General features: G+C 58.2%; 48 protein-coding genes and 2 pseudogenes. 29 read left to right on the top strand and 21 right to left on the bottom strand.

The window, feature by feature from the left end; all coding sequences use genetic code 11:
• Positions 1–113 precede the first annotated feature (113 nt).
• From FHX15_RS22900 to FHX15_RS22880, 5 genes are all read left to right on the top strand, one after another.
• Complete coding sequence (locus FHX15_RS22900) at positions 114–2,186, top strand: ATP-binding protein (protein ID WP_184400653.1); 2,073 nt, start codon at positions 114–116, stop codon at positions 2,184–2,186.
• An 86-nt stretch (positions 2,187–2,272) separates the two neighbouring features.
• The gene (locus FHX15_RS22895) at positions 2,273–2,911 is read left to right on the top strand and encodes a response regulator transcription factor (RefSeq protein WP_184400652.1); all 639 of its coding nucleotides are present in this window, start codon (positions 2,273–2,275) and stop codon (positions 2,909–2,911) included.
• 66 nt (positions 2,912–2,977) lie between these two features.
• Positions 2,978–3,349 carry a response regulator transcription factor gene (locus FHX15_RS22890; protein ID WP_184400651.1) on the top strand — a complete coding sequence of 124 codons (372 nt, stop codon included), beginning with the start codon at positions 2,978–2,980 and terminating at the stop codon, positions 3,347–3,349.
• Positions 3,350–3,722: 373 nt separating this feature from the next.
• The gene (locus FHX15_RS31805; protein ID WP_184400650.1) at positions 3,723–4,346 is read left to right on the top strand and encodes an NAD(P)H-dependent oxidoreductase; all 624 of its coding nucleotides are present in this window, start codon (positions 3,723–3,725) and stop codon (positions 4,344–4,346) included.
• 21 nt (positions 4,347–4,367) lie between these two features.
• Entirely contained in the window at positions 4,368–5,540 is a 1,173-nt protein-coding gene (locus FHX15_RS22880; RefSeq protein ID WP_246779034.1) for an adenylate/guanylate cyclase domain-containing protein, read from the top strand.
• A 134-nt stretch (positions 5,541–5,674) separates the two neighbouring features.
• On the opposite strand, the gene FHX15_RS22875 is transcribed toward FHX15_RS22880, so the two are convergent.
• The gene (locus FHX15_RS22875; RefSeq protein WP_184400649.1) at positions 5,675–7,084 is read right to left on the bottom strand and encodes a PLP-dependent aminotransferase family protein; all 1,410 of its coding nucleotides are present in this window, start codon (positions 7,082–7,084) and stop codon (positions 5,675–5,677) included.
• A gap of 89 nt (positions 7,085–7,173) precedes the next feature.
• On the opposite strand from FHX15_RS22875, the gene FHX15_RS22870 reads away from it, so the two are divergent.
• The 4 genes from FHX15_RS22870 to FHX15_RS22855 all read left to right on the top strand — a co-directional run bounded on the left by FHX15_RS22870 (position 7,174) and on the right by FHX15_RS22855 (position 10,303).
• Entirely contained in the window at positions 7,174–7,593 is a 420-nt protein-coding gene (locus FHX15_RS22870; RefSeq protein ID WP_184400648.1) for a cupin domain-containing protein, read from the top strand.
• Positions 7,594–7,652: 59 nt separating this feature from the next.
• Positions 7,653–8,363: a winged helix-turn-helix domain-containing protein gene (locus FHX15_RS22865; protein ID WP_184400647.1), complete on the top strand. Its 711-nt coding sequence runs from the start codon at positions 7,653–7,655 to the stop codon at positions 8,361–8,363.
• A gap of 226 nt (positions 8,364–8,589) precedes the next feature.
• Entirely contained in the window at positions 8,590–9,156 is a 567-nt protein-coding gene (locus tag FHX15_RS22860; protein ID WP_184400646.1) for a hypothetical protein, read from the top strand.
• 175 nt (positions 9,157–9,331) lie between these two features.
• A complete protein-coding gene (locus FHX15_RS22855; RefSeq protein WP_184400645.1) occupies positions 9,332–10,303 on the top strand; it encodes an alpha/beta fold hydrolase in 972 nt (323 codons plus the stop codon).
• Between the two features lie 195 nt (positions 10,304–10,498).
• Here the strand turns inward: FHX15_RS22855 and FHX15_RS22850 are convergent, their stop codons facing one another.
• Both FHX15_RS22850 and FHX15_RS22845 read right to left on the bottom strand, forming a co-directional pair.
• Positions 10,499–11,260: an SDR family oxidoreductase gene (locus FHX15_RS22850; RefSeq protein WP_184400644.1), complete on the bottom strand. Its 762-nt coding sequence runs from the start codon at positions 11,258–11,260 to the stop codon at positions 10,499–10,501.
• Positions 11,261–11,545: 285 nt separating this feature from the next.
• Complete coding sequence (locus FHX15_RS22845; protein WP_184400643.1) at positions 11,546–12,184, bottom strand: response regulator transcription factor; 639 nt, start codon at positions 12,182–12,184, stop codon at positions 11,546–11,548.
• A 268-nt stretch (positions 12,185–12,452) separates the two neighbouring features.
• Between FHX15_RS22845 and FHX15_RS22840 the strand changes: the two genes are divergently transcribed.
• Positions 12,453–13,205 carry an SDR family oxidoreductase gene (locus FHX15_RS22840; RefSeq protein WP_184400642.1) on the top strand — a complete coding sequence of 251 codons (753 nt, stop codon included), beginning with the start codon at positions 12,453–12,455 and terminating at the stop codon, positions 13,203–13,205.
• A 48-nt stretch (positions 13,206–13,253) separates the two neighbouring features.
• Here FHX15_RS22840 and FHX15_RS22835 read toward each other — a convergent pair whose 3' ends face one another.
• A complete protein-coding gene (locus FHX15_RS22835; RefSeq protein WP_184400641.1) occupies positions 13,254–13,688 on the bottom strand; it encodes a hypothetical protein in 435 nt (144 codons plus the stop codon).
• 1,158 nt (positions 13,689–14,846) lie between these two features.
• Between FHX15_RS22835 and FHX15_RS22825 the strand changes: the two genes are divergently transcribed.
• Positions 14,847–15,431 carry a glutathione S-transferase C-terminal domain-containing protein gene (locus FHX15_RS22825; RefSeq protein WP_184400639.1) on the top strand — a complete coding sequence of 195 codons (585 nt, stop codon included), beginning with the start codon at positions 14,847–14,849 and terminating at the stop codon, positions 15,429–15,431.
• A 48-nt stretch (positions 15,432–15,479) separates the two neighbouring features.
• Here the strand turns inward: FHX15_RS22825 and FHX15_RS22820 are convergent, their stop codons facing one another.
• Together FHX15_RS22820 and FHX15_RS22815 are read right to left on the bottom strand one after the other, a co-directional pair.
• Positions 15,480–16,226, bottom strand: coding sequence for an SDR family NAD(P)-dependent oxidoreductase (locus FHX15_RS22820; protein ID WP_184400638.1), 747 nt, complete (start codon positions 16,224–16,226; stop codon positions 15,480–15,482).
• Positions 16,227–16,980: 754 nt separating this feature from the next.
• Positions 16,981–18,444, bottom strand: a complete 1,464-nt coding sequence (locus FHX15_RS22815; RefSeq protein WP_409527028.1) for a catalase — start codon at positions 18,442–18,444, stop codon at positions 16,981–16,983.
• Between the two features lie 212 nt (positions 18,445–18,656).
• On the opposite strand from FHX15_RS22815, the gene FHX15_RS22810 reads away from it, so the two are divergent.
• On the top strand, positions 18,657–19,094 hold the full coding sequence (locus FHX15_RS22810) for an EF-hand domain-containing protein (protein WP_246779031.1): 438 nt from the start codon (positions 18,657–18,659) through the stop codon (positions 19,092–19,094).
• Between the two features lie 529 nt (positions 19,095–19,623).
• On the opposite strand, the gene FHX15_RS22805 is transcribed toward FHX15_RS22810, so the two are convergent.
• Both FHX15_RS22805 and FHX15_RS22800 read right to left on the bottom strand, forming a co-directional pair.
• Positions 19,624–20,271: an HD domain-containing protein gene (locus tag FHX15_RS22805; RefSeq protein ID WP_184400636.1), complete on the bottom strand. Its 648-nt coding sequence runs from the start codon at positions 20,269–20,271 to the stop codon at positions 19,624–19,626.
• A 944-nt stretch (positions 20,272–21,215) separates the two neighbouring features.
• The gene (locus tag FHX15_RS22800; protein ID WP_184400635.1) at positions 21,216–21,635 is read right to left on the bottom strand and encodes an Rrf2 family transcriptional regulator; all 420 of its coding nucleotides are present in this window, start codon (positions 21,633–21,635) and stop codon (positions 21,216–21,218) included.
• A gap of 101 nt (positions 21,636–21,736) precedes the next feature.
• Between FHX15_RS22800 and FHX15_RS31585 the strand changes: the two genes are divergently transcribed.
• From FHX15_RS31585 to FHX15_RS22785, 3 genes are read left to right on the top strand one after another with little or no spacing between them, the layout of a single operon-like run.
• The gene (locus FHX15_RS31585) at positions 21,737–22,405 is read left to right on the top strand and encodes a DUF1971 domain-containing protein (protein WP_184400634.1); all 669 of its coding nucleotides are present in this window, start codon (positions 21,737–21,739) and stop codon (positions 22,403–22,405) included.
• A gap of 12 nt (positions 22,406–22,417) precedes the next feature.
• On the top strand, positions 22,418–23,632 hold the full coding sequence (hmpA, locus tag FHX15_RS22790) for an NO-inducible flavohemoprotein (RefSeq protein ID WP_184400633.1): 1,215 nt from the start codon (positions 22,418–22,420) through the stop codon (positions 23,630–23,632).
• A 52-nt stretch (positions 23,633–23,684) separates the two neighbouring features.
• Positions 23,685–24,842, top strand: coding sequence for a hypothetical protein (locus FHX15_RS22785; RefSeq protein WP_246779030.1), 1,158 nt, complete (start codon positions 23,685–23,687; stop codon positions 24,840–24,842).
• Positions 24,843–24,941: 99 nt separating this feature from the next.
• Here FHX15_RS22785 and FHX15_RS31085 read toward each other — a convergent pair.
• The 5 genes and pseudogenes from FHX15_RS31085 to FHX15_RS22760 form a co-directional block, all read right to left on the bottom strand.
• Positions 24,942–25,930 (bottom strand): annotated as a pseudogene (locus tag FHX15_RS31085) (AAA family ATPase).
• A gap of 300 nt (positions 25,931–26,230) precedes the next feature.
• Positions 26,231–26,644: a hypothetical protein gene (locus FHX15_RS22770; protein WP_184400632.1), complete on the bottom strand. Its 414-nt coding sequence runs from the start codon at positions 26,642–26,644 to the stop codon at positions 26,231–26,233.
• A 288-nt stretch (positions 26,645–26,932) separates the two neighbouring features.
• Positions 26,933–27,019 (bottom strand): annotated as a pseudogene (locus FHX15_RS31080) (plasmid stabilization protein); the annotation flags it as partial.
• Between the two features lie 250 nt (positions 27,020–27,269).
• On the bottom strand, positions 27,270–29,312 hold the full coding sequence (locus tag FHX15_RS22765; protein WP_184400631.1) for an NADH:flavin oxidoreductase: 2,043 nt from the start codon (positions 29,310–29,312) through the stop codon (positions 27,270–27,272).
• 89 nt (positions 29,313–29,401) lie between these two features.
• Complete coding sequence (locus tag FHX15_RS22760; RefSeq protein WP_184400630.1) at positions 29,402–30,307, bottom strand: DMT family transporter; 906 nt, start codon at positions 30,305–30,307, stop codon at positions 29,402–29,404.
• Positions 30,308–30,420: 113 nt separating this feature from the next.
• On the opposite strand from FHX15_RS22760, the gene FHX15_RS22755 reads away from it, so the two are divergent.
• Positions 30,421–31,296: a LysR substrate-binding domain-containing protein gene (locus FHX15_RS22755; protein ID WP_184400629.1), complete on the top strand. Its 876-nt coding sequence runs from the start codon at positions 30,421–30,423 to the stop codon at positions 31,294–31,296.
• Here the strand turns inward: FHX15_RS22755 and FHX15_RS22750 are convergent.
• On the bottom strand, positions 31,271–32,320 hold the full coding sequence (locus tag FHX15_RS22750; protein ID WP_184400628.1) for a GlxA family transcriptional regulator: 1,050 nt from the start codon (positions 32,318–32,320) through the stop codon (positions 31,271–31,273). The genes FHX15_RS22755 and FHX15_RS22750 overlap by 26 nt on opposite strands.
• Positions 32,321–32,361: 41 nt before the next feature.
• Here FHX15_RS22750 and FHX15_RS22745 point away from each other — a divergent pair, with 41 nt between their 5' ends.
• The 9 genes from FHX15_RS22745 (at position 32,362) to FHX15_RS22705 (ending at position 44,038) form a co-directional block, all read left to right on the top strand.
• The gene (locus FHX15_RS22745; protein ID WP_184400627.1) at positions 32,362–33,264 is read left to right on the top strand and encodes a 3-keto-5-aminohexanoate cleavage protein; all 903 of its coding nucleotides are present in this window, start codon (positions 32,362–32,364) and stop codon (positions 33,262–33,264) included.
• A 7-nt stretch (positions 33,265–33,271) separates the two neighbouring features.
• Complete coding sequence (locus tag FHX15_RS22740) at positions 33,272–34,762, top strand: carnitine 3-dehydrogenase (protein ID WP_184400626.1); 1,491 nt, start codon at positions 33,272–33,274, stop codon at positions 34,760–34,762.
• An 11-nt stretch (positions 34,763–34,773) separates the two neighbouring features.
• Positions 34,774–35,934, top strand: a complete 1,161-nt coding sequence (locus FHX15_RS22735) for an acyl-CoA dehydrogenase family protein (RefSeq protein ID WP_184400625.1) — start codon at positions 34,774–34,776, stop codon at positions 35,932–35,934.
• A gap of 3 nt (positions 35,935–35,937) precedes the next feature.
• A complete protein-coding gene (locus FHX15_RS22730) occupies positions 35,938–37,992 on the top strand; it encodes an acetate--CoA ligase family protein (protein ID WP_184400624.1) in 2,055 nt (684 codons plus the stop codon).
• 6 nt (positions 37,993–37,998) lie between these two features.
• A complete protein-coding gene (locus tag FHX15_RS22725) occupies positions 37,999–38,781 on the top strand; it encodes a carnitinyl-CoA dehydratase (RefSeq protein ID WP_184400623.1) in 783 nt (260 codons plus the stop codon).
• Between the two features lie 120 nt (positions 38,782–38,901).
• Entirely contained in the window at positions 38,902–40,491 is a 1,590-nt protein-coding gene (locus FHX15_RS22720; protein ID WP_184400622.1) for an ABC transporter substrate-binding protein, read from the top strand.
• Positions 40,492–40,582: 91 nt separating this feature from the next.
• Positions 40,583–41,590: an ABC transporter permease gene (locus FHX15_RS22715; protein WP_184400621.1), complete on the top strand. Its 1,008-nt coding sequence runs from the start codon at positions 40,583–40,585 to the stop codon at positions 41,588–41,590.
• On the top strand, positions 41,587–42,414 hold the full coding sequence (locus tag FHX15_RS22710) for an ABC transporter permease (protein WP_184400620.1): 828 nt from the start codon (positions 41,587–41,589) through the stop codon (positions 42,412–42,414). Before FHX15_RS22715 ends, FHX15_RS22710 begins: the two co-directional genes overlap by 4 nt.
• A complete protein-coding gene (locus tag FHX15_RS22705) occupies positions 42,407–44,038 on the top strand; it encodes an ABC transporter ATP-binding protein (RefSeq protein ID WP_184400619.1) in 1,632 nt (543 codons plus the stop codon). The genes FHX15_RS22710 and FHX15_RS22705 overlap by 8 nt, the downstream gene beginning before the upstream one ends.
• A 59-nt stretch (positions 44,039–44,097) precedes the next feature.
• Here FHX15_RS22705 and FHX15_RS22700 read toward each other — a convergent pair whose 3' ends face one another.
• A complete protein-coding gene (locus FHX15_RS22700) occupies positions 44,098–44,883 on the bottom strand; it encodes a helix-turn-helix transcriptional regulator (protein ID WP_184400618.1) in 786 nt (261 codons plus the stop codon).
• A 120-nt stretch (positions 44,884–45,003) separates the two neighbouring features.
• On the opposite strand from FHX15_RS22700, the gene FHX15_RS22695 reads away from it, so the two are divergent.
• Entirely contained in the window at positions 45,004–46,584 is a 1,581-nt protein-coding gene (locus FHX15_RS22695; RefSeq protein ID WP_184400617.1) for an ABC transporter substrate-binding protein, read from the top strand.
• A 21-nt stretch (positions 46,585–46,605) separates the two neighbouring features.
• On the top strand, positions 46,606–48,609 hold the full coding sequence (locus FHX15_RS22690) for a CocE/NonD family hydrolase (protein WP_184400616.1): 2,004 nt from the start codon (positions 46,606–46,608) through the stop codon (positions 48,607–48,609).
• Between the two features lie 3 nt (positions 48,610–48,612).
• On the opposite strand, the gene FHX15_RS22685 is transcribed toward FHX15_RS22690, so the two are convergent.
• Positions 48,613–49,527, bottom strand: a complete 915-nt coding sequence (locus FHX15_RS22685) for an alpha/beta hydrolase (RefSeq protein WP_184400615.1) — start codon at positions 49,525–49,527, stop codon at positions 48,613–48,615.
• A gap of 401 nt (positions 49,528–49,928) precedes the next feature.
• On the opposite strand from FHX15_RS22685, the gene betC reads away from it, so the two are divergent.
• A complete protein-coding gene (gene betC, locus FHX15_RS22680) occupies positions 49,929–51,443 on the top strand; it encodes a choline-sulfatase (RefSeq protein ID WP_184400614.1) in 1,515 nt (504 codons plus the stop codon).
• Positions 51,444–52,173: 730 nt separating this feature from the next.
• On the opposite strand, the gene FHX15_RS31075 is transcribed toward betC, so the two are convergent.
• A complete protein-coding gene (locus tag FHX15_RS31075; RefSeq protein ID WP_246779029.1) occupies positions 52,174–52,407 on the bottom strand; it encodes a hypothetical protein in 234 nt (77 codons plus the stop codon).
• The gene (locus FHX15_RS22675; protein ID WP_184400613.1) at positions 52,382–52,582 is read right to left on the bottom strand and encodes a hypothetical protein; all 201 of its coding nucleotides are present in this window, start codon (positions 52,580–52,582) and stop codon (positions 52,382–52,384) included. The genes FHX15_RS31075 and FHX15_RS22675 overlap by 26 nt, the downstream gene beginning before the upstream one ends.
• A gap of 570 nt (positions 52,583–53,152) precedes the next feature.
• Here FHX15_RS22675 and FHX15_RS22670 point away from each other — a divergent pair.
• A complete protein-coding gene (locus FHX15_RS22670; RefSeq protein WP_246779028.1) occupies positions 53,153–53,941 on the top strand; it encodes an alpha/beta hydrolase in 789 nt (262 codons plus the stop codon).
• 375 nt (positions 53,942–54,316) lie between these two features.
• Here the strand turns inward: FHX15_RS22670 and FHX15_RS22665 are convergent, their stop codons facing one another.
• From FHX15_RS22665 to FHX15_RS22655, 3 genes are all read right to left on the bottom strand, one after another.
• Positions 54,317–54,604, bottom strand: coding sequence for a hypothetical protein (locus FHX15_RS22665; RefSeq protein ID WP_184400612.1), 288 nt, complete (start codon positions 54,602–54,604; stop codon positions 54,317–54,319).
• A 575-nt stretch (positions 54,605–55,179) separates the two neighbouring features.
• On the bottom strand, positions 55,180–57,069 hold the full coding sequence (gene htpG, locus FHX15_RS22660) for a molecular chaperone HtpG (protein WP_184400611.1): 1,890 nt from the start codon (positions 57,067–57,069) through the stop codon (positions 55,180–55,182).
• 268 nt (positions 57,070–57,337) lie between these two features.
• On the bottom strand, positions 57,338–57,628 hold the full coding sequence (locus FHX15_RS22655) for a hypothetical protein (RefSeq protein ID WP_184400610.1): 291 nt from the start codon (positions 57,626–57,628) through the stop codon (positions 57,338–57,340).
• Between the last annotated feature and the right edge of the window lie 43 nt (positions 57,629–57,671).

Below are 57,671 nucleotides of genomic sequence, written 5' to 3'. Positions count from 1 at the left end.
CCACGATTTCTCGAAGATTTTACGCCCTTTCAATTCGCCTTCGAGCAAAGACAGCACCAACACCATGGTTCACTCGGAGTCTAAGGCCTTGACTGGGCTCTTGAAGAAGTCGGATGGCCGAAAGAGCTAACAAAAAGATCGATTCAGCGAAGCGCGCCATGGACAGCTTGGTCGTAGAGATCGCCGACGCGTCGAGCGAAAGCATTGTTATCTATGACGCGGAAGGACGCATCGTTCATTGGAACGAGGCGTCCCATCTGCTTTACGGTGTCGTAAATTCGGAAGCAATCGGAAAGACAGCGGCTGAACTGTTCGGGGAGTCAATTGATGGACTCAGGCCGGACCACGTAGACTCGAAACGCTCTTGGCAGGGTATCGTCCAACGACGCACGGCGGATGGGATACCGTTGCTTGTCGAAATCCGAGTGAGACGTCATCGAGCCGAAGCAAACAACGCGGATTTCTTTATCGAACTTGGTCGGCAAGCAGATCCGCGCATAGTCGAAGGGGATTCGGTCGGCATCCAGAGGGACTGGGTGGCAGTCTGGAGTATTGATATATCCAGCGCAACCGCGGCACTCCGGAAAATGGCCAGTAGCGGCGAAGGCGGAGCAAACCATCTATCCGCTTCGGACCCCCGCTTCTTGGCTGACTATCTCAAAATCAAAGACTTAAACCTCACCGCCGCCAAACTGTTTGCAAATGAGGGCTCTCCAGCTGCAGTCATTGGCAAAAGCGCATACCGCTGCTGGCCGAAGAACCACAGGGATGCCCTGTTGGATATGACACTCGCCATGCTGCTGAAGGCAGAGAGCGATATTCCAATTATTAGACGGATCGTCGGAGCCGATACGCTTAGCGTATGGCGTGCGAGCCCCGAGCATCCCTCACTCATTTCGGTCAGCGTGACTGGATCGTGGAGCGATCTCGAGACCCATTGGGAAATCGCAGCAATTGAGCAGCGCTACCGAAATCTGATCGACAACATACCCCTTCCCGTCTGGCAGGTGGATGCTCGCGTCATGAGTGGTGTTATCGAAAATCTCAAGGCGTCCGGCATAGACAACATCGAGGCTTACCTTTCGGAGCAACCCGACTTAGTGCGTTTTGCCAGCGAGGCAGTCGTCGTTACGGAGATCAACGAGAGCGCGATGCGTCTCTTCCGAGGGACCAGAAGAGAAGACTTTCTGCAAGACGTATCATATCTCTTCGCCGGCACACCGGATGCCGCTTCTCGTGTAGTCATTGCTCACTTCGGAGGCGGACGGAACTACAGCGAGGAAATGAAAATCCGTACGTTCGATGGCGAGCTACTCGACGTTCTATTTTACGTTACGTTCCCTCAATATCCGGAGAAGCTGGACAAAACATTGATCATGATGATCGACGTCACAGAACAGCGTCGTATTGAGCAGCAACTCAGGAAGATCGAAGCCGATTTCGCCCATGCTGCTCGCATTTCCGCTCTCGGTGAATTGGTGACGTCGATTGCGCACGAAGTACGTCAGCCGCTTTCAGTCATCGTCACTGACGTTGACACGGGAATTCGGTGGCTCGCCCGAGAGGAACCAAATCTTCCCAAGGTTAAGTCGATTATGGCGCGGATCATGGAGAACGCCCATCGAGCGAATGAAGTCATCCGACGAATAAAGGACATGGCGGTAAAATCCGATCCTGTTCGCGATGTCGTCGATATCAATGACATCGTACGGGAGGCGGCCCTATTTGTGCGATCGGAGACCCAGACGCATCACATAGCGGTTACGGCCAGGCTCCCCGGCGGACTTCCCCAGATCAAAGGAGACCGCGTCCAGCTCCAGCAGGTCGTGGTCAACCTTTTGATCAACGGCATTCAAGCAATAGTGGCCAACAATCCCCGCATCCGTGAAATCTCTGTTGAGACAGACCAATCCGCAAACAAGATAGTTCTCATAGTCAGGGACACCGGAGGAGGCATACAAGCCAATGACTTAGAGAAGATCTTCGACGGCTTCTTTTCGCGAAAGGCCGACGGGATGGGAATGGGGCTCGCAATTTGCCGATCGATCATTGGCGATCACGGTGGTGCGATCTGGGCTGAAAACGATGGGACCCGTGGCGCGGTCTTTCGAGTAACGTTGCCGATCGTCGACGCCTCGCGAGAAGTTGCAATTGAAACAATTCCTCGTTTGATTGCAAACAGATAGCAAACATTAGTTTACTTGTCCGAGGAGGAATGAGCGGTAGAATGCACCCTGATCCGATGCCATCAATTCCGGTTGGAGGACCTGTCATGGCAGACGCTGCCAAATCCGTCGAGCCCCCTTTGGTACAGCGACAGGTCGTCCATATTGTCGAGGACGACGAACAGTTTCGTCTATCGCTCCTAGATCTCTTCCAATCGCTCGATATAGAGGCAGAAGCGTTCGAGGACGCGGCTTCGTTTTTTGAAAGGGCTTCAAAGGCCGACTCGGGATGTGTTCTCCTCGATGTCCGCCTTCCAGGGGTCGATGGTATCGAGTTTCAGGCGAAACTGCATGCTAACGGGTTCGATCTGCCCGTAATCTTCATGACCGCACATGGCGATGTCGCGACAAGCGTAACCGCGATGAAGGCCGGCGCGGTAGACTTTCTTCAGAAGCCGCTCCGCACCATAGATCTGCTTAACGCCATCGAAGCTGCCTTTTGCTTGGATCGCGACCAACAGCAGGAAAGGTACCACCGCATAGAAATCCAATCCCGCGCAAACACCCTTACGCAGCGCGAGACACAGATCTTCGGGCTGGTGGTCAGTGGCCTAATGAACAAGCAGATCGCATTTGAGCTGGGGATCAGCGAGATCATGGTCAAGCTTCATCGTGGTAGCGTGATGCGAAAGATGCACGCAAAATCTTTGGCCGACCTTGTTCGGCAATATGAACTCATCAGCTAGGTCTTAAACCTCCAGGCAACAATCGAAATCAGGCCCAGCAGGGCCAGCGACACAATCAGAGGTTCAATGCGTCCCAAGCCCCACACGATGGTCGCCATAGTTGATGATGATCGCTTTCTGTTGGAGTCACTCCATGACTTCTTCGACGCGATCGGTATTCGCAGCATGACCTACTGTTCCGCCGACGAATTCCTGGCGTCCGGTGATGTGAGCAAAGTGCATTGCGTTCTCGCCGACCTTAAAATGCCAGGCACCAGCGGCCTTCAGCTTTTGGAGTCGCTGGTCAAGCAAGGAGGCCCTCCAGTATGCATCATGACCTCGTTCGCCGACACTCGGACCAAAGCGGCGGTAGTGAACGGCGGCGCTGCAGGCTTTCTGGAAAAGCCTATCAACTCAACCGACTTGCTTGCTTTCATCTCCACAAAGAGCCGGCATTGAAGCCCACGTATAGCACAACCGGGGACTGCCTCCGCATCGACAGGCGGCATCCGAATGCGAAGAACACTCATATCACGGTTAGCCGCACAAACTGACGTATAGTGCATATCATCGTGGGAAGCGCGTAATTTTCCTGTTCATTGCAACAGGAGTACCAAATCGTGTTTGGAGAGCGAGGCTTCAGAAGCCTCATCAACCTTATGAAATCCCTGTGGAAGGGGACTTCAACTGAGCTCCCTCAGGGCCAGGGGTCTGAGCCACCTGTCACCCCGACCTATGTGCCGCAGGCATACCCCGATGGGTTTTCCTTCGGCAGCGGGAAAGCTGTATCCGATCGCCCTTCCGAAATAGAAAACGCCGAAAATGAAAGGTCATGAAGATCTTGCATTTGATCTGTAGCCCCCGAGGACACGCCTCTGCGAGTGCTGGTCTCTCCCGCCAAATGATTGATAGGCTGGTCGCATCAGCCAGCGAAATAGAGGTAATCGTTCGATGCCTGAACGACTCTAATATACCGCACATCGATCGTGAGTTTTCGATTTCATCGCGGACGCATTCGCGGATTGAGGAACCCATAGGATCACGGCTGCTATCCGACGAACTCATCGAGGAAGTCGTCGAAAGCGAAGCCATCGTGCTCGCTACCCCTATGCATAACCTAACAGTACCGTCCGCCCTAAAGGCATGGATTGACCACGTCGTGAGACCCAATAGGACGTTCCGTTACGTTGACAACAGGATGGTCGGCCTACTCTCCGATCGACCTGTATTCGTCAGCCTTTCCCAGGCCCTTGAAGTGGGCAGCGGGCCTGACTTCTTGCGTCCTTACCTTCGCACGATTTTTGCCGCGATGGGCATAACTAGCATCGAATTCTTTGCGTCGCTGGAAGGAAACAACGGCCGCTACGCGTTGCCTCAAGGGCTTGATGTCCTTCAAGAAATAGCACCTGAGACAACGCATGAGGCAATACATGAATTGTGGTCTCGCTACCGTTGACCTCAGGCCCCACAAGGCCCCATGGAGCTGAAGATGAATGGGAAAAAAGCTGATCCCCGCGCAGAGGTGATCGAATGGCTTTCGCAAGGCCTTCGCGATGAAGCCTCATCCGAGAGAATATTCGTACAGCTCTGCGAACGTCTGACTAAGGCGGGCATTGCGCTTAGTCGAGCGACCCTGCATTTCAGGGTCCATCATCCACAATGGCTGGGCACGCGCCTCATATGGTATCGAGGGTACAGCCAGGCGGACGTGCAGAACGTTGCATATGACGTCGAGGCATCAGACGTCTTTCGACTAAGCCCGTTCCAATTCGTCTTAGCCACCGGAAAGGAGGTCAGGCAGAAAATCCAGGTGCACGGCCCTCACAAGTATCCCGTATACGAGGAACTTCGCGATCAGGGCCAGACCGATTATATTGCGTGGCCACTCGACCACACGCAGGGTCGCCGCCATCTCGTAACGTTTGCCACAGACAGGCCGAGAGGTTTCGATGAGGCTGACATCGCTTTGATTTGCAGCACGCTGCCACTCTTCTCCTTGGTCACCGAGATCCGGCTCAAAAACCAGCTGGCAAGGACACTGCTTCAAACCTATGTTGGACCACACGCCAGTGAGCAGATCCTGGATGGTGCGACGACACGGGGCAGCGGTGCCACGGTGAGTGCCGCGATCATGGTCTGCGATCTACGGAATTTCACTAGCCTTTCTGGCAGCCAGCATAGGGATCGGGTTATCGACATCCTGAATGAATACTTTGACCTGATGGCTGATCCGATAGAAAGGCACGGCGGGGAAATTCTTAAATTTATGGGTGACGGGCTATTGGCCGTTTTCCCCCTCAACGAACCAAACGCCTGTCAAAGACTTATCGCAGCGTTGACCGCTGCATACGAGGCATTGGCACGCCGTACTTCAGAGAGGTTTCCGATCAAGTTCGGCACCGGTGTGCATGTGGGAGAGGTAATGTATGGCAACATCGGCTCGCAGAGAAGGCTCGACTTTACGGTGATTGGGCCTGCCGTAAACCTAGCGTCAAGGCTGGAAACCATGACAAAACAACTCAAGAGGCCGATTTTGATTTCCGCGGACTTTGTTGCTTCAGCTGGATGCGCGGCCCAGACAGATTGCCTCGGAATGCACATCATCAAAGGCTTCGATGAGATGATCGGGATTCATGCGCTCAACGTCTAGCAATCTGCTTTAGCCCGCATGGAGAAGCCGCGGTGTCGGAGGACGCTTCGATCGACACCGCGGCTCCCAGCGTTGTCCAAGCACGAGTTGGATACAACATTACGAGACTGGACCTGCCGGAAGGCCGGATCAATCTAACCATGGGTTTGGGCTGAGATCAGCCGCGATAGCAGTTCGCACTTCGTTGTAACTGAGCGCTCGCGGACATTGGATATTCCGAGCAAAAGCCCCTTTGCCGGACCGTGCGAAAAATACCACGGGGAAAGCGGAAGGACGCCAAGAGAGAGCCGCTGTGCCTCGGCCGCAATCGCGACATCGTCGGTTGTTCCCGGGAAGAACAAGCGAACCGACAGCGCACCTCCGAACTCGCATCGGACTCCAGGGTGGAGTTCGCGGCGGAGACTCTCGACAAGCAAGGTTTTGCGCCGCGCATACAATGTCTTCATACGTCGAAGATGTCGATAAAAATGCCCTCCTGCCATGAAGTCTTGCACCGCTTGTTGGGCAACGATCGAGCCCGCGGGCGCAAGGCAAGACACAAATGTACAGAACACCTCAGTGAGAGTTGGAGGCACGACCAGGAAGCCAAGTCGGAGGCCGGGGTTGAGCGTCTTGCTGAAGCTACCAATGTGAAGCACGCGCCCAAACTTGTCATCCGAAGCGAGGGCCGGGGCCGCCCTGCCCGTCAGTTGCAATTCGCCCGCGTAGTCGTCCTCTATGATCCAGGCGTTGGCCGCATTGGCCCAATCGAGGACCTTAGCGCGCCTGGCAACCGATAGAGCCATTCCAAGTGGCGCTTGTTGGCTCGGCGTCAGCACGGCAAACCGTACCTCACGCTCCGAACCGGGAATATTTACGCCTTCGCGATCAACAGGGGCAGAAATCGTTTCCACTCCAGCCTGATTGAGCGCGTGCCGAGTACGTGGGAACCCAGGGTCTTCGACGAATGCCTTGCTCCCGCGAAATCCCATTGCACCGAGCACGATGCCGAGCGCGCCAGCGAAACCCGATGTAATGAATACCTGATTGGGATGGCAACGATAGCCACGGGCAGTGGCAAGATATCCCGCAATCTCACGCCGTAGAGAAAGGAGCCCTTGCGGATCGGGATATACTTGCGGTCGCGCACTCTGAATCGCGATCGCTCTGCGCCAAGCACCGTGCCAGGCCTTTGCAGGGAATTGATCTTGAGCGGGAATTCCCAGCTGAAAATACTGGGGAGCTTCCTCGAAATCGTAAAACAGTCCTTGTGAAGCCCGCACCGGGGGCAAGCTCTCCAAGGGTACTGCTGGAAGCGTCATGGACACACGAGTTCCAGCTCTCCCCTTGGTGACGATGAGTCCTTGGTCCTGTAGCAAATCATAAGCCCGCTTGACGGTTCCCCGAGACACACCCAACTGCGCCGAAAGGTCCTTCCAAGAAAAAATCCGTGATCCCTTCTCGAGCACGCCGCTCAGGATCGCGGTGCGCATTCCGATGAAAATCTGTTGGGTAATCGAGACTCTGTGCTCGCGGTTTACCAGCGGGAGGAATGCACCCGTCATTCGGTACAACGCCTTTCTACCGTATTGGGCCTATCGGGTTTCGGTACCTTCGACCATGGTCCTCAAAATTGACCTTTGAAGGAGTGGATATGTTTTCCCGAGCGCTTTTGATACTGGCCGCCGCAACGTTGTCAACGCATACCGCCACCGCCTCGGATGTCCATGGTGGGACCGCCAAAATATCGATCGTATTCGATCGGGCTCTACCGAATGTACCTGGAAAAAGCATGAAGGGCGTGCTCGTCGAATACGGACCGGGCGGTTCGTCTTCGGCTCATATCCACCCCAAATCAGCGTTCATCTACGCGACTGTCCTAACGGGCGCGATCAAGAGCAAGGTTAACGACGGCCCCGAGACAGTCTACAAGGCCGGCGAGAACTTCTCCGAGCTGCCGGGCGACCGCCACGGGGTGAGCGCCAACGCCAGCGCCACGGAGCCTGCCAGCCTCCTTGCGGTGTTTGTCGTAGACACAAATGAGACGAACCTCGTCACAGACATAGATCCGTAATCCTCGCAGACTTACCGCTCGAAGCCGAACTCCGAACGACAGCATCAGCAGAGCTCGTTATGAAGCACGTCCTCGTACTCGCCCGCGACCAAGCGACGAGACTGGAACTTACCGAGCTCATGAGACAGCACGACATTCGGGCCACCCATGTCGCCGACCGCAAACATCTGTTAGGTATCCTTTCGACTGATGTAGTGGACGCATTGCTGATCGAGATTGATACTGATGAGATGGTGAATGTCATACGCCATCTCACAACGGCTACACATGCCCCCATTCTGGTCGTCGGGGCGGAAGGCTCGATCGAGGAAGATAAAGTTCGCGGACTTGAAGCTGGCGCGAGCGATTACATTTGCAAACCTGTTGGAAACCGTGAACTCGTTGCCAGGGTAAAGGCGGCAATGAGAGACAGAGCGGGCTTTAACCTCCTGCGCGAGCGACGCTCGTACCGATTCAGCGGTTACGAGCTTTTCGTGCGGCAACGACTTCTCAGGCACGCCATCGCAGGCGAAATCAAACTGACGACCGCGGAATTCAATCTGTTGACGGTTTTTTTGGCCAGCCCACGGACGATATTGACGCGCGAGCGCTTGCTATCGGCAAGCAGGCTTCATGAGGGCGAGATTTCCGATCGCAGCCTTGATGCCTTGGTATTGCGGCTCCGCCGGAAAGTCGAAATTGATCCCGCCAAACCACGGCTGATACGGACGGTGCGCGGCTCTGGTTATCTCTTCGACAGTGAAGTCGCCACCGAAGCAAAAGGTTTGTGAAAAATCTGACAGTGGTCCCAAGTCAGCAAAGTGCAATGCGCAAACTTCGGTATAGCTACAAGGTCAACCGTTTAGCACCTAAGGTATTCGAAAGCTGGTTGGTTGCCCCTTGAATTCGGAAGCCCCGAAATCCGGCGGAGCGTCGTAGCCGATAATTTCTCTCTACCCTCAGCGCCTTTGCAACGGTGCTGAGTGGTTGGTGGATGCGAGCACTATGGGTCCGTACATGGCCGTTACGTTATACACGCATTATCTTCGCGACCTTAAAAAGATCATCAGCCGCATTCGCGACAGACCTTTCGAATTTGACCACGCCGACGTCCACATAGCGTTATGCAAAAACGGTTTTGGATATAGGTGCCGCGATCGCGTCGAACATGGCCAGCTCTTCTCAGAGCATCACATGGGTCCATTGACCGTGCAAGATTGGCAGCCTGACCACAAGGGGTTCGGACGCGCGGAGATCGATGAGTTCTTCGAACTGCCCCAAGTCTTCGCGTATTCGGATCGAGTGTTAGATGCCGAGAAGAACCCGTTGTCCGTCGCTCATTGGGATGCGACAATCGGAATTGTCGACATCGAAGTCCGGGAGCGACGCGTGCCCGCTCGCAGACAGCGTATGCTGTTCGCTGGCTTCACGGACTTGATTCACGCAGAGTTCTTTCTCGCAGTCGAGCGCGACCTCATAGTCCAAGATCACCAACCCGGAATCCTGCTGTACGAGTGGCGGGAGACTCTGCGTGAGGGGGCAACGCCATCGGTGGTGCCACGCTTAGCCAAAACGCCGGTTTGACGAGCGCGTGATCGCCAGTATCAGCTAAATCGCAATTGCACGAGGCCTCACGCGGCACCGTATATAACGTATGTATAAGTTTCAATTCTTTACTATATCGGTACGGTATAATTCTTGAATGGCTAACAAGCCCAGCCGTCATTCAAGTATTATTGATTTTACTTCGGAGAAAACCATGGAAAAATCTTCTCTTAGCGCGACTCGACGTGACGTCGTAGCCGGAACACTCACCCTTGCGGCGGCCGCGGCCGCCGCAGGAGCGCAGCCAGCGTCGGCGACGAGCAAAAGGAAGCAACAAGCCGCCGCCTCCGAGAGTCACAACTCGGTTACTGTCAGCGATGGCACGCGAATTTTCTTCAAGGATTGGGGCCCCAAGGATGCTCAGCCTATCGTGTTCCATCACGGCTGGCCCCTTAGTGGCGACGACTGGGACAACCAGATGCTCTTCTTCCTCGGAAAGGGCTATCGGGTAATTGCACATGATCGCCGGGGGCACGGCAGATCGTCGCAAGTAAGCGGGGGGCACGATATGGATCACTATGCAGCCGACGTTGCCGCGGTCGTAGAGCACCTCGACCTTCGAAACGCGATCCACGTTGGTCACTCGACCGGCGGCGGTGAAGCAGCCCGCTACACAGCTCGCCATGGCAAGGGTCGCGTCTCCAAACTCGTACTGATCGGCGCTGTTCCGCCGATCATGGTGAAGACGCCCGCGAATCCGGGCGGTCTCCCGATCGAGGTCTTTGATGGGTTCCGCGCTGCACTCGCGGCCAACCGTTCGCAGTTCTATTTTGATGTTGCAAGCGGTCCGTTCTACGGTTTCAACCGTGAGGGGGTTACGCCAAACGACGCCACGATCAAGAACTGGTGGCGTCAAGGGATGGAAGGGGCTGCGAATGCGCACTACCTGGGAATCAAGGCCTTCTCAGAGACCGATTTTACCGAAGATTTGAAGATGATCGAGGTGCCTACACTCGTGCTGCACGGTGATGACGATCAAGTGGTCCCGGTTGCTGATTCAGCAGAACTTTCCGCGAAGCTTCTTCAAAGGCCAACGCTAAAGATCTACCCCGGCCTGCCTCACGGCATGGCGACAACGCACGCCGATGTCATTAACGCCGACATTCTTGCGTTCATTCAAGCTTGATTGGTGTGGGGGCGCTTGGCGACAAACGCCCCCTTTTCGACCGTGCGATCGCAGGCGACTTCGTAGCAGACGTCTTCAAGGGTGCAGGCAGCTTTGCTCCCAGTCTCGACGGTCTTCAGGTTCTGATTATGTCTTATAGGAAGAAAGGCCGCAGACACGTTCTGCGGCCTTTCCAGTTGAATGGTATCATGCCACTCAGCGTGCCGGCGGCGGCGTGGCCGTCTTAACCCAGTCCGAATAAGCAGTTCGCCCGAGGTGGACGCCAGGCCCTGGCATCAACATTCTGTCGTTGAGCACTACGCCGAAATACGGAGTCTTGCTGTCGACGACGATTTCGCGCTTGTCACCAATCTGACGGAGGTATTTCGTCACGGCGTCCGAGATGCGGATTGGTTCCGGTCCCGCGATTTCCCTTACCCCATTGGAAGGTGAACCTACCACTATCTCCGCAAGAGCGTCGGCCACGTCATCGGAGAAAATTGGCTGCATCATCGCGGGCGAAAGGTGGACCTTATCACCCTGGGCACCGGACTGAGCGATGCCGAACATGAACTCGAAAAACTGGGTAGAGTGAACGATCGTATAGGGAATATTGGACTCCCGGATAAGATTCTCTTGAGCCAGCTTGGCCCGAAAATAGCCGCTTTCTTGCAATCGCTCGGTGCCGACGACCGAAAGCGCCACGTGGTGCTTAACACCAGCAACAGTCTCGGCGGAAAGCAGGTTACGGCCGGAGGTCTGAAAAAACTCCATGACAGCCTTGTCCTCAAACGACGGAGAATTCGCTACGTCAACGACAACCTCCGCGCCTGCGAGCACGTCTGCCAGTCCTTCGCCGGTCACAGTGTTCACACCAGACGCTGGAGATGCTGCGATCGCTTCATGCCCCTTGGCCTCAAGGCGCTTCACCAGTTTGGAACCGATCAAGCCGGTTCCGCCAATCACGACGATTTTCATTGTTTGCTCCTACTACGGTGATCTATCCGCAACGCCAGATGATGCCGGCACCGCAGATTCGTGCGGTCAGGTCGCAGTCGACGAAGACTAGCGATCCTCTCGATGGAAGATCTCCAATACGACCGACCGATCACGGCTTGACCTGCGGGAAGTCTATGGGAATATCCCAAGGAGCCTAGCTAAACGTATGTTGGGGGATGACCGTAGCCTGCCAACTACGCCGGCAGACCTGCCGCGAAACGAACGCATCTCACCGAGCAAGCGGCGAAGCCTAAGTGCAGTGAATCAGTCCCGCTGTAGCATCTCAGCTTTGCGGACAAGATCGGGAAGAGAGCGGCTTTCCATCTTACGCATAACACTCATACGATGGAGCTTGACGGTCATCTCGCTGATTCCAAGCTGGTAGGCGACTTGCTTGTTCATCAGGCCACTCACGACGGCAAGCATTACTTCAGTTTCCCGTGGCGTTAGTGTGTCGGCAAGCGACTTCACTCGATCGACCTCAGCCGCCGCATTGCGACGCTTGCAATCCACTTCGATTGCGTGATCGACGGCCTGTAGAAGGTCCTTATTTGAAAAAGGTTTGGTTATGAAGTCGGTGGCCCCCGCCTTCATTGCGCGAACGCTCGTGGGTATGTCGGCGAACGCCGTTAGGAATATCACTGGGAGTTTGCTCCCTATCGAAATGAGGCGATCCTGCAAGTCGAGCCCGTTACCATCGGGCATCCTCACATCAACGACAACGCATCCCGGCACCGTTGTATCGGCCCGCTGGAAAAACTCTGAACCGCAGGAGAACGCAAAGGCACGCTTCTTTGTGACCAGAAAGAGGTCGAGCAATGCTTCCCGCATCTCGACGTCGTCGTCAACCACATACACAATGGGTTCAGCAGACGTGTCTAGCCTTACGTTTGCGTTTTGCACCTTAATTCCGCCTTTCAATCTAAGCTCGCGTCACATGACGGACCCCGTCATCAAGTGGGCGCTCGTGGTTTCTCTAGCACAGTTCAGCAACGACGGGGCCATAAACGTTGGTTTAGGTCCCTCCCCTCGCCTCCACGCCAACTCCCCACCTCATTGTCGCAGCCGTGGCGCAGGATGCAGAGGTTAGGTCAAGCTAAAACTTCGTTTAGTCGCGAGGCACGAAGCAAGCTTCTAGGGTTCAGAGCCCTTTAATATGTAGGAGTCTCGCATGAAGGTGGTTGTTGTAGGTGCTAGCGGCACCATGGGCTCGAAGGCAGTAAGATACCTTGAGCGCGATGGGCGGGCTGTCGTAGAGGCATCCAAGAAGATCGGCGTCAATGCATTGACTGGTCAAGGCTTGGACGAGGCCTTCGATGGTGCGGACGCAATAATAGACGTTACGAACTTCGGCTCGTTCGGGAGCGGAGACGTTCTCGGGCTCTTTAAACAAGCGGGAACTAATCTACTGACGTCGGCGAAGAAGCACAACGTCGGGCACTATCTCGTCCTCTCTGTAGTCGGAGCGGAAAGTCTCGTAGAGAACGACTATTTTCGCGCGAAACTCGTCCAGGAGAACCTCGTCCGAGCTTCTGGATTGCCGCACACGATCGTCCGCTCCACACAATTCTTTGAATTTCTGAGCGAAATAGTGAACACTTCCACGGAGGACGGTGTGATCCAACTCCCATCACTTCGGCTCCAGCCGGTCGCCGGCGATGAGGCAGCAGCCTGGATAGCCAAGCTGAGTGCCGAGGAGCCTAAAAACTCAATCGTGGAAATAGGTGGTCCCGAACCGACTAACCTGGTCGATCTTGCAAACGAACTAATGACAATCACCGAAGACGCGCGGCCAATAACTTCGGATCCGGAAGCTCGCTACTTTGGAATCTCGGTCCGCCCTGAGGGTCTGATCCCGACAATGCCTACCGCTCTGGGGAAACTGACGTATCACGACTGGCTGTCGAGAACATTGTACGTCTGAGCAGAGTGCCGGAGCATGAGGCTCTGGCACGAATGTTGGCGCTGTGGGTCAGAGATGAGCGGTTGCGAAGCGCTTGGCACTCACTCGAGACTGCGCGTACGCCCAAAAAGTGCCAGCGATGCCAAAAAGCGACGGGAGGCTTACAGCGGGAAAATCGCGCAGGAGAACAGACGCGGAGCAGATACCGACAGCTACTTCCCAGAGGTGGAAGCAGGCGTGAGCGATCAGCCAGAGCGTTGCGGCTCCCCAGAGTTCGATACGGCGCTCCGGTTTAAACGTACCGATAGCAAATGCCAGCGCGATAAATCCTTGGATAATGCCGATATCCCGGATGAAATGTTGATTGTAAAGGCCTGTATCGGTGACCCCGGGCACGAAGTAGTACCACCCTTCTGGGTCATAGAGCATGTGAATCGAGAGCCATCCGGCCAACATCACGTTGAACCACACCATCGCGAGTATACAATATTTGAGAATTGGCATTTCAAGCTCCTTCGGTTGACTGCCGAAGAAACTATCATCGTGACATGCTTATAACCTCCCAAACGAAGGTTTGGGCATCGAGCGCAGATGTGCTGTTGGAGGGAAACTTACAGAGCTTGTAATCTATCTGCCAAACGGGAGCTGTTCGGCATGAAGTGCAGGTTTTCTTCAGTTTGCAGGCGTCGTATCCGACGAAGCCCCTCATTGCGATCGAGAAGAATACCGAATTGCAGGACGGTGATGCGGCGCGGATCTATCTGCAGTCGCCAGGCTTCACGTCCCGGCGCTAGCCAGAGCGGGTTTGCGTTCTCAGCAAAAAGGGAAAAATCATTTAGCGGTAGGTGGACTTGCCGTAGACGAGCTCGAGCTTCTTTATGAACTGTAACAGAGAGTTCGCCTTCGTCTTCTTCATCATTCGGCTTCGACGGATCTTCACCATCATTTCGCTAATATCGAGACGGTGAGAGGTGCGATCTGCTCGTTCTGATCACCCTCCGTTACACACCTCACGACTTCGGCTTCACGGGGCGTCAGCATCTCGATCAAGGTCGCTTTCGGCGGCCAGAACTCGAAGCCAGATCTCGATTTATACACTACGGACGGCCGCTAGAACGGCGAAATCGTCCAGGGACTTCAGGAGAAAGTCGCACGCGCCGCGCTTCATGGCGTCAACAGCCATCGGAATGGTGGCATCTCTGGTCATAAAGACAACTGGTAGCGGAGTCTTGCGCCGCCGATCGTTGCTGGACGTCGAAGCCGTCGATATGCGTGTCAAAAAGCAAGCAGCCCGGTGCCCGAAGGTCGACTGAATCGAACGGGTCCGCGGCGGTCGCGTAGCTTCGCGCTTCGATGTGGCAAAACGGAAAAGCTTGAGCAGCGAAGGCCTCGTTTCTTCGTCTCCATCGACGATGAAGACCCTTGTTACGCCGGGCATCTGTTCGATCTGGCATTGTGGATCTCGAGTTCCGTTGTTGCGAGCGCTGCTGGCGGCTTTAGCAGGAGGCCCGGCGCGTGCCTCCTACCCCACAGCTTCGCCTTCACTTCAAGACAACCACTCGTTTGATTGGCGATCACATCACGCGACGCTACACCACGCCATTCTGCGCCCGCCGTTCGCGGAGGTCGCTAAACCAACCTGTGAAAGCTGAGAAATACCCGATGAAGCTCTATTATTGCCCCTTTGCTTGCAGTCTCGCCGACCATATCGCCTTGGAAGAAGCCGGCATTGACTTCGAGCGCGAGCGGGTCGATCTCAAATTGAAGGTCACCGCGTCAGGACAGAACTACATCAAACTAACATCGAAGGGATACGTTCCAGCGCTCCAATTGGACAACGGTGAAATCATCACCGAGAACGTTGCAATCCTCGATTGGATCGCATCTCACTACCCCAAGCTCGGCATTCGAGGAGAATTGGGCCGCACGCGCCTCCTCGAAGCGCTCGCCTATATCTCCACTGAATTGCATCGTAGCCTGCGCCCGCTCTGGCATTCTGGTAGCGATCAAGAGATGGCGGAAGCGCGCGCCGCGATCGAGACGCGGCTCGAATTTCTGTCGAATAGTCTCGCGGGCGACTATCTGTTTGGGGAACACCCAACAGTCGCTGACTGCTACCTCTTTGTCATGTTGCTTTGGGCCGAGCGTTTCGGCCTTGAAGTTCCCAAGCCTCTTGTCGGACTACGCGAACGGATGCGGACGCGTCCTGCGGTAAAGGTGGCGCTGGCCATCGAGGGGCTCAGCTGAAGCGTTTCCACCGACCCGCCTAAACTGACAGGTCGGTGGGACGTTTCCTCAGGTCAAATGCATACCGCCATCTACGATTAGTTCGATTCCGTTGACGAAGGTTCCCTTCGACGCGAGGAACAATGCCGCCTCAGCGAGTTCTTCAGGTCGGCCCATCCGACCCGCGGGGATCAAATCCGCCATGTGCGCCTCGAAGCCCGGTCGGTCGGCGTCACTCACGCCGAGCTTGCCGAGTATTTCCGTTTCGACTGGCCCGGGGCTCAGGATATTGACCCGGATACCACGGTTCCGGAACTCAATCGCCCAGTTCCGCGCGAAAGCTGCTAGGGCCGCCTTTGAGCCGGCGTACACTGTGTGCTGCGGAAGCACCTTTGTGGCGGCCAAAGAGCTTGTAACGATGATATTGCCGCCGTCGCGGATCAGTGGTGCAACTGCCTGAACGCCAAAAAAGACGCCGCGAGCATTGATGTCGAAGTGCCGGTCGAATTCGCTCTCAGTGACCCTACTCGAGCCCTCAAGACTAATCACACCCGCGTTCGCGACATAGATATCAATTGCACCGAACTTGCGCCGCACCGTTTCGGCCAAGCGTTGATGGAAATCGATCTGCGAGACGTCGCCACAGACGCCTAATGCTTGATGGCCGATTTCTGCCGCGGCAGCTTCGACGACGTCTTGGCGACGGCCGGTAATCAAGACCTGTGCGCCTTCCTCAGCGAAACGCCTGGCAGTCGCTTTTCCGATGCCGCTATTGCCACCGGTAATCACTGCAATTTTTCCTTCAAGTGATCTCATGGATTGAACTCCGTTTTCGATCTCATCGAAATACGTTCCGGGCACGCAAAGTATTAGCCGGCCAGCTGGCACATCAATCATTCCTCAGCTTGTGGAATAGGCCGACGGGCCTGACAGCTAGGCACCTTCAACAGGACTGCGCCAGATCTTTAGACCTCCAGCGGCGCTGTCGTCCGGTAAAGGAGTGAATCCGAGGCCGCTTTTTAGAAGAGACTCTGTCGACTCCTCTGCGGATATCCACTCCGGAAATCCATCGACCTTGATCCTAACTCTCCGTCTCATCCCCGCTTTACCGGCTCTATGCCGGGTTGATGTTTGGGCGGATCGGAGCTCTTCGCCATTTCGGTTCTGCAGAGGATGATCGTCCTCGCACCTCAATTCGAGCAGCGTTGGATCGATGTGTTGATTGGAGACGAACTTCAGGGCTTCATCAACCGTTCCGACAGCTACCTCGTGTGCGCAGCTATGAATTCGGCCGATATCTAGCGGCGGGCCAACGGGGCCCCGGGTCGGCTAAGAGACTCCCGGGGGCAGACGGCATTTTGCCGACGCGGAGTCAGGGTAAACGTCGGTATGTATCGCCGACTCTAGCCGGACCAGCGTGACGTCGTACCGGAAGCCTCGTTCGTCTGACCGCTTGAGTTGCGGGGGAAAACGGCACAGGAATCTCCTGTGCCGTTTTCGCGGAGCGCAGGAAGATGCCCTGATACCTGCCGTAAATCCGAACAGATCGCTGCGCGCCACATCTTATTCTCTACTGGGTATCGAGATCGAGCGCGGCGGCAAGCCGAACGCCGTAGTCAACGTCGGCTTTGCGGCAGTTCTCGACATGCCGAGCTTTCACTGCCATCGAGACACCGGACATCGCGCGGGCCGTATTGGCGATAAGTGCCTCCTTCTGCTCTTCATTCATCAAGCGAAAGAGAGCCCCTGGCTGCTCGTAGTGGTCTTCATCGACACGATGATCATATCGGTCGGCCGATCCGAATAGCTCAAGCGGGGGTTCCCGGTAATCCGGCTGTTCATCCCAAATCCCTCGTGAGTTCGGCACGTAGCTCGTCTGAGCACCGTAATTCCCGTCGATCCGCATGGAGCCATCGCGATGATAAGAATGGTAGGGACACCGTGGTGCATTGACCGGAATCTGGTGGTGATTGACGCCAAGACGGTACCTTGCCGCATCGCCGTATGAGAACAGGCGCGCCTGCAACATTCGGTCGGGCGAGAAGCCAAGACCCGGCACGATATTGGCAGGCGTGAACGACGCTTGCTCTACCTCCGCGAAGAAATTTTCCGGGTTGCGATTGAGTTCGAGAATCCCAACTTCGATGAGCGGATACTCCGAGTGTCTCCACACCTTCGTAAGATCAAACGGATTGTGCCGATGAGTTCTTGCCTGCTCTTCAGACATAACTTGGATATAGAGCTTCCATCGGGGATACTCGCCGTTTTCGATGCTCTCGAAGAGGTCCCGTTGATGGCTTTCCCGGTCACGTCCGATCAATTCAGCCGCCTCCTCATCGGACAGGTTTGCAATACCCTGTTGGGATTTCAGCGTAAACTTCACCCAATGTCGTTCGTTGGCCGCGTTGACCATGCTGAACGTATGACTACCGAAGCCATGCATATTCCGGAACGTCCTGGGAATGCCGCGATCCGACATGATGATTGTCACCTGATGCAGCGCCTCGGGCAACAAAGTCCAGAAGTCCCAGTTGTTCTCAGGGCTTCGCATCCCCGTCCGGGGGTCGCGCTTTACCGCGTGATTGAGGTCCGGGAAGCGTAGCGGATCTCGGAAGAAGAAGACGGGGGTATTGTTCCCGACGAGGTCCCAATTCCCCTGCTCGGTGTAGAACTTGATAGCGAAGCCTCTAATATCTCGTTCGGCGTCGGCCGCCCCGCGTTCGCCGGCGACCGTTGAGAACCTGATGAAAATCGGCGTTCCCTTGCCAATCTCGGAGAAAAGAGCTGCCTTGCTGTAGCGCGTGATATCGCTTGAGACCTTAAACGTCCCGAAAGCGCCCGCGCCTTTGGCATGCATGCGGCGCTCAGGGATGACCTCTCGATCGAAATGCGCAAGCTTTTCGATCAGCCAAATGTCCTGAAGTAGGGCCGGCCCACGTGGCCCCGCCGTTTCAATGTTGAAGTTATCCGCTACGGGCGCACCTGCGGCCGTCGTCAGCTTTCGTTGGGTCATTTTATCGCCCTTGCGTTTGATCGAGGGCAATAGGCCACCGGCTTCCTCCTCTGTACAGCTATACCCTCGTTTGATCGAGCGCATTGTCGGTAACCACCTTGAAAACACAACCTGTGGCACGCAAATGATTACGGTTGTAACCAGGCGAGACGATACCCGTTTTTGGCAAGTTTGAAGCAAGCCTGTCACGCCAGCTTGCGCCCACCTACCGTCACCAATGGGAAATGAAGATCATGAAAGTTGCTCACAACAATTCGATTCATAGCGTGTTTTCAACCGCGACCCGCAGGCCACCGTCGATCGCCGACGAGAAACTGGTCCTGTCCGGGTCCTCAGAGACGACGGCTGCTCCGCCTGCGGTCAACGACAGCCAGCTGATAGCCGACTTCCACGCGCGGATGGCTAGACAATCTCTCGACTGGGCAGATTCCGACAAAGACGGACGGGTTACAAAGGATGAATACATGAGCGGTCAGGCGCGCCTTGCGCAACTCGACAATCGTCCGGACGATAAGGTCGCCAACGAAAAAAGATGGGCAAAGATCGACACTACCGGCAAGGGCTGGGTCGATGAGACCGAACTCGGCGACGCGCTCGCGAAGATGTTACCCGTAAGTGTCGGACACTTGGATCAAGGGTTCGCTGCACGCCTTCGCAATCTCCGCAGCTAAAACATCCGATCAATCGCCAGCGCGGCCGCCATGCCACCTACGGCAACGACGCCGCACTCGCCCGCGGGTGATTTTGTCGCAGACGAGCATTTGAAAGGGGCGAGAGGCACACCGTTTTGAGCCGGGCAGTTTCTCTCACGCGAGAGACGGCGTTCAACTCGGGCAATATTCAATGGTCTATGGGCTTCAGATAACAAGAGTAAGCAAACCAGTCGTTTGCAACTCGTAGTTCGCCAATAAAAAAACGGGCCGTCTGCGGCAAGACGGCCCACGTGCGAACGTAGCGACCGCAGTCCTCAGCGATGAGGGTACAAAGGAGGTCAAGTTGCTTCGGAGGGCAGGACGCGATCTTGACGATCTGAGGCTACTCCGTCGGGTGCCCGATGAAAGTTATACGTTGGCATTGCCTCCATTGATACTCCACTGAACTCGGGCGAAGTGTCTCTGTCGAGCTCTTGGATGCTAATCCGTACGGCAGGGCACTGCGATGTTTTCCCGCCAAGCCCTGAAGCCCGTGGCGTCCTTGATATCAACTGTCGAAGGGAGCGTTCATGACGAAATCCACGGATGACGGCGCTTCGTAGCCGGGCACATACCGATATCCGAAGTCGCACAGGAAATTGTCGTACGTGGTCTCCGGCGCGTTTTCGACCATATGGCAGAAGCAGCTGGTCATTTTCTTCTTCAGGCCGAGCCGCGGGAAGGCTTCCACGATTGCTTTCATTTCCAAGACTGCAAGCCGAGAATACTGCAGACCTACGACGTCGAGACAAATGCCTCCCGTGCATAGCGCTACTTCAGGTTCCTTGTAGAGTCCTATCGAAGGGGTCGAGTTGAGGGCCACGCTATCCCAGACGAGCTGCGCTCGCTGACCTACCACGCCGCTATCCCAGGCGAAGCGTCTCGCGATATCAGCCCCTTCGACCTCGAAGCGGCGCGGACCCCGGAACGAGGGGTTCAAAGTCACATCATGTAGCAGGGTGCCGAGCGCGACGACCTCTTCGTCGTGGTCGACATTCTGGATTTTCGCGAGACTTGCCGCGAACAGCCACGATCGCATGACGTGGTTGAACAAGTAAGGCTCATATATTTTTTCTGCGTACTTCAAAGCTTTCCGCACGATTTCCGTGTCTGGCACAACAACGCCAGCTAGAATACGTCTACGGTCAACTGCCATCTGCATCTCCTGCCGTAATTTCTCTTTCACGCGAGCTGGTATACTTAAATAACATAAGAAACATACGTAACTATACGATGTGCGTAGCGCAGCTGTTCTCCAGCCGGAACCACCGACAGGTCTCGGCCACCATTGCCCGACCATGCGCCCGCCATCATGGGTGGGCGGTTGGCAAAAAATAACATCTGATTGACGATCGAGGAAAAACGTCTTCGATCAGGCGTCGTAAGTCCAACGTGAGAAACTCGCTGCCTCGTCCAACAGCTGCCGGACAACGTCGCCCTCCACACGGAACCGAGCACCTGAAGTTAACCCACCTGCGGACCGCGATAGTTCTCGGTGATTCCGTTTGCGGATATCCGGCCAGCAAACGCTGCCGATCGTCCCTGTTAGGTGCTTCGGGCGAAAGATGAGACGGCAACGAACCAAACTCCTCCCATCTGTAGCCGAGGAGATTTTTGGCTCATCGATTGGCTTATTCAAATCTCGGATCGGCATTGGTATTGTGCGCGACCGCGACGAGGCTTCGTTCCGGTAGAGCGAGCTCGCCCCCCGCGCAGGGTCGATGACTTGCCGACCGGCAAGACGCAGATAGCAGTTTTGAGACGCTCAAAATAGCCTGGATCGGTGGACAGGTCCGGCATAGGAGCGGCTCCAGGGAGACACTTCATCTCAATCTCCAAATGCTCCCAAATCGTGGGGGGGGGGTCTGGTCAAGGCCAAGGTATTGCGGGTGGATAATATCGTGTGGGTCACGCCACCTGGCGGAGGTCCAACAGAAGATATCACGTGATCCTTGAGTCATCGCCGACCTCGGGATTGCTCAAGTCTATGAACAACTAAAAATCGCCGACTCAACTTTCCCAGACCTCTGGTCCGTTTGAAAACTTCTGCTTTCTATCAAGCTCCAGACGCGAACTGAAGATGGCGAAGGGATTCTGCAATCAGGCTATGGCAAGTAAGGCTCTCAATTCCAGACGACGTCGCACTAGGTCCTCGACCGTGTATTTGTCGAATACGCCGACGAAAGCGGCAATCGCCTCCGACAGCACCGGCGGAAGTCCACATGCCGAGGCTACCATGCAGTCCGAGCATTCCAACAGGGCGTCGAGACCCTCTGTATGTCGCAGAACGGCACCAAGATTGATATGTTCAGCGGGCTTGGCGAGCCGTATACCGCCATTACGCCCTCGGACAGCTTCGATAAAACCCGCGGCAGCGAGATCCTGGACGACCTTCATCAGGTGGTTTTCGGATATCCCGAATGTCTTGGCGACCTCTCGGATCGAGCCAAGGCCCTCGGCACGTGAACCAAGGTATAGCAATACGCGGATCGCGTAATCCGTATAGCGTGTCAGTCTCATGTCGCCTGCGTCAAAACGCCCATAAAGAAAAGATGCATATGGTAGCATGTTTTGCCGTTTCGTAATAGATGCATTTAATATGCATCTTATTGAGGTGTTTCGTGATCGAGAATTTGACAGAAGACAGAATTGCAGTAGTTCTCCGCGCCTTTTACGCGCGAATCCGCCGTGACCCGTCTCTGGCGCGGCCTTTTGCCGTGGTGGAGGACTGGGAGGAACACATTACCAGGCTGACCGACTTCTGGTCCTCCCTGATGCTGACTTCCGGGCGCTACAAGGGAAATCCGGTTGCGATGCACCTTGTACACACGGACAAGATCGAGCCGGAGATGTTCGCACGCTGGCTCGAACTCTGGAAGGAAACGACAGATGAGCTGGTTTCCCCGGTAACGGCCTTACAAATGCAAGCGAAGGCTGGTCGGGTTGCCACCAGGCTTTCCCAAGCGATGTTTGGTCAGCCACCCCAGGCCTCTCCCCTCCCTGCCGCACAGTCCACCGCGGCGGCTCCTTACAAGATCACCCCGACTTTCGACGAAAGGAGCGTCCCCACCGCGCTTCTACGCTCGCATTCCCGGAAAGAGGGCTCGTGGGGGCTGATCCGAGTAGAAGAGGGTGCAATTCGCTATCTCCTTGGAGATCAGTCGACCGTGCTCGCACCCAACCGCCCCGGAGTGATCCCGCCGCTCGCCCCGCACCATCTCGAAATCGACGGTCCCGTGAAATTCAGGATTGAATTCTACGACGGGCCGCTGGTCCAACCCCTGCAGTGAAAGGAAAAAACGATGGCAACTCCCCTCTCTCAGCAGACGATCGAAATCGTCAAGCAGAGCGTTCCCGCACTGGCCGCACATGGCAGCGATATCACCAAGCGCATGTATATCCGCCTGTTCGAACACGAGCATATCAAGAGCTTGTTCAACCTTGCTAACCAAGGCGAAGGTGGTTCCCAGGTTCACGCGTTGGCCGCCGCCATCCTCGCTTACGCCCAGAATATCGAAAACCTCGGCGCGCTGGCACCCGTGGTAGAGCGCATCGCCCACAAGCATATCGGCTACCACATACTTCCGGAGCATTATCCTTACGTGGCCAATGCCCTATTGGCCGCCATCAAAGACGTTCTCGGAGACGATGCCACTCCCGCGCTCCTGGACGCGTGGGGCGAAGCGTATTGGTTCCTGGCCGACATCCTCAAGGCACGCGAGGCGAACATCCGCACCTCGATCGAGGGCCAGAGCGGCGGCTGGAACGGCTGGAGGAAATTCAAGATATCGGAGAAGGTTCGCGAGAGTGACGTCGTTACCTCCTTCATCCTTCGTCCGGTGGATGGCGGTCGTGTCCTGCGGCACCGACCCGGCCAGTATCTCACGTTCCGCCTGACTCTGGCGGACGGTCAGAAGGTGAAACGGAATTACTCGATATCGTGCGGCCCGAACAACGAGCTTTATAGGATTTCCGTCAAGCGCGAGGAACAGGGGAAGGGCGGCTCGCTATATCTCCACGACTCAGCAGAGATCGGAACGATACTCGAGGTCACGCCTCCGGCCGGCGACTTCTATCTGCCGGAAGAGCCTCAGCGATCGGTCGTTTTGATTTCCGGAGGCGTGGGACTAACGCCAATGGTCAGCATACTCGAGGCGATTACCAGGGAGTATCCTGAGCTTGATACGCATTTCGTACACGGGGCTCTGAACAGCTCTACCCATGCCATGGATCGTCACGTCCGGTCGCTCGCTTCGGCGCACGGGCGTGTAGCGGTCAAGACCTTTTACAGCGAACCCCGTCAGGGGGATGCGATCGGCCTATCACACGATCACGACGGCTACATCACCGTGGATTGGCTGAAAGAAAATACGCCGTTCAACACTGCCGACTTCTACCTCTGCGGACCGAAGCCGTTTCTCCGTGCGCTCGTCGGTGGCCTCAGCGGCGCGGGCATCTCCGCCGATCGCATCCACTACGAGTTCTTCGGACCTTCTGACGAACTAATCGCCGCGTGAATCCTTTGGAGCCGGGATTCTACCGGCTCTTTCCTCCCACGAAGTGAAAACAATGAACGCGCTTCAAAAATCGAACGGACCGATCACGATGTCCGCAGGCCTTGCAATTCTCGCGGGCCTTTCAATTCCTGAAACGGCTTCGGCACACGTGAAATGGTTTGCTCCATATATCGTTGGTGCCCGTCCGGAACCGCTGTCGGTTACACTACACGACATTTGGTTCTGGGTCGGTATAGTTCTGGTGCTGATTTTCTTCGTTGCCACTCGTCTGATCGAGAAAAGCGGTTTCGGTCAAGTGGCGATAGAGGGACTCAATGCCGCTACCGCGCCATTGTGGGACCGTCAGGACGACTACATCCGAGCTATTATTGCATCGTTCTTTGTAGCAATCTTTGCGGTCGGTGGCGTATATCTTACACCGGATTTGAAGACTCCTGCCGAATGGGTCTCTTGGATGCAGCTGCTTATCGCGTGCTGCGTTTTCTCTCGGGGAACGATGCCGATCGCGGGAGTTGGTATCATCGCACTCTGGCTTCTGGCCCTCAGGGATTACGATCTCTTTCATCTCTTCGATTACCTAGCGCTTGGACTTGGCGTTGCCGGTTACCTCCTTCTGGAGCCTTTGAAGAACGAGAGCCTTCGAGAACGGAGATTCGAAGCGCTTCGTTGGGGGCTGGCAATTGCTTTGATGTGGTCGAGCCTGGAGAAGTTCGCATTTCCGAGCTGGTTCTATCCGCTCGTGATCGAGAAGCCATTTCTTACCTTCGGAATGCCCCGTGACGTGTTCATCCCTATGGCTGGGGTCACCGAATTCACTCTGGGTTTTGGACTTCTCTGGACGCCACTGATCCGTAGGCTTTCGGCAATGGCCCTGCTGGTGATCTTTACCGCGGCGGTGTGGCCATTCGGTCGCGTCGATCTGATCGGCCATGGATTGATCATGGCGATCCTAATTGCCGTAGCGGCGGATCGGAGGAGCGGCGTAGACTTGATGACGGCGTTCAAGCAGAAGATCGTCAATATACCACTTGGGTTGTCGGCCACTTTGGTGATCTTCTGCACTGCCTATTGGGGTCTTCATATCGCGTTCTACGGCATCGATGGAGACCTGCAAATCGGTGAAGACGCCAAGACGACTCACTCATATAATCCCGAGCATCCCCACGGCCCCGGCATCCAGGGCGAGATCGGTGCGCCCTCCGACAAGTGATGTGTAGATGTGCGGGCTTTGTCAGTGACATGGCCCGCACGGCGGTCGGTTGTAGGGCGAGCCACCTCCGCCACGAAGACGGACATATGGTCTTACACCCTACTCCGCCGCAATGCCATCAAGCCGACTTACCGATTGAACCGTCTCCAGGTCGTGCAACCTGACACCCGGGCAAACCTTCTTGGCAATCTCGGTCAGGTGCCGATGATGCGTCAGATAGATTACCTGCCCATGCCCGGCCATCTCGGTGAACAATCGGAAGGCCTCCTCGGCGCGGAAGTCATCGAATGTTTCCATGATGTCGTCGGCGATAAACGGAATGGGTGCGCGATTGGCGACGAACTCGTGATATCCCGCCCCCCGAAGCGCGAGATAGAGCTGGAAGCGCGCGCCCTTGGAGAGTTCGTCGGCGATCTTCGAACCGCCGTTCGCCGATACGGCGATGAGAACCTCGCCGTCCTTGCCGGGCTGCGCGGCGACCCCCGTGTAGGCTCCGCGGCTGATGATCCTGAACGCCTCGGATGCCCTTGTCATCATTCCACTCCGATGGCGATCTCTATAGAGCTTCAGTGCTTGTTCCGCGGCGGTTATCGCGAGAAGCTGGCGGCTGAGATCGGAAAGACCGGCACTTGCGGAGAAAAGCAGTTCACCGAGATCGCCTTGCTTGCGAGAATGCTCTCACCGCCTTTCTCGAGCGTGACATCATCCAGTGAAAACATTGTCGAGAAAGCATCGCGGTCGATCCCGCCAAGGTCGGCCCGTATCTCCGTATCGGCCAGACTCCGCTCTTCCTGATCGAGCAGACTGTTCTGCGGCCGCTTGATACGGACGAATTCCCTGTGCTGACCTGCCACGCGAACGTTCGCCGCTAGACGCATGGTGTTGTAGGGATGCAGGAACGCATATTTCGTCGTATTCCCGATCCCGAAGATCAGATCGAGGACGGCATCCAGGGTCGTCGATTTCCCGGCCTCGTTTGGACCGTAAATGACGTGGAGGTCCGGCGATCCGACAGGACGCAATCCGAAATCGATGACCGCGTCCGTGAATTTGCCATAGCGCGTAAGGTCGAGGCGATTGATGCGCACCCTATTCTCCCTCGCCCCCACGCAGACGCGCCATGACCCGCGCTGCACCGTCTTTGGCGAATTGCGTCAACAAACTCTCGAAGGACGAGACTGATCTCTGACGACATTGCGGCCGTCGAGGCGAGCGCCGCAACCCTGCATGCGGAACTGGATGCGTACCGGACGCCTTAGGTCACAAGGAGCCGCCCTTCGTCGCTTTCCGCATCCGCCTGATTGCGCGAATACCCAAGCCGCAAAGCCGGTGGATGTTTCTCTTCAGCGACGGCTTCGTGTTCCCTCGTTTCGCGGGACTGCAGACAGTCAAGCATCCCGGAGCTTGCTGCCAACATGGCCAATAGGAGCGCGTCTGGGCCCCTGCCCGCCTGGAACCGGCACCCCTCCGATATCCGTGCGGCGCTGACTGGTGAAGCCATAAGGGCAAGCGACAAGCGCCTGCGCTTCATTGGCGGTCTTGAGCCCTATGAGGCGGCAGGCGATCCGGTGCGCCGTGATCTCTTCAATGAGGATGGCGGCGGTTTTGCGCTTGATCCCGTTCTCCTCAAACAGCTTGTGGCGGGAAAGCTCGAGGCAAGTGCGGCCGAGGGCTGGGCTTGGACGGAAATCTTGTTCGTCGCCAATGATGCGACTATGCAGCAATTTGAACGGCACTATCCGCAGCCCCTCCCCTTGAGCGAGGCGGAACAGACCGAACTTGACGGCCTCGAAAGCGCGCACGCACCCTTGAAGAGCTGCTCGAGGCGGGCGAAGCGCAGAGGGATGCGGAGGAGCGGACCGCAACCTTGGAGACTGGGATGGCGGCACTCGGAATCAGGCAGGGGTCTTCGCTTCTCATTTCATCGCCACGGCGGGAGCGCTGATCTCCATCGATCACTATGGACGCCCGCAGATCGAGCGGGGCCCGATCCGGCGGGAGGAAAGGGCAACGGAGCCCCTCGGCTGGCCTCGATCAGCCTGTCCTCCAACCCGGGACTGCGGACATCCAACTGTTGCCCCGCTGGGCACCGCCTCGTGTGTCTCGTAGGCTTCTAACGCTCGTTCGACAACTTCAACGATCGAACGAGTTTCACGGCGGGCAAGTATGTGTGCCAGATCATGTGCTCTGGAGCTTCGAACAGAGAGTTGTGTCCGCCGCCAACATCATCTCCTTTGCGGAATATAAAGCAGTCCGGGTGCGCCATGAGGATGGCATGGATGGCTTTCCATCCCAAAGGCGAGCATGCGCTCTCGCACGACGAACAAAGGAAATCGTCCCGCACGCGTGGCGTCGAGGGTTAATCTTAGCGAGTACATCGCCGCATGATTTGTCCGGTGATGTGGAGCAATCGCAAGACAATTGAGGTCAATACAACGAACATAATCTCAGCGCGTCATAGATGGCAGCATGGATGTTGCGGCTGGAAATGGCATCGCCGATCCGGACAAGATCGAACCGCCCCTGACTGAAGAGCTTCGGCAGAGGCGGCCGACGATTGATCAGGGCGGCATAATCCACGGTTCCATGATTTCGCGAGATCGGCTTCAGCTCAAGATAGAGCCCATCATTGGCAAGCGTGCCATGTTCGACGACGACCTGAGAGACGCGCCGCTCCCACTGTGCGCCGTCTGCAAAATCCGATCCGAGCACGGCGACAAGAGCATTGCCGTCGCGGCGGACGGATTTGAGCCGCGTGTTGATGGTCACCCTGACACTGCGTTCGGCAAAGGCACGGGCATAGGGCACGTGGTTCATGCCACCCATATCGGGTGCGAAAAAGCGTTCGGGTGACACAATTTCGAGTTCGGCACCGCTTCTGGCAATCACTTCAGCCGCCGACATACCCGGATGTCCGCCATTGTCATCATAAAGCAGGATCGCCTCCGCAATCCTGACGCCGCCTGAAAGGATGTCCCATGAGGAGGTCACGAGTTCATCGCCGGCAGCGAGATCGGGTTGCTGCGCAATGCCCCCAGTCGCAATGACAACGAGGTCGGGGTCAAGAGCAAGGACATCACCCGCCTCTGCGTAGACATCATAATGCATGCGAACACCCAACCGCTCGAGTTCCGCGAGCCGCCAGTCGATGATGCCGATCATCTCCTTGCGTCGGGGGTTTCGGATGAGCAGATTGACCTGTCCGCCGGCCTTTCCCGTCGCTTCCAGAACATCCACCTGATGACCGCGCTCCGCAAGCACACGGGCGGCCTCTAGGCCGGCCGGTCCCGCGCCGACCACGACCGCCTTGCGGCGAATGTCGGCCTTGGTGATCTCATGCGGGATCTGTCCCTCGCGCCCGGTCGCGGCATTGTGGATACAGAGCGCCTCCCCACCTTCGTAGATCCGGTCGAGACAATAGGTAGCGCCCACACAGGGCCGGATGCGTGCCTCCTCGCCGCTTTCGATCTTGCGCACGATATGCGGGTCGGCGATATGGGCGCGTGTCATGCCCACCATATCGAGCTTTCCCTCGGCGATCGCATGACGGGCTGTCGCTACATCCCCGATACGCGCGGCGTGAAAAACCGGGAACTTGGTTATCGCCCTCACCTCGCCGGCAAAATCGAGATGCGGCGCAGACGCCATGCCCTGGATCGGGATGACCTCGTTGAGCGCGACATCGCTGTCGATATGGCCGCGAATGATGTTGAGAAAATCGATTTCGCCGGATCGGGCAAATCGAGACGCGATCTCTATGCCGTCCTTCCGCGACAATCCCTTCTCCCAGTCCTCGTCCGCGACGAGACGCATGCCAACGATGAAATTCGGCCCGACCGCCTTGCGGACCGCCTGCGTGACCATGACAGAAAAACGCATGCGGTTGTCGAGGGAGCCGCCAAATTCATCTTCACGCCGGTTGGTTGCCGGCGACCAGAAACCATCGAGCAGATGGCCGTAGGCCTCGATCTCGATGCCGTCGAGGCCAGCTTCCTGCATGCGCTGCGCCGCACTTGCATAATCGGCGACGATACGCACGATGTCCCAGTCTTCCGCCTCTTTCGGGAAGGCCCGGTGAGCCGGCTCGCGGATCGGTGACGCCGCCAGAACCGGCAGCCAGTCGCCCTTGTTCCAGCTTGTGCGCCGGCCGAGATGCGTAAGTTGGATCATGACTGCCGCGCCGAACTCATGACAGTCGTCGGCAAGCCTCTTCAACCAGGGCACGATCTCGTCGCGATAGGCATGGAGATTGCCGAAGGAAGGAGGAGAGTCAGGCGAGACGACCGCCGATCCGGCCGTCATGGTCAGCGCGATGCCACCCCTCGCCTTTTCCCTGTGATAGAGCCGATAGCGATCCGTCGGCATGCCGTTTTCCGAATAGGCCGGTTCGTGAGCGGTCGACATGACGCGGTTTTTCAGCGTCAGGTGCTTGAGTTGAAACGGCTGCAGCAGGGGATCTTTGGAGGACATGTCCGCACTCGTTGCTTGGGTGGGAGTGGCAATCGAACCGCTATTTTGACCTATGGCGCCTGAAATGACGATCCGACGGGCGTCGCTTTCTAGCCGGCATGCGTCCGCCGGCTGCGGTTCAGGTCGACGGCAGTATGCCAGAGAACGGCTGCGAAGATGATGGCGCCACCGAAGAAAGTGGCGACAGGCGGTTGCTCGGAGAACAGAAGCCAGACCCAGAACGGGGTCAGCACGATCTCCATCGTCCCGATCAGCGCAGCTTCGGCCGGCGGCATTCGCCTGGCGCCGGCCAGGAAAAGCACAAGCGCCAGCGAAAAATTGGTCGCACCGAAAGCGGCAAGCACGATCCAGTTGTGAAGATCAAGCGAGCCAACCGAGCCGAATGGAGCGAAGATGACGAGCGTGAGGAAGGCGCTGACAACCGTCGGCGGCAGGCTCGGTACTTCGGGATTGATGCGCGGGATGATGATGACGAGCGCGAAGGAGACCGTCATGCCAAGAGCCAAGAGGTCGCCAACCCCGGTGCCACCGCCGATCGACGAGGCGACGATGACGACGACACCCAGAAGAGAAATGCCCCCCGCAATCAGCGTGCGCCTTCCAACGCCCTCTTTCAGGATGATCCATCCGAATAGGGCAGCGATAAAGGGTGCCGTCGAATAGATCATCGTCACATTCGCGACGCTGGTCATATAGAGCGCCCCGATGAAGCAACCCTGGCTGACGGTCTGGCAGACAATCATCGCCAGGCCCGAGGGATGCAGGATCGAACGCCATTGCTTTCGTGATATCCCGCCTTCGAGGAACAGGCAGGGGATCAGCAGGAACAGCCCCCCGAACAGCGAACGCCAGGCGATCGCCGTCCAGACGTCTGTCGTCAGGAGTCGCGAGTAGACTCCGCTCGCACTCCAGGCAAGTGTCGCCCCGATGACGAGAAGGATGCCCTTCTCGCGCTCGCCGGCACCGAGGTGTCCGGCCGGATGGTCAATGGTCACGCTGGTTATTCTCGAAGAGGAAAAGTCGAACGCACCTCCTTTCTGCACCCGCAATTGACATCAGACAAACGAATAGTAGAGATGGATGTCATCGATTTTTTCTATGGCTGTCCATGCGCGAGCCCATCGAGAGTGATCTTCTGCGGACCTTCCTCGTCGTCGTCGAGACCACCAATTTTTCGGCGGCCGCCGAGCGCGTCGGCAGAACACAGTCTGCGATCAGCGCGGCGATCAAGAAGCTGGAAGACACGATCGGCGAAGTATTGTTCGAACGCGGCGCTCGAGGTGTGGTGCTGACGCGTCAGGGCATTCAGCTCGTCCCTTATGCCCGCCGTGTCATCGACCTCCTGAGCGAGGCGGCGGCGACGATCCGCAGCAAACCGCTCGACGGACCAGTTCGCATCGGCATTCCCGAGGAATATAGCCAGACCGTGCTGCCCGCCGCCCTTGCGGCCTTCGCCGTGCGTCATCCGGCTGTCGAGGTCACGATCTCCTGCGATTATACTGTCCGCAACATCGCCGCCCTGGAACGCGACGAGCTCGATCTCGCCGTCGTCTTCGACTGGAGCGATCAGATGAGTGGCGAAGTGCTCTGCATCGACCCGACCGTCTGGGTGACGTCGATCGTCCACCGGCTGCACGACATCGACCCGCTGCCGATCGCGACCTATAGAGACTCGAGCTGGTGTCGCGACTTTGCATTGAAGTCGCTGCATCAGCTCGGGCGCAATTACCGTGTCGCCTTCATTGCCGATACGAGCTCGGGACTGAAAAATGCCGTGACTGCTGGTCTTGCGCTCACCACGCTGTCGCGCAGCAACATCCCACCTGGCTGCCGGGAATTGACGAACGAGGACGGCTTCCCGCCAGTCGATTCCTCCAGGGTCTTGCTTCGTCGCAACACCTTTCGGTCGAGCGAAGCAGTTCGCGAGCTTGCCGAAATGGTGCGCGACGCCTTTCAGCCTATGGCCGGGCTTCCGATGGCCTGAGCGGACGCCGCAGCCGTCGCCGCGTTTCCGAGGGACTTTCGGAATAGCTCGCCCGATAGCTTCGCGCAAAGGCGGAGGCCGAATTGAAGCCGGTTGCGGCTGCAATGTCGGCAAAGGACGCCGTCGTCTCTATCACCTTGCGCCGCGCCGCGTTCAATCTCAGGGCAAGATAGTGGATATGGGGCGGCGCCCCGATCGAGGCCTGGAAGAGATCCTGCAGGTGCCGGGCGCTAATCCCGACCCGGCGGGCTAGGCGCGCCAGTACGATCGGCTGCTCGACATTGTCCTCCATCAGCCGCACGGCGTGGGCCACCCGCGGATCGTCCACGCGCAAGCCTGCCGACAGCGCCTCGTCGGCATGAAAGGATGGCTGCTCGTAGCGGAACAGCCGGCTGACCTCGAGCGCCAGCGAATAGCTCTGGCGCCGCCGGATGATCTCCAGCATCAGGTCCACAGTCGGCAGCGAGCCTGATGTCGTCAGCCGTTTGCCGTCGATGACGAACCGGTCCTTGACCGCCGACACCTGCGGATAAGCAAGCACGAAATCCTCGTAGTCCTCCCAATGGACGGTCGCAGACAAGCCGTCGAGCAGGCAGGCTTCCGCAAGCAGCCAGGTGCCGGATTCAATGCCCGCGATCATTGTCCGGTGGCGTGCCGCCTGCGATAGCTGCATCTTCAGGGTCGCCGTTGCGCTTTGCCGCCAATTGTAGCTCGCCAGCACGAAGAGCGGCGTATCCGATGCCGTGGTCTGGAACGTTCCCTGAGCCGGGATGGCAATGTGGCTGGTCGTCGGCACAGCTTCTCCATCTGGCGTGAAGATGCGCCAGCGGTAGAGCTCGCTGCCGGAGATGCGGTTTGCCCCGCGCAACGGCTCGATGACGGAGGCGATGAGAATGAGATTGGTCTCCGGCAGGACGAGAAGATCGATGTCGAGCCGTTCGGTCGATCGTTCCAGCACAGTCCCCTCCCTCGTATTCCGATAATGTATCGATCGATTCCGAAAATGCAAAGCATCCTCTCTCATCCTGGCGCGTAATGGCCTCAAGACGAGGGAGAAAAACAAATATGCCTCTTGCGATGAACCGCGATGTCTTCATCACCTGCGCCGTCACCGGTTCCGGCGATACGGTTTCGAAATCCAGCCACGTTCCCATTACTCCCAAACAGATCGCGGCCTCCGCGATCGATGCCGCCAAGGCTGGGGCGGCAGTCGTTCACTGTCATGTCCGCGATCCGGAAACAGGTGCCGCAAGTCGCCGCAACGACCTCTACAGGGAGGTCACCGACCGCATCCGTTCGGCCGATGTCGACGTGGTGCTGAACCTGACGGCCGGCATGGGCGGAGACCTGATTTTCGGTGATGTCGAAAGCCCCCTTCCCTTGAAAGCGGCGGGAACGGACATGGCAGGGGCAACCGAGCGCGTCAGCCACGTCGCCGAATGCCTGCCGGAAATCTGCACGCTCGACTGCGGCACGATGAACTTCAATCTTGGCGATTACGTCATGACCAACACGCCCGCGATGCTTCGGGCAATGGCGAAGAAAATGACCGATCTTGGCGTGCGCCCCGAGATCGAGGCGTTCGACACCGGCCATCTTTGGTTTGCAAAACAGCTCGCCGAAGAAGGCCTGATCGAAGATCCGGTGCTGATCCAGCTCTGCATGGGCATCCCATGGGGCGCCCCCGACGATCTCAACACCTTCATGGCCATGGTCAACAACGTGCCCGATAGCTGGACCTTCTCGGCCTTTTCGATCGGTCGCAACGCCATGGCCTATCCGGCTGCCGCGGTTCTGGCGGGCGGCAATGTCCGCGTTGGCCTCGAGGATAATCTCTATATCGGCAAGGGCGCTCTCGCTACCAATGCGCAGCTCGTCGAAAAGGCCGTGCAGGTGGTCGAAGGCATGGGTGCCAGGATCATCGGCCCTGAGGACGTCCGTAAGAAACTGAAACTGACGAAGCGCTGAGGACGACATGACAGGGATTACCAAAGCAGCCTGTATCGGCGGCGGCGTTATCGGCGGCGGATGGATTGCCCGTTTTCTGCTTGCCGGCATCGACGTCAGCGTTTTCGACCCGCATCCGGAAGCAAGTCGCATCGTTGGCGAGGTCCTTGCCAATGCGGAAAAAGCCTATGGGATGCTCACCGGTGCACCGCTGCCGCCGCGCGGCCGGCTCACCTTCGAAACGTCCCTGCAGGAGGCCGTCTCTGGTGCGGACTGGATCCAGGAAAGCGTGCCGGAACGGCTCGACCTGAAACGGCGCGTCTTGACGGAGATCGATGCTTCGGCACGCCCTGATGCCTTGATCGGCTCGTCGACCTCCGGCCTGCTGCCGAGCGACCTGCAGCGCGACATGAAACATCCCGAGCGCCTCTTCGTCGCCCATCCCTATAATCCCGTCTATCTGTTGCCGCTGGTCGAGATCGTCGGCAGCGAGAAGACCTCGAAAGCGACCATCGAGGCAGCGATGGCACACCTCGCTCCAATCGGCATGAAGGGCGTTCATATCGCCAAGGAGATCGAGGCCTTCGTCGGTGACCGCCTGCTCGAAGCGCTCTGGCGCGAGGCGCTCTGGCTCATCCATGACGATATCTGCACCGTCGAGACGCTCGACGACGTCATCCGCTATTCCTTCGGACTGCGTTGGGCGCAGATGGGTCTGTTTCAGACCTATCGCATTGCCGGCGGCGAGGCCGGCATGCGCCATTTTCTCGCCCAGTTCGGGCCTTGCCTAGCCTGGCCCTGGACGAAGCTAACCGACGTCGTCGACCTCGACGACGCTTTGATCGAAAAGATCGGAAAACAGTCGGACGAACAGGCCGCCGGCCTTTCAATCCGCGCACTGGAGCGCATCCGCGACGAAAATCTCGTCGGAATCCTGCAGGCCCTGAAGGCCGGAAACGACGGCAAGGGCTGGGGCGCCGGCCAATTGCTAAAGGATTTCGAAAGGTCCCTGTGGGCAGCAGGCGGTGGCAAAAGCACTGCCGCTGATCCTTCTGGCCCCCTCAAGCTCGTCGAGACCAAGGTGAGCCCCGCCTGGGTCGACTATAATGGCCATATGACCGAACATCGCTACCTGCAGGTCTTCGGTGATACGTCCGATGCGCTTCTGCGGCTGATCGGGGTCGATCTTGCCTATGTCGAGGCCGGGCAGAGCTATTATACGGTCGAGACCCATATCCGCCATCTTGGTGAGGCTAAGCTCGGGCAGGCGATCTATTCGACCTGCCAGATCCTCGCTGTCGACGAGAAGCGGCTGCACCTCTTCCACACTATCTGCGACACTGAGAGCGGCGCCGTGCTCGCCACTGCCGAGCAGATGCTGCTGCATGTCGATACCGAAGCCGGCAAGGCGACACCGGCGCCAGTCGCAGTCCTCGACAAGGCAAGTCTGATCGCCGCGGCCCATGCAAAGCTGCCTTCTCCCGATGGGGTTGGCCGCCATGTCGGCCAGAAACGATAGGAAGATCGATTATGGATTTCGGCCTCAGCGAAGAACAGGAAATGATCGTCAAGACGGTCCGTGGCTTCGTCGAAACCGAAATCTATCCGCACGAGAACGAAGTCGAGCGCACGGGCTTGGTTCCGCCGGATCTTGCGGCTGAGATCCGACGCAAATGCATCGACCTCGGCTTCTACGCCTGCAATTTCCCCGAAGAGGCGGGCGGCGCCGGCCTTGACCATGTCACCTTCACGCTTGTCGAGCGTGAGCTTGGGCGCGGCTCCATGGCGCTGACGGTCTTTTTCGGCCGTCCCTCCGGTATCCTCATGGCCTGCGAGGGCGAGCAGCGCGAACGGTATTTGCTTCCTGCCGTCAGCGGACAAAAGATCGACGCGCTCGCGATCACCGAACCCGATGCCGGTTCAGACATGCGCGGCATGAAATGCGCCGCTCGCAGCGACGGCAGCGACTTTATCCTCAATGGCACCAAGCATTTCATCTCGCATGCCGATGTCGCCGATTTCATCATCGTCTTTGCCGCGACCGGCGAGGAGGAAACATCAAGGGGTGTCAAGAAGAAGATCACTGCATTCCTTGTCGACCGCGGCACGCCGGGCTTCCAAATTCTCAAGGGCTATGATTCCGTCTCCCACCGCGGCTATCACAACTGCACCCTGAGCTTTGCCGACTGCCGGATACCGGCCTCCCAAGTGCTGGGCGAGGTCCATCGCGGTTTCGAACTCGCCAACCAGTGGCTCTACGGCACGCGGCTCACTGTCGCCGCCACCTGCGTCGGCAGGGCGCGGCGGGTCTTTGACATGGCCTTGTCCTATGCCGCCGAGCGCAAGCAGTTCGGCAAGCCGATCGGTGCCAATCAGGGCGTCTCCTTCAAGCTTGCAGACATGATCACTGAGATCGATGCCGCCGAGTGGCTGACTTTTTCGGCGGCGTGGCGACTGGATGCGGGTCTGACTTCCGATCGCGAAATCGCTTCGGCCAAGCTCTACGCCTCAGAAATGCTTGCCCGCGTCACGGATGAGGCGATCCAGATCTACGGCGGCATGGGCCTGATGGACGACCTGCCGCTTGCCCGCTTTTGGCGGGATGCGCGCGTCGAACGTATTTGGGACGGCACGTCGGAAATCCAGCGCCACATCATCAGTCGCGATCTCCTGCGGCCTCTGGGAGCGTAGCCGATGACAGCACGCGCGCTCGACCGCCTGTTCAGACCGCAAACGATCGCCGTCTTCGGCGGTCGGGAAGCGCGTCGGGTGATCGAGCAGTGCGACCGGATGGGGTTTGCGGGTGAGCTCTGGCCCGTTCATCCGACGCTCGACGAGGTTCTCGGGCGGCGCTGCTACAAAAGCGTTTCCGATCTGCCGTCGCCGCCGGACGCTGCCTTCGTCGGGGTCAACAGGATATTGACCGTGGAAATCGTGCGCAGCCTGTCGGCGGCGGGTGCTGGCGGTGCGGTCTGTTATGCCTCGGGCTTCAGCGAGGCCGTGGCCGAGCTCGCCGACGGTAACGACCTGCAAAAGGCATTGGTTGGCGCTGCCGGTGACATGCCGATCCTCGGACCGAACTGCTACGGCTTCATCAACGGCCTCGACGGCGCACTGCTCTGGCCCGATCAGCACGGCATGAAGCGCGTCGAACGCGGCGTGGCGATCCTGACCCAATCATCAAACATAGCGCTCAACCTGACCATGCAGACGCGCGGCCTGCCGATCGCCTATGTCGTGACGTCGGGCAACCAGGCGCAAACCTCGCTCTGCGATGTCGCCTGCGGCCTGCTTGCAGACCCGCGCGTGACCGCGCTCGGCCTCCATGTCGAAGGCTTCGGAGACAAAGCTGCGCTCGAGCGCCTTGCCGCCACAGCCCGCCAAACGAAAAAGCCCGTTGTTGTCTTGAAAGTCGGCAAGTCGGAACAGGCGAGACAGGCAACGCTCTCCCATACCGCATCCCTTGCCGGCGGCGACGCCGTGGCCGATGCGGTGCTTGCCCGCCTCGGCATCGGGCGGGTCGAAACGCTGCCGGAGCTGCTTGAAACACTGAAACTCCTGCATGTCGCAGGCCCTTTGGGGGGCGCCTCGATCTCCTCGATGAGCTGTTCGGGCGGCGAAGCCTCACTGATGGCGGATGCCGCGGTCGGACACGCTGTCACCTTCGCAGACCTCGAACCAAAGCAACTGCCGCGCCTGAGAACTATCCTCGGCGACATGGTGACGCTCTCCAATCCGCTCGATTACCACACGTTCGTGTGGGGCGATCTCGCGCGTCAGACGGAGGCTTTCACCGCCATGTTCGAAGGTTCCTACGACCTCAATCTCATCGTCCTCGATTTTCCGCGCGGCGATCGATGCGAGGCGGGGGACTGGGTGACGACGGCTGACGCGGTCGCCGCAGCGGCGTCTGCGACAGGCGCGCTTGCCGGGATCCTGGCGACCCTACCCGAAAACATGCCTGAGGCTGTCGCCAACCGTCTGATAGCCGAAGGCGTCGTTCCCTTCTGCGGTATTGATGAAACCCTGATCGCCGCGGAAGTCGCAGCCGGCATTGGCGATTCCTGGCGCAAACCGCCTTCCCTGCCGCTTCTCAATGTGGTGTCTGTCCAAGGCGCGATCGAAACGCTGACGGAGGCCGATGCGAAGACGGAACTCGATATTGCCGGCCTTCGTATCCCCAAAGGCCGGGTTGCAAGTTCGCCGCTTCAGGCGGCGGATTGTGCCGAGCGCCTCGGCTTTCCTGTCGTCCTGAAAGCCCTTGGCGTTGCGCACAAGACCGACGCAGGCGCCGTCGCACTCAACCTGAAGGACGCCAAGGCCGTATCGGATGCTGCATCAAAAATGGCTGCGACAGACGGATTTCTAGTCGAGCAGATGATCGATCGGCCCGTCGCCGAGCTGATCGTCGGCGCCTCTCGCGACCCTGTGTTTGGATTATCGCTAACGCTCGGCGCTGGCGGAATTTTTGTCGAATTGCTGCAGGATTCCGTTATTCTGCCCTTGCCGACGACGAGATCGGAGATCTCGGAGGCAATTTCGCGCCTGAGGATCGCGAAACTGATCGAGGGGTATCGCGGGCGCCCGAGAGGAGACATCGAAGCGACCGTGACGGCTGTCGCACGGGCGGCAGATTATGTCGTAATGAATGCGGCACGGCTGGAAGAACTGGACATTAATCCACTGATGGTTCTTCCCGAAGGTCACGGCGTGGCCGCAGTCGATGCCCTGATCCGGCGGAGGAGGTAGCATAGGTTGAGCGACCCTATTCGTACCCGACAGGTTGGCGCAGTACTGGAAGTCGTCATCGACCGGCCAAAGGCGAACGCCATCGACCTTGCGACCAGCCGCGCCATGGGATTGATATTTCGTGATTTCCGCGACAACCCGGCGCTCCGCGTTGCGATCATCTCGGGCGCGGGTGAGAAATTCTTCTGCGCCGGATGGGACCTGAAGGCTGCCGCAGCAGGCGACGCGGTCGACGGAGATTATGGTGTCGGCGGTTTCGGCGGGCTGCAGGAACTGCGCGATCTCAACAAGCCGGTCATCTGTGCTGTCAACGGCATCTGTTGCGGCGGCGGGCTCGAGATCGCGCTCTCCACCGACCTGATCCTCGCAGCCGAACATGCGACCTTCGCCCTTCCAGAAATCCGCTCCGGCACCGTTGCCGATGCCGCCTCGGTGAAGCTGCCGAAGCGCATACCCTATCACATCGCCATGGACATGCTTTTGACCGGCCGTTGGCTTGACGTCCAGGAGGCGCATCGCTGGGGTTTCGTCAACGAAATCCTGGTAGCGGACAGACTGATGGAGCGGGCCTGGGATCTTGCCCGTTTGCTCGAAAGCGGGCCGCCGCTCGTCTACGCGGCTATCAAGGAAATAGTCCGTGAATCGGAGGGTTCGACCTTCCAGACTGCCATGAACAAGATCACCAAGCGGCAGTTTGCGACGGTCGATCGGCTTTATTCGAGCGAGGACCAATTGGAAGGCGCACGGGCTTTCGCCGAAAAAAGAAGCCCTAACTGGAAAGGACGGTAACAAGGCGGCAGCAACCGCATCATCTTCCCGCAAGCGTGTGGGCACCTGGAACGGAAGAGGAAACCGTTCAGGAATCTGCCCGGAAATCGAAGTCAACGCACCATAAGAAGGAGAAGGGGAATGAACGACTACACGAAATATCTCGCAAGCCGAGTGACCGCCGGTGGCCTCAGCCGCCGCGAATTCCTGGGACGCGCCATGGCGGCTGGCCTGACGCTTGCTGTTGCCGACAAGCTCTTTACCGAAAGTGCTAGAGCCGCCGAGCCGAAGCGCGGCGGCCATCTGAAGCTTGGCCTGGAGGGCGGGGCTGCAACCGATTCCAAGGATCCGGCGAAATTTCTCTCGCAATTCATGTTCTGCGTCGGCCGCTGCTGGGGCGACATGCTGGTCGAATCCGATCCGCTGACGGGCGCCGCCGTACCGGCGCTTGCCGAATCATGGGAGCCGTCGAAGGATGCGGTAACCTGGACCTTCAAGATCCGCAAGGGCGTCAAGTTCCACAACGGCAAGGAATTGACGATCGATGACGTGGTCGCCACACTCAAGCGTCATACCGACAAGAAATCGGAATCTGGCGCGCTCGGCGTTCTCGGCTCGATCAAGGAAATCAAGGCGGACGGCGGCAATCTCGTGCTGACGCTTTCGGAAGGCAATGCCGATATGCCCCTGCTGTTGACCGACTATCATCTGGTCATTCAGCCAAATGGCGGTGTCGACGATCCGCTCGCCTCGATCGGCACCGGCCCTTATAAACTCACGAGCTTCGAGCCCGGCGTGCGCGCCACCTTCGAGAAGAACAAGGACGACTGGCGCACCGACCGAGGTTATGTCGATTCCATCGAAATCATCGGCATGAACGACGCCACGGCGCGCATCGCCGCGCTCTCGTCCGGCCAGGTGCACTACATCAACCGTGTCGACCCGAAGACCGTCAACCTCTTGAAGCGTGCTCCAAATGTCGAGATCCTTTCGACTGCCGGGCGCGGCCATTATGTCTTCATCATGCATTGCGACAAGGCGCCGTTCGACAATAACGACCTGCGCCTCGCGCTCAAATACGCCATGGATCGCGAAACCATGGTCCAGAAGATCCTTGGCGGTTACGGCAAGGTCGGCAACGATTTCCCGATCAACAGCACCTACGCGCTCTTTCCCGAGGGTATCGAGCAGCGCGCCTATGATCCGGACAAGGCCGCCTTCCACTACAAGAAATCGGGCCATAGCGGCTCGGTTCTGCTGCGCACATCAGAAGTCGCCTTCCCGGGCGCCGTGGACGCGGCCGTCCTCTATCAGGAAAGCTGCAAGAAGGCCGGCATCGAGATCGAGGTCAAGCGCGAGCCGGGCGACGGTTACTGGACCAACGTATGGAACGTGCAGCCCTTCTCGACCTCCTATTGGGGCGGACGCCCGACGCAGGACCAGATGTATTCCACCGCCTATCTGTCGACGGCGGACTGGAACGACACCAAGTTCAAGCGTCCTGATTTCGACAAGCTGCTACTGCAGGCCCGTTCCGAACTCGACGAAGCCAAACGCAAGGAGCTCTATCGCGCCATGGCGATGATGGTGCGCGACGAGGGCGGCGTCATCCTGCCGATGTTCAACGATTTCGTGAACGCCTCCACCAAGCAGGTGAAGGGCTACGTGCACGACATCGGCAACGACATGTCGAACGGCTACGTCGCAACCCGCGTCTGGCTGGAGGCCTGACACCGGGCATCTGCCCTCCGATCTCCAGGCAAGCTGGGACCGTGGGACAAAACCCGCGGTCCTCCTGACGTTTCAGCGCGAGGCCATCACCATGTCCAGTCCGACCTCAGGCAATATCGTGCCCGGTCTCAGGTTCCGGCAGCGTTTTCCGCTGCTTGCCCTTATTCTCGAGCGCTTCGTGCTCAGCATCGTCCTGCTTTTTGCCGTCTCCATCCTGATCTTCGGCGGCCTCGAAGCCCTTCCCGGCGATTTCGCCACGACCTATCTCGGCCAGTCGGCAACGCCGCAGGCGGTCGCCAATATCCGCAAGGATCTCGGCCTCGACCGGCCGGTGGCGACGCGATATGTCGAGTGGCTGGGTAATGCCGTGCATGGCGATTTCGGCACATCTTGGGCCAGCAAGAATTCCGTCAGCGAGCAGATCGGCAAGCGGCTCGGCAATTCACTCTTCCTGGCGGGCTTTGCCGCATTGATCTCCGTACCGCTTGCCGTCGGGCTCGGCATGGTTTCGGTGCATTTCCGGGGCCGCCTGCCGGACAAGATCATCAACATCATTTCCTTGGCGGCAATCTCATTGCCCGAATTCTTCATCGGCTACCTGCTGATCATGTTTTTTGCGGTGAAGTTCGGCGTCGCCACCTTTCCCGCCACCGTCTATGAGAGCATGGGCTTCGCCGACCGCCTGAAGGCGATCGCCCTGCCGACGGCGACCCTCGTGCTCGTCGTACTGGCCCACATGATGCGCATGACGCGTGCCGCAATCCTCTCCGTCATGTCATCGGCCTATATGGAGACGGCAGAGCTGAAGGGCCTTTCGGCGTTCCGCTCGATCGTCAAGCATGCCGCACCGAACGCGCTTGCGCCGATCATCAACGTCGTGGCACTGAACCTCGCCTATCTGGTGGTCGGCGTGGTCGTCGTCGAGGTGGTCTTCGTCTATCCCGGTATGGGCCAGTACATGGTCGATGCCGTGACGGTACGCGACATGCCGGTGGTGCAGGCCTGCGGCCTGATCTTTGCCGCCGTCTATATCTTCCTCAACATGTTGGCCGACATTCTCGCCATCATTGCCAACCCCAGGCTGAGGCATCCAAGATGAGATTGAGAGACATCCCCATCACCGCCTGGATCGGCATGATCGGCATCGCGATCGCCTTCATCTTCGCTCTCTTCGCACCCTTGATCGCTCCCTACGGGGAGACCGAAGTCGTCGGCAGTGTCTGGCAGATGCCGGACGCGCAATATGTCTTCGGCCTCGACAATCTCGGCCGCGACATTCTCTCCCGGCTGATCTACGGCGCGCGCACGACGCTTTTTGTGGCGCTTGCGGCAACGGTCATCTCTTTCTCGCTCGGCGTCATCTTGAGCTTTACGGCAGCCGTCTCGCGCGGCGTGATCGACATGGTCTTCTCGCGCTTCAACGACCTGATGATGTCGATCCCGACGCTGATCTTCGCGCTAGTGGTTTTGGCGGTCTTGCCACAAAACATCATCGTCCTGATCCTCGTCATGGCGATCCTCGATTCCACCCGCGTCTATCGTCTCGGCCGTGCCGTGGCGCTCGATGTCGCTGTCATGGAATTCGTCGAGGCGGCGAAACTTCGCGGCGAAGGAAAGCTTTGGATCATCTTCCGGGAGATCCTGCCGAACACGCTGACACCACTGCTTGCTGAGTTTGGCCTGCGATTTGCCTTTTCGATCCTGTTCCTCTCGACGCTCTCCTTCCTCGGCCTCGGCATCCAGCCGCCATCGGCTGACTGGGGCGGCATGGTCAAGGACAACAAGGACGGTATCATTTTCGGCATTTCGGCAGCGCTCGTGCCGGGTAGCGCAATCGCCATCCTCGCAGTCTGCGTCAACCTCGTCGTCGACTGGCTTTTGAAACGAACCTCGAGCCTCAAGGGAGGGCGTGGCGATGCCTGATCTTCTTTCCGTCCGCAATCTCAAGATCGAAGCTACCAGCTACCCGCCGGGTGAAGCACCGAAACGCGTGACCATCGTCGACGGCGTATCCTTTGATTTGCAGAAAGGCCGGGTGCTCGGGCTGATCGGTGAATCCGGGGCCGGAAAGTCGACGATCGGGCTCTCTGCACTTGCCTATGGCAGAGGCGGTGCCGAGATCACCGGCGGAGAGGTGCTGCTCGATGGCGACAATATCCTTGCCCTTGGCAGGAATGGCATTAGGCAGATCCGCGGTGCCCGCGTCTGCTATGTGGCTCAGTCGGCCGCAGCCGCCTTTAATCCTGCCCACCGGCTGGGCAACCAGGTGATCGAGGCTTCCGTCAAACACGGGCTGATGAGCCAACAGGAAGCGAAAAAGCGAGCGCTCTACCTGTTTCAGGTGCTTGGCCTTCCCCATCCCGAAAGTTTTGGCGAACGTTTCCCCCACCAGGTCTCGGGTGGCCAGCTGCAGCGCGCCATGACGGCTATGGCGCTCTGCTCCAACCCCGAACTGATCGTCTTCGACGAACCGACGACGGCACTTGACGTCACCACCCAGATCGACGTGCTGGCGGCGATCAAGCATGCGATCGAAGAAACCCACACGGCAGCCCTCTATATTACCCATGATCTCGCCGTCGTCGCCCAGATCTCCGATGACATCATGGTGTTGCGCCATGGAAAGACAGTGGAATACGGCAGTGTCCAGCAGATCATCGAAGCGCCGAGGGAGGACTATACCCGCGCGCTCGTCAACGTCCGCCAGACGCTGAGGGACGAAGCTGCCAATCAGTCCGATGCGCTGCTGAAGATCGAAAATGTAAGTGCGGAATATTCGAATGGTTTCAAGGTTCTGAACGATGTCAGTCTGCATGTGCCGAAGGGACAGACATTGGCGATCGTCGGTGAATCGGGCTCGGGGAAATCGACGCTCGCCCGCGTCGTCACCGGGCTCTTGTCGCCTACCGCCGGCACGGTCTCGTTTGCCGGCAAGCCATTGACGCCCGACGTCCGACACCGGCCACGCGACGATCTGCGCCGCATCCAGCTCATCTACCAGATGGCTGACACGGCGATGAACCCGCGTCAGACTGTGCGTGACATCATCGGTCGGCCGCTGACCTTCTACTATGGCCTCAGGGGTGCTGCGAAGACGGACCGCGTGAAGGAATTGCTCGACCAGATCGAGATGGGCAACGGCTTCCTGAATCGCTACCCGGCAGAGCTCTCGGGCGGCCAGAAGCAGCGCGTCGCCATCGCCCGCGCGCTTGCCGCCAAGCCGGAACTCATCCTCTGCGACGAGCCGACCTCGGCACTCGACCCGCTGGTTGCCGAAGGCATTCTGAAACTGCTGCTGAAGCTGCAGGAAGAGGAACATCTCTCCTATGTCTTCATTACCCATGACATCGCTATCGTGCGCGCCATCGCCGACAGTGTCGCGGTGATGCATCGCGGCAAGCTGGTCCGCTTCGGTCCCAAATCCCAAGCGCTATCGCCGCCTTTCGACGATTACACCGACCTGCTGCTGAAATCCGTGCCCGAGATGGAGATCGGCTGGCTGGAGCGGGTACTGACGACGCGGAAGATGGCAAGCGCTGGAAATTGAAGGCTCGAAATCTTCCGGCACTCATCCGGATCTGATGGCTTCGTCGCAATTCGGTGCCTTCAATACTCGGCCGGCACCGCATACACTTCCGCGGATGGATCGGCGAGGAACGAGCGCACCGTCGGTGGCAGCTGGCGTGAAGACAGCGGCAGTGGTCCGCAGCGTGACAGAAGCTCGCGCAGGTCGGGCTCGGCACCGACATGCCGCCAGATCATCCGCGAAGCATAGGGGAGATTTTCCTTTCGCCACGAAACTCCCATTGTCGTCCCGCGCAGATAGACGCGCTGGTACGCGTCGAATGGCAGGAGGATCGTCTGTGAGAGTATAGGGTTCGGGCCGACGACCCGCTCGGTAATGAAGATCCGGTTTCGATAGAAGGCCGCAAGGCCGACATATTTCGAAAACTGCTGGATGCCGTTTCCAGGGTCCCGCAGACGCTCCATTGATTTGACATGCACAAGCCCACCCTTCTCCACAATGCGACTGCACGAACAGACAACCATTCCCGGCCAGGACGGTGAGCGATGATAGGTCTGGAAATAGCCGATATGGCGCCGGAGCGCGGTCAAATCTCCGGGGAACGCCTTTAGCAGTTCGGAATTTTGATTGAGGTCGAGAGTCGGTTTGCGAAGCCGCTCGCGAAAGAGCCTTGGAGCGAGATCAAAGTCGGCTGCGTCGAGATCGAAATACTTGGCTATGCGCGCGAGATTATGGGCAGACGGCCTCGTCTGGCCGTTGATATATCGATTGAATTGCTGCCTGTTGATATCGATCGCGCGGCACAGATGCGAAATGGAACGCTGCGTGGCACAGGCAATCTTGAGGTTCTCGACCAGGTGAGGCATCGGCGGTTCCGTTTTAATGACCGTAGCGTAAACTCGCTCAAAGATGCGTCAAGGCGCGAAATTGTGTGAAGCAGCCCAACCTCTACGTTCCCTTCTTATAAAGTTCAAAAGGGGACTGCGATGACACGTGAAAAGGATCAATCTTCGCCTCTGAGTATCGGCCGCCGTCACTTCCTGGGTGGTGCCGTCGTGCTCGGCGCTTTGCCTGCCCTCACCTCCGGCCTCCTGATGCCGCGCGAGACCCTAGCGCAGGAAGCGAAACGCGGTGGTCATCTGAAGCTCGGCCTCAAGGGCGGCGCCACCAGTGATGCGCTCGACCCTGCGACCTATAGCGCCTCCGTATTGTTCGTCATTGGCCGTCTCTGGGGCGACACACTTGTCGAATCCGACCCCAAGACGGGTGCGCCCTTGCCGTCGCTGGCGACCTCATGGACGCCATCCGCGGATGCATCCGTCTGGACTTTCAAGATTAGGAACGACGTGGAGTTTCACGACGGCAGCAAGATGACCGTCGCGGACATCGTCGCGACACTGAAGCGACATGCGGACAAGAATTCGCAGTCGGGTGCTCTGGGGCTCATGGCCTCGATCACCGGTATCGAAGAAAAAGCGGGCGACCTTGTCCTGACGCTTTCGGAAGGCAATGCGGACCTGCCTTTACTTCTGACCGACTACCACCTGATCATCCAGCCGAAGGGCGGCGTCGACAAGCCTGCGGCGGCCATCGGTACAGGTCCTTACGTTCTGAAAAGCTTCGAACCGGGCGTTCGCGCAACCTTCGAGAAAAACCCGACGGATTGGCGCTCCGACCGCGGCTTTGTCGACAGCGTCGAAATCCTCGTCATCAACGACAACACCGCCCGCGTTGCCGCACTTGCCTCCGGCCAGGTCCATTTCGTCAACAATGTCGACCCCAAGACCGTCCCGATGCTGCAGCGAGCGCCGACCGTCGACATCCTCCGGAATGCAGGCAAGGGCTTCTATTGTTTCCTGATGCATTGCGACACAGCTCCCTTCAACAACGCCGATCTTCGGCTTGCGCTGAAATATGCCATCGATCGTCAGGCGATCCTCGACAAGGTTCTCGGCGGCTACGGAACGATCGGGAACGACTATCCGGTCAATTCCAACTACGCCCTCGCCCCGACCGATATCGAGCAGCGCCCTTATGATCCGGACAAGGCCGCCTTCCACTTCAAGAAATCGGGTCTCGACCGCTCCATTCAGCTGCTCACGTCAGACGCAGCCTTTCCGGGCGCCGTGGATGCGGCGATCCTGTTCCAGCAAAGCGCGCGCAAGGCCGGTATCACGATCGATGTCAAGCGCGAACCGGAAGACGGCTACTGGACCAATGTCTGGAACAAGCAGCCCTTCTGCTCCTCGTTCTGGGGCGGTCGTCCGACCCAGGATTCGCGCTATTCCACCTCCTACCTGTCGACCGCAGAATGGAACGACACGCGTTTCAAGCGCCCTGACTTCGACAAATTGGTTCTGCAAGCAAGGTCTGAGCTCGACGAGGCAAAGCGCAAGGTGCTTTATCGGCAATTGGCGCTGATGGTGCGAGACGATGGCGGTCTGATCCTGCCCGTCTTCAACGACTACATCATGGCCTCTTCGAAAACGCTGAAGGGATATGTCGACGATATCGGCAACGATATGTCCAATGGCTACATCGGCAGCCGTGTGTGGCTTAATGCCTAAAGCGCTTCCGGATACATGATCATGTCAGACCGCAGCTTCACGACCATCGAAAATCAGTGGATCACCTTGAAGGACGGCACGCGGCTCGCCGCACGCATCTGGATGCCCGACGGCGCGGAGAAGGATCCCGTGCCGGCGGTCTTCGAGTTCCTTCCCTATCGTAAGCGCGACGGGACAAGCCTGCGTGATGAATCCACCTACCCGGTCTTCGCTGCAGCCGGGATTGCCGGCGTGCGTGTCGATATCAGAGGCTCCGGCGAATCTAGCGGCATCATCGATGGCGAATATACCGAGATCGAGCTTGCCAATGCCTGCGAGCTGATCGCCTGGATCGCAGCGCAATCCTGGTCGAACGGCTCGGTCGGCATGATGGGTATTTCCTGGGGCGGCTTCAACTGCCTGCAGGTCGCAGCCTTGAAGCCCCCAGCCCTAAAGGCGGTGATTTCAATCGCTTCCACGGTCGACCGCTATAATGACGACATCCACTACAAGAACGGCTGCCATCTCTCCGCCCAGCTTTCCTGGGCGGCGACCATGCTTGCCTACCAATCGCGCTCCCCCGATCCGGCCATCGTCGGCGACGATTGGCGCGATATGTGGCGACAGCGCCTGGAGCAGGAACCTTTCTTCATGGAAGAATGGCTGGAGCATCAACGCCGTGACGATTTTTGGCGGCACGGGTCGATCTGCGAAGATTTCGCAGGTTTCGATATTCCCGCCATCGTCATCGCCGGCTGGGCGGATGGCTATCGCAACACGCCGTTGCTCGCCGTCGAGGGTCTAGGTGAAAAGGCAAAGGCATTGATCGGTCCATGGATCCACAAGTATCCGCATTTCGCCTGGCCGAAGCCGCGGGTCGATTTTCATGGCGAAGCCATCGCCTGGTGGAACCGCTGGCTGCGCGGCGAGCGCAACGGCGCGGAGACTATGCCATCCGTGCGCGCCTATATTCTTGATGCCATAAAGCCGGCCATGCGCCGCGATTTCGATCCCGGTTTCTGGATCGCCAAACGTAGTTGGCAGCAGCCGGACATGCAGTGCTTCTATGTCGAGCAGTTCGGCGCCTTGATGGAAGGCATGCCAATCCCACATGCGCCGGAACATCCGGTTTATCTGCGCTCGCCGCTCGATACGGGCACGGCCTCCGGCGAATGGTTCACGCTGAAGCCGGATGCGGAACTGGCGATCGATCAGCGCCTCGATGACGCCGGATCGCTGACCTTCCAGACCGCGCCGCTAGTCGAGGACCATGATTATCTCGGGCGCCCGGCCGTCACATTGAGGTTCAGATGCGACGCCGAAACCGCCAATCTCTGCGCGAGGCTCGTTGATGTCCATCCAGACGGCACGGCAACGCGTGTCTCCTTTGGCGTGCTCAATCTCGCCCATCGCAATGGCAATGCTGCACCGGAGCCGCTGAACAAGGGGGAACTGACAACCATTACCATCACGCTCGATGCCTGCGGCTATCGTTTCCGTAAGGGGCACCGTATCCGCCTGTCGCTATCAACGGCCTATTGGCCGATGGTGCTGCCACCGCCGGAAGATCCGGGGCTGACAATCGACATCGCCTCCATCGGTCTAGCCTTGCCCAAGCTCGACGCGCATGAGATCATCGACATCAAGCAGCCCGACAACCCCGATCCCCTGCCGAAATATATCGAACACGCACCCGCCTCCACAAAACGGCAGGTGGTGCGCGATCTCTCGGCTGGCGTCACGCGCTACGAAATCCATGAAGATACTGGCCTTTTCGAGCATCCCGGCACCGGTCTTTCCACCCGGCAGTTGCGCAAGGAAACCTGGTCAATCGCGCCGAACGATCCGCTATCGATGACGGGCCGATCCGCCTGGACCTGCGACATGCAGCGTCCCGGCTGGTCCGTAACGACGGTTGCGACAGCATCGATCCGTTGCACGGCAACACACTGGGTCATCGCCGCCTCAGTCATCGCCTATGAAGACGCTAAAAAGATCTTTGAGAAGGACTTTGGCGAGACGGCGATTGCTCGCGATCTGATGTAGCCGTCAGCGCGAGGCGAAGAGCCGCGCCGCCTCGCATACCGCCTTGAAGCCCGCCCGGGCACCTTCGCTCATGTGGCGGGCGCGCAGCCACGCATGCACCATCTGCGGTTCCTCCCGGAACCAGACTTCCACGCCGGCCTCTGCGAGCCGGGCAGCGTAGGCTCGTCCGTCGTCTCGCAACGGATCGAATCGCGCGACTGTGATGAAGGCAGGTGCAAGCCCTTCGACCGAAACCGCGTGAAGCGGTGCGGCGACGGGATGGTCGAGCGGTGCCTGCAGAACGTCGCGATAATAGGCGACATCAGCCGTGGTCAGGCCCGGTGCATCTGCCATTTCAACATAGGAGCCCTTCTGCAGGTCGCCACCCAGCGCCGGATAGATGAGAACCTGGCCGGCGATCCCAGCCAGGCCCTCCTCCAGCGCCCTGATGGCGAGCCCAGCCGCCAGGTTGGCGCCGGCGCTGTCGCCGATGACCACGACCTTGCTGCCAGCGGACGACAGCAGATGCTTCAAGACGAGGAAGCAATCCTCGCTCTGCGCCGGCCAGCGGTACTCAGGCGCCAGCCGGTAGTCGACGGAAACGAGTTCGGCGCCGGCAAAATCGGCGATTTCAGCACAGATCGAGTGATGGCTTTCGAGTGAGCCGACAACAAAGCCTCCGCCGTGAAGATAAAGGAGAACGGTCGATGCGGTTATTGTCCTTGGCCGATACCGGCGGATCGGTATTCGCAGGACCATGCCATCGGCATAGACCATCCCATGCGGCAGAGCATGATCAAACCGCGCGCAGAGTGCGTCATACCATTGACGTTGCTGCTCGATCGATGCCTCGACCGCATCCGGTGGGTAAAAGCCTTCGCAAACGTCAAGGAATTCCAGAATGCTCTCTTCGGTGGGCATCGGTCGGTCGCTCGACATCAAGATTCTTCCGCTTTGTCAGGCGACGGCCCCCTCGCCGATACTGCATCATGCACGCGCGTCGACGCGACGCCTGTCTTGCTGCGACCCCCAGTGTCGCCGACAAATCCGCCCCCTGAAAACAGGCCGGGCGAGCGCCCGGAACAACCGATGTCGGCAAGGCGATAGTTTGCAATCATCAAGTCGGTTATCGTGAAATGCCAATTGCGACCCACGCCGCCAAAGGATCCCTGATGCGACGACCAGTGCCGATTCTGAAGAGTGTAACGGACTTGATCGGCGCTCGCCGAGCCAGACCAGCAACTGCCGCCGATAACAAGTTCTCTCAGGAGAACTGGTGGCGGCAGCATCCGTAGATCCTCTTCCCGAACAGCCCCCGAACGTAAGTAGCGTCGATTATCATGGCCCGTCCCAATATTCTCATCATCATGGTCGATCAACTGAACGGCACGCTGTTCCCCGACGGGCCGGCCGATTTCCTGCATGCGCCGCATCTAAAGGCACTCGCGGCCCGTTCGGTCCGCTTTGCCAATAGTTATACGGCAAGCCCCCTGTGTGCGCCGGCGCGCGCCTCCTTCATGTCGGGCCAGTTGCCGAGCCGGACCCGCGTCTACGACAATGCTGCCGAATTTGCATCTGACATTCCTACATATGCGCACCATCTCAGGGCAGCTGGCTATCACACAAGCCTGTCGGGCAAGATGCATTTCGTCGGACCCGATCAGCTGCATGGCTTTGAGGAGCGCCTGACGACGGATATCTACCCGGCCGACTTCGGCTGGACCCCTGACTATCGAAGGCCCGGTGAACGTATCGACTGGTGGTACCACAATCTTGGGTCGGTGACCGGCGCCGGTATTGCGGAAATAACCAACCAGCTCGAATATGACGACGAGGTCGCCTATAACGCAACCCGCAAGCTCTACGACCTGTCGCGGCGACAAGACGAGCGTCCCTGGTGCCTAACCGTCAGTTTCACCCACCCACACGACCCCTATGTCGCCAGGCGCAAATTCTGGGATCTCTACGAGGATTGCCCGGCTCTTGATCCGACCGTTCCGGCATTGCCGTTCGAGGAGATGGACCCGCACTCAAAACGATTGCTGGAAGCCTGTGACCACAAAGCCTTCGACATCACCGCCGAGCAGATCCGCAGGGCAAGGCGCGGCTATTTCGCCAATATCTCTTATGTCGACGAGAAGGTCGGGGAGATCCTCGACGTATTGGAGCGCACACGAATGCGGGAAGACACCGTCATCCTGTTCGTGTCCGACCACGGCGACATGCTGGGCGAGCGCGGTCTCTGGTTCAAGATGTGCTTCTTCGACGGTTCTGCGCGCGTGCCGCTGATGATATCGGCACCGGGCTGGCAGCCTGGTCTGATCGATCAGCCCGTCTCCACTCTTGATGTCACTCCGACGCTTGCCGGCCTTGCCGGGCTTGATATTTCTGCGATTGCCCACTGGACGGATGGCGAGGATCTGGCACAGCTCCTAGGCGGCAGCAAGACACATGGTGCGGTTCTGATGGAATATGCCGCAGAAGGCTCGATTGCACCGCTTGTGGCCATTCGCGCCGGCCATTTCAAACTGACGGTCTGCGAAAAAGATCCGCCTTTACTGTTTGATCTGCGGGCCGATCCCCACGAACTCTCCAATCTGGCAGGTGATCCGACCCATGCGGAAACGCTGGACGCTCTGCTTTCTCAAGTCCATCTCCGTTGGAACCTGTCAGGGTTTGATGCGCAGGTCCGAGAAAGTCAGGCCCGTCGGTGGGTCGTCTATCCCGCATTACGAGAAGGGTCCTACTATCCGTGGGACTATCAACCTCTGCAGAAAGCCGCCGAGCGATACATGCGCAATCATATGGATCTGAACGTCTTGGAAGAGAACCAGCGATTTCCTCGCGGCGAATGAGGGCCCGGAGGAATAATCACGACATACTGACCCTTCGCTGCCGGCGATTTCGGCCGAAACCGAGTTCGCTGCCATCCTTGACCGGTCATCTCGCCGCCAAGGCGATAACGCCTACGAGGCGCAAGCTGCCGGGGACCTTGTCACTGCGTTCAATCCCGGGTCGCCGGCATTTTCTGCCGCCAAAGCCAAGGCCTCTCCTGTCTCCAGCGGCTGCCGGTTTGGTGACGGAAACCCTTAAGTGTCTGGTGGCTTTTGTGTTAGATTGGCGCTGCAGAGATTTACCAGTTCGAGCGAACAGCCATGGCAGCAGGAAACAAATCGCCCCAGGCGAGAGCGCCTCAGAAACGTCAGCACAAATTTAACCCGAAGAGAGACCCGAAACCGCAGGTCCTCGCCTCGGCCAATCGAACTGCCTTACGGATGGCTTCCGTTATAGTCTTTGCGTTTTTCGTTGTCGTTGCCGTTCAAGCGCTGTGGTAGGCGCCTGGTAACCAGCGAATGGCGCTGCCCAAAGACAGCGGCTATCGTCGATGAGCTCGCCTCCTGAGCGCGTCTTTGTGTGCAGACAGGGAACGTAGATGTCCCCTGCCCCAGCTGCTGAAGCAGAAGTTTTCTGTCGCTGCGGGAATCGGGCAGAACCGCGAAGGTCTGATTGTCTTCTAGCGAACAGCCAAAGAGGGCATTTCCCGTGCTCATCGGAAGGGAGCGTGCACTGCCGGTGCCCCCTCGTTCAGCGCTTGCGGCCTTTGTTAGAGCTGGACGGACGGAAATTGACATCTCGTCCCATCACGGGCTTGGCTGCTGGAGGCGTCTTATGCACGGTCGCGTCTTCCGAGCCGGTGATCGCAGTGGGCTTGGCGCTGGCAACTCCGCTCGCCTTGCCGTCAGCTTGCGACGACGCGAACTGACCCTCTGCATCCTTTTTAACGTCGGACCTATCACTCGTCTTTTTGCTTGTATGCATCAGACACTTTCTTGACCTCCGGATCCGCATTGGTTTCTCCGTTGGCATCCTTGGCGAGGTCGGGGTTATCCTTTGCAGGAAGATAGCCGCGCGGGGTGTTTTCCTGAGGCCCCTCCCAGCGCGGCGACTGATCTGTCGTGCCAGGGGCGCCGTCCTTCGGTTTGTTCATTCCCATGATCGATCTCCTTTCGCTTAGATCGTAACCTTCTCGAGCCTCTGTTGTTCCTTCTCCAGAAGGACGTCATGCGAAAAGGCTGTTGCGTTCTGCCCTCTAAGAGGGATCTCCCTGCACACTGGAACCGGCAACCCATGGGATGGCCGAATGAGACTGTAGGTGCAGCGCTCACGTCAGGCCCCGCAGATGGCTGGACAGCCAAAAGCTCGGCTTTTTCCTCGGGTATCGGGAACAATCGTGGTTCCTTCAGGTTGCTGCCGTCTGACGTCAAGTCGGAGGAGACCGCGTGCTGGTCATTCAGACTTTCATTCGCGGTCCTCTAAGAGATCGTCCGCGTCAAGAACGACAGGTGCGTCAGTCGTCATGACGGCATCAGCTGAGGTGATCAGTAACGTGACAACGGCGGTTTGCCCTGGACTTGAGCTTTCCGAAAAGGACCTGCGGCGGGCACGCCGCTTCAACAAACTGCTGTCGTGGATGCCGCGGTTCAGGACCAGTCATCGGTGGAACGCGCGCCTTGTCCAGCTGCTGGCCGCGACTTGGTCTAGACTCTACCCTGACCTGCGACGGATGGGCTCGAAGGTTTCGATCATCACCCTTCCGGACCAGCCGCTGTCGATCCGGATCACGCATCCTCGCGTCCCTCCCCGCGCTCTGGTTGTCCATTTTCATGGCGGCGCCTGGGTCATGGGCGACGCACGTCTGGAAGATCGATTAGCAGGTTTGATTGCAGACGATTGCGCTGTCGTCGTCGCAGCCGTGGATTTTCGAAACGCGGCAGACGATAATCTTGCGCGAACGCTCAAAGATTGCATGGCAGCCGCTTCTTGGCTGGCGGCCAATCTCGAACGGTTCGGTGTCGAACACCTGATCCTTTCTGGAGAGTCGTCGGGCGCCCATCTGGCGATGGAGGCCTTCTTTCATCTTCGTTCAATTGGACGGCAACGCTCCGTCATCGGATTTTACTCCATGTGTGGCGCTTTCGATCTCGAAGGATCGCAAAGCCTTCACCAAAGCTCTTCCGATAGCCTCCTCATCGACGGGCCTTCAGCGCTCGAAAATTTGCGCCGCTTGACGCCCTCCTTACCTGAAGAGAAACAAAAGGGGCCCGTGGACGGTGATTTCTACGACCTTCCATCGGCACTGTTCATCGCCGGATGCCTCGATCCGATTGCCGATGACAGCCTGGAAATCAACGAATGCTGGCAGCGCGCGGGAGGAGATGCCAGCTGTATCCTCATTCCCGAGGCTGTCCACGGCTTCAACAGGATGCCGACCGCTCTCGCCGCCAAGACGAACAGCTTCGCTCGTCACTGGATGAGGACACTGATCGATCGCACACATGACCGCGGAAGATAATATCTCGTGTCCGAGGATGGATCGTGGTGCGGCGGCGCGCCTTCAGACCTCGCCTGGGCCGGGCGACCTCAGGACATAGGACCCCCGGCACGGCGTTTGGATGCCCACGAGCTGTTACCGATAGAGCGCCGCTACTGCTTCGCCATGCTCGGATAACGGAACCCCAACCGACCTTGGGGCCGGGACTGCAAGACAATGACGCTCAACGCGGACAGATGTGACGATTCGGAATTACGGGTACAAGTCTTGCATCTGCTGCCGGTGCCGAACCTTTTTGCTGGGAGCGAAACGCCGTGCGCTCCTGCCGCCCAAGGGTGCGAAGGCTCTGCCTGACGCTGGAAAACGGTGACCGGCGGCAAATACCCATGAACCCCATCAATGCATGGAGTAGCTCTGCATCCTGTGAGGATGGTAGGCGTCGAATTGCTTGAGCAGCTCGCTCGCCTGCCCGATAACGTAGGCCGCAGTCTTTGCCTCGTCGCGGGCAAGCTCGTCGGCGTTGACGAAAATTGCTTCCGCCATGTGCTTCGAGAACTGCGCGAATTTTCGATTTCCCTCGATCATCGCCTGCAAAGCCCTCTCGTCGAGAACGCGCGCGACATCTATGAAGAATTCCTCACGCTCCTCGACGCTGAGGCTTTCCAAATTGCCTATAAAATCCATCTCCGTTTCACTCCTTTGAGGTGAATCCGTACGGCCTCAAGTGAGCACCGTCAGCAGGAAGCTAGGGATCAACAAAACGCTGTTCAAGAGTGAATTTGGCACTGCGGGATCATGAGTGCCAAAAATACTCGGACGCTCTCTCGAAAGTATTCCTGCGGCTATAAGTTCAAGCCATTGCTGTGTTTTACGTCTGCCTCGGGGGCGTACATGCTCGCAAAATTAGCGCCAGATGCGGGGGGCAAGGAACTTGCGGCTGATGAGGTTGGCTCATGATCCCGTGGGCGCGTGACGATCGGTACCGTTCCCCGCGCGGGCTCCTCTTGCCTACCGCTGTTCGGGAGTAATTGTGGTCCCTAACGCGGCATTGCTAGGTCGCAGAGTGGGACTTGCGTCCTTTGCCGGGCTTGCAGCCCCGCAGTCTGTTTCCCGGGTGTGGCCGGATAGCAGCGCATCTTGTTCAGCAAGGCAGACCGGCGTCGGGGCTGGAAGTCAACATCCAAGATATTGGTGAGCCGGCACCAAAAACGGCGGCCCCGGCGTCATCGGCATTGCCAGAAGGTCGCTTCGCCAGACCTTCAGGGGCGAGCCGCTTTTTCGAGAATACGTCCGAGACGTTCGGCGAATGCGCGCGAATCTGTCGGATGGTCGCCGTCAAGAATGCGCGCCTGGTCGAGGAGGAGCCGAGCGGCATCTTCCTTGAGTGGCGAACTTTCCTCCAAGCTGGCAATCGCCCTGATCATCGCGTGGTCCGGGTTGATTTCCAGAATTGGCTTGGCCGTATCCTGAAGGCGGCCGGCGCTCTGCAGGAATTTCTCCATCTGCCGGTCGTAGCTTCCTTCGGAGGCGACAAGGCAAACTGCACTTTCCGTCAAACGGACCGATGTTCTCACATCCGCGACGTGGTCAGCAAGTTTCTCCTTGGCGAAGGCTATGAACGATTCGGCCTCGGCCGCAGTTTCCGACAACGATGCTTTTTCGTTGTCCAGCAAGGAAAATTGCGACAGTTCGGCCGAGCCCTGGGTGACGGACTTGAACGTCTTGCCTTCGAATTCCGGCGCGTTCATGACCCAGAAGCTGTCGATTTGGTCCGTCAGCAGCAACACCTCGATGCCTCGGGCGCGGAATCCCTCCAGTTGCGGCGACGCCCTCAGTTGTTCAAGGCTGGCGCCGGCGAGATAGTAGATGGCGCCCTGGCCATCCTTGGCATCCTTCACATAGTCGGCAAGCGAGCGATACCCCTCCTCCGACACAGTCGTGCGAAAGCGCGCAAGAGCCAAAAGCTGGGCACGGCGCTCGAAGTCTTCGTAGATGCCTTCCTTCAGAACGGCGCCGAAATTCTTCCAGAACGTGAGGAAGGTGTCTTCTTCCTTCTCCGCAAGCTTTTCGATCGCGGTGATGATTCTGCTGGTGACACCCTTTCTGATTGACGACAGGACAGGGCTTTCCTGGATCATCTCGCGCGAGACGTTGAGCGGTAGGTCGGACGTGTCGACCAAGCCGCGCACGAAACGGAGATAACGCGGCAGAAGCCCGGCGTCGTCGGTAATGAAGACTCGCTTGACATAGAGCTTCATCCTTCCGGTGCGCTCCGGGTCGAACAAGTCGAAGGGCTGGGAGCCCGGAACGAACGCAAGGGCGCTATATTCGTGCCTGCCCTCCGCCCGGAAATGTACGGTCAGTGCAGGTTCGTCATATTGGCCGGAAATTCCACGATAGAAATCACGGTATTCGTCTTTGCTGACGTCGTTCTTCGATTTCGTCCAAAGCGCGCTTCCGTCGGTGATCCGGGCCGGTTCGCCTCCGGGCTTATCGACAATGCTGATTGCGACCGGCACATGCCCGGACTGTTCCTTCACGATCTGCTCGATCGTCCAGCGCGACGTATACTTCTTTGCCTCCTCCGTCAGATGAAGCAGGATGCGCGTACCGCGCGGCGGCGCCTCGGTGATATCGGCCGGGCTCACGCTGTAGTTACCTTTGCCGTCGGAAGACCAGAGCCAGGCCTCGCCCGAACCGGCGCGACGCGACACGACGTCGACACGTTCGGCCACCATGAAGCAAGAGTAGAAACCGACGCCGAACTGGCCGATCAACTGTGCTCCTTCGCCGGCCTTGCCGGATTCCAGCCGTTCCATGAAGGCCCGCGTTCCAGATCGGGCGATAGTTCCAAGCGCTTCTATCAGTTCCTCCCGGCTCATCCCGATCCCGTTGTCCTCGACGGAAAGCTGCCGACGCGCTTCGTCGAGTGACAGAGTGATGCGGCTTTCGGAGTCGGATCCGGAAAGGGATGGCGTTTCGATCGATTCGTAGCGCAATTTTTCGCAGGCGTCGGCGGCGTTCGAAATCAGTTCGCGCAGGAACACGTCTTTGTCCGAATAGACCGAGTGCACCATCATATGCAGAAGGCGGGCGACGTCGGCCTCGAAGACGTGGCTCTCGGCAGGCTTTTCTGCAGTGGTCGGCATGAGTGCGTTTTCTCCTTCACTTTTGATATGGCGTCGATGAGGTGGCAAAGTCCTGCGTGAAATTCAAGAGGAACATAAAGGTTCGCCATCCGCATGTCGCCGGGAAGTGTGTCGAAAGAAGAAGGGTAGCAGCAACCTGGCGAGGTAGTGATCGAACGTGCTGGAGTCGTTGCGGGGCGAACGCTGAGGCCGTTGGAATGGCAGCTATCGCTATAGATTCAGCGGCACCATGTCGGGTAGCGGCGCGCGAAACTTCAAAAGCGAACCATCATCCCTCCGCCGCCGGCGGCGGCCTCGTATGCAACTCTTCGATCCGCCGTCCGCTTGAGAGCCACACCTGACGCACTTTGGCAAACATTGCACCGATCCGGGAACCTCGCGCCTTGCGCCTTGTTTGAAAGTCCTTAGTGAGCGAGCGAGGGAAGAAATGAGCAGCGATGATCGCAAAGCGGAATTCGGAATGATTAAATTCGTTGGAGCCATTTTTCTGCTGCTCTCGTTCTTGCAGGAATCTATTTCTTCGCAATGACGCCGGAGACACCGTCGCAAGGACAGCCATCTCCTCACGCGCTTGACCAGACCAAGTAGGCGTCAGGAACAAA

Origin of the sequence: Rhizobium sp. BK650 (genome assembly GCF_014195325.1) — a bacterium.
Classification (GTDB): Bacteria; Pseudomonadota; Alphaproteobacteria; order Rhizobiales; family Rhizobiaceae; genus Rhizobium.
Note: the sequence above shows the minus strand (reverse complement) of the source record. Positions and strands in the feature narration are given on the sequence as shown.

Bases quoted from the DNA above. Each gene is read 5' to 3' on its own strand.
- hmpA (WP_184400633.1), top strand. From the start codon at position 22,418: ATGGCAACTCCCCTCTCTCAGCAGACGATCGAAATCGTCAAGCAGAGC.
- FHX15_RS22700 (WP_184400618.1), bottom strand. From the start codon at position 44,883: ATGCCTCACCTGGTCGAGAACCTCAAGATTGCCTGTGCCACGCAGCGT.
- FHX15_RS22735 (WP_184400625.1), top strand. From the start codon at position 34,774: ATGGATTTCGGCCTCAGCGAAGAACAGGAAATGATCGTCAAGACGGTC.
- FHX15_RS22715 (WP_184400621.1), top strand. From the start codon at position 40,583: ATGTCCAGTCCGACCTCAGGCAATATCGTGCCCGGTCTCAGGTTCCGG.
- FHX15_RS22705 (WP_184400619.1), top strand. From the start codon at position 42,407: ATGCCTGATCTTCTTTCCGTCCGCAATCTCAAGATCGAAGCTACCAGC.
- FHX15_RS22785 (WP_246779030.1), top strand. From the start codon at position 23,685: ATGAACGCGCTTCAAAAATCGAACGGACCGATCACGATGTCCGCAGGC.
- FHX15_RS22670 (WP_246779028.1), top strand. From the start codon at position 53,153: ATGGGCTCGAAGGTTTCGATCATCACCCTTCCGGACCAGCCGCTGTCG.
- FHX15_RS22800 (WP_184400635.1), bottom strand. From the start codon at position 21,635: ATGAGACTGACACGCTATACGGATTACGCGATCCGCGTATTGCTATAC.
- FHX15_RS22875 (WP_184400649.1), bottom strand. From the start codon at position 7,084: ATGACGGGTGCATTCCTCCCGCTGGTAAACCGCGAGCACAGAGTCTCG.
- FHX15_RS22895 (WP_184400652.1), top strand. From the start codon at position 2,273: ATGGCAGACGCTGCCAAATCCGTCGAGCCCCCTTTGGTACAGCGACAG.
- FHX15_RS22840 (WP_184400642.1), top strand. From the start codon at position 12,453: ATGAAGGTGGTTGTTGTAGGTGCTAGCGGCACCATGGGCTCGAAGGCA.
- FHX15_RS22740 (WP_184400626.1), top strand. From the start codon at position 33,272: ATGACAGGGATTACCAAAGCAGCCTGTATCGGCGGCGGCGTTATCGGC.
- FHX15_RS22685 (WP_184400615.1), bottom strand. From the start codon at position 49,527: ATGTCGAGCGACCGACCGATGCCCACCGAAGAGAGCATTCTGGAATTC.
- FHX15_RS22720 (WP_184400622.1), top strand. From the start codon at position 38,902: ATGAACGACTACACGAAATATCTCGCAAGCCGAGTGACCGCCGGTGGC.
- FHX15_RS22675 (WP_184400613.1), bottom strand. From the start codon at position 52,582: ATGGGAATGAACAAACCGAAGGACGGCGCCCCTGGCACGACAGATCAG.
- FHX15_RS22900 (WP_184400653.1), top strand. From the start codon at position 114: ATGGCCGAAAGAGCTAACAAAAAGATCGATTCAGCGAAGCGCGCCATG.
- FHX15_RS22865 (WP_184400647.1), top strand. From the start codon at position 7,653: ATGAAGCACGTCCTCGTACTCGCCCGCGACCAAGCGACGAGACTGGAA.
- FHX15_RS22730 (WP_184400624.1), top strand. From the start codon at position 35,938: ATGACAGCACGCGCGCTCGACCGCCTGTTCAGACCGCAAACGATCGCC.
- FHX15_RS22755 (WP_184400629.1), top strand. From the start codon at position 30,421: ATGCGCGAGCCCATCGAGAGTGATCTTCTGCGGACCTTCCTCGTCGTC.
- FHX15_RS22870 (WP_184400648.1), top strand. From the start codon at position 7,174: ATGTTTTCCCGAGCGCTTTTGATACTGGCCGCCGCAACGTTGTCAACG.
- FHX15_RS22810 (WP_246779031.1), top strand. From the start codon at position 18,657: ATGAAAGTTGCTCACAACAATTCGATTCATAGCGTGTTTTCAACCGCG.
- FHX15_RS31075 (WP_246779029.1), bottom strand. From the start codon at position 52,407: ATGCATACAAGCAAAAAGACGAGTGATAGGTCCGACGTTAAAAAGGAT.
- FHX15_RS31805 (WP_184400650.1), top strand. From the start codon at position 3,723: ATGAAGATCTTGCATTTGATCTGTAGCCCCCGAGGACACGCCTCTGCG.
- FHX15_RS22880 (WP_246779034.1), top strand. From the start codon at position 4,368: ATGGAGCTGAAGATGAATGGGAAAAAAGCTGATCCCCGCGCAGAGGTG.
- FHX15_RS22820 (WP_184400638.1), bottom strand. From the start codon at position 16,226: ATGAGATCACTTGAAGGAAAAATTGCAGTGATTACCGGTGGCAATAGC.
- FHX15_RS22655 (WP_184400610.1), bottom strand. From the start codon at position 57,628: ATGGCTGTCCTTGCGACGGTGTCTCCGGCGTCATTGCGAAGAAATAGA.
- FHX15_RS22665 (WP_184400612.1), bottom strand. From the start codon at position 54,604: ATGGATTTTATAGGCAATTTGGAAAGCCTCAGCGTCGAGGAGCGTGAG.
- betC (WP_184400614.1), top strand. From the start codon at position 49,929: ATGGCCCGTCCCAATATTCTCATCATCATGGTCGATCAACTGAACGGC.
- FHX15_RS22890 (WP_184400651.1), top strand. From the start codon at position 2,978: ATGCGTCCCAAGCCCCACACGATGGTCGCCATAGTTGATGATGATCGC.
- FHX15_RS22695 (WP_184400617.1), top strand. From the start codon at position 45,004: ATGACACGTGAAAAGGATCAATCTTCGCCTCTGAGTATCGGCCGCCGT.
- FHX15_RS22835 (WP_184400641.1), bottom strand. From the start codon at position 13,688: ATGCCAATTCTCAAATATTGTATACTCGCGATGGTGTGGTTCAACGTG.
- FHX15_RS22750 (WP_184400628.1), bottom strand. From the start codon at position 32,320: ATGAGAGAGGATGCTTTGCATTTTCGGAATCGATCGATACATTATCGG.
- FHX15_RS22825 (WP_184400639.1), top strand. From the start codon at position 14,847: ATGAAGCTCTATTATTGCCCCTTTGCTTGCAGTCTCGCCGACCATATC.
- FHX15_RS22745 (WP_184400627.1), top strand. From the start codon at position 32,362: ATGCCTCTTGCGATGAACCGCGATGTCTTCATCACCTGCGCCGTCACC.
- FHX15_RS22860 (WP_184400646.1), top strand. From the start codon at position 8,590: ATGGCCGTTACGTTATACACGCATTATCTTCGCGACCTTAAAAAGATC.
- FHX15_RS22710 (WP_184400620.1), top strand. From the start codon at position 41,587: ATGAGATTGAGAGACATCCCCATCACCGCCTGGATCGGCATGATCGGC.
- htpG (WP_184400611.1), bottom strand. From the start codon at position 57,069: ATGCCGACCACTGCAGAAAAGCCTGCCGAGAGCCACGTCTTCGAGGCC.
- FHX15_RS22850 (WP_184400644.1), bottom strand. From the start codon at position 11,260: ATGAAAATCGTCGTGATTGGCGGAACCGGCTTGATCGGTTCCAAACTG.
- FHX15_RS22765 (WP_184400631.1), bottom strand. From the start codon at position 29,312: ATGTCCTCCAAAGATCCCCTGCTGCAGCCGTTTCAACTCAAGCACCTG.
- FHX15_RS22805 (WP_184400636.1), bottom strand. From the start codon at position 20,271: ATGGCAGTTGACCGTAGACGTATTCTAGCTGGCGTTGTTGTGCCAGAC.
- FHX15_RS22690 (WP_184400616.1), top strand. From the start codon at position 46,606: ATGTCAGACCGCAGCTTCACGACCATCGAAAATCAGTGGATCACCTTG.
- FHX15_RS22855 (WP_184400645.1), top strand. From the start codon at position 9,332: ATGGAAAAATCTTCTCTTAGCGCGACTCGACGTGACGTCGTAGCCGGA.